The sequence below is a fragment of the Ensifer sp. LC384 genome, from assembly GCF_001695865.1.
Classification (GTDB): Bacteria; Pseudomonadota; Alphaproteobacteria; order Rhizobiales; family Rhizobiaceae; genus Ensifer.
Map to the genome: position 1 here is coordinate 170,083 of NZ_MBST01000078.1, position 57,671 is coordinate 227,753.

Here is a 57,671-nt window from a genome sequence, read left to right on the forward strand (position 1 = left end):
GAGCAGCGTCAACATGGTGAGCGTATCAAAGCTCTGGCTGTTGAGAACCCTGTCATGAATCTGCAACATGAACAGCGGTATCGTGAGCTGAAGCAGGCTTATGCAGACACTGAGCAGCGCGGCGTAAAGCGATACGGATAGAAACACACGCTTGGCTTGCAGTATTAGCAATCTTGGATTGATAATCTCATCCCGGCGCATAACCCCTAAAATTTGACCGTTGTTTCTCGTCTCGTTCCGAACAGTATCACGCATGGGCGGTTGCCTGAAGTTAACGTTAAAGCCATTCATGGAGGGCGTCTGGCTTACATTTGGGGCGAATAATAGTATTGCTTCGCTATGTGTGGCACAAAAGTAAGCGGTAATGCAAGTTCTGGGGCGTGTGGAGGGGAGTGTGTAGTTCAATTTACTTCAAGATTTGAAGTAAATTTCGAAATGGAGAGTTGGATGAATGAAAGAGTACTCTATCCGTCCACGGGGATCAAAGATGTGTCGTTGCTCCAGCAGGAGGACCAGACATCGAAGGCGGTAGGAGCCCACGATCAAGCCGAAGCCGCAAGCGATTGCCGACAGCTGACCTATTTCGAGCTTGCGCGCCTGATGGAGAGGGTGAGCAGGCGGTTTTCCGGCTTGGTGCGCGCCGAGCTGACCAAGCTGCGTGTCGACGACATCGGTCCGGCTCAGGCCATGGTCTTGCTGGCAATCGGAGATGCCGAGCTTTCGGTGGCCGAGCTGCTCGATCGCGGACACTATGTCGGCTCGAACGTGTCGTACTATCTGAAGCAGTTGGCGGATGGAGATTACATCGATCGGGTTGCGTCCCAGCGCGACAAGCGTTCGGCGCGCATCAAGCTGACGGAAAAAGGCCGGCTGCTCAGGGCGAACTTGCGCGATGCAGCGATGGCCTATGAGCGGGCGCTCAATCGTGGCCATCAGGATCGCCAGAACCTGGAGACCGCCTTCCAGACCCTGCATCAACTCGAACTCGTCTGGGGCAGCGTGTCACGTTACGACATGTGACCGGGTGGAACTCAATGTGCACGTCATTCAGTTAGCGGATTAGATAGCATGCATGTGGCATTTGTTCATCGGCGCGGCTTCGGCCAGTTCGCCGCGTTAGCGGCTGACCTGGTGCGGTCGGGCAACAACGTCAGCCTGATCACCGAAACCGTGGATCAGAAGATTCCGTCCGTGCGCGTCATTCGGCACCGGGCAGAGCCCGGGCCGCGCGTGTCCGCGGCCATCGCTCGGCATATGGCGGTGCCGGATCACCATGCCAGGATCGGACATCGCGTCGCCGAAACGCTCGATGCGATGGCGCGACAGGACATGACGCCGGATATCGTCGTCGGTCACATCGGCTGGGGCAGCATGATGTTCGTCAAGGATGCCCTTCCTCGTGTTCCGGCCCTTGGCTATTGCGAGTTCTTCTATCGGTCGCAAGGGGCCGACATAGGCTTCGCACCCGACGACGAACCTGATCTCGAAGACCGCAAGAGATTGCGGCTGCGCAACGTCGCGCAGCTGTTGTCGCTGGAATCCATGGATGGCGGCATCAGCCCCACCGAATGGCAAAAGAGCCTTTATCCCGCCGATACGCGGGAGCGCATTGCCGTTTGTCACGAAGGTATCGATACCGCGCAGTTCCGTCCCAACCCTGCCGCGTCGGTAAGGCTCCCGGACGGTCGCGTGCTGAAGGCCAACGATCCGCCGGTAGTCACCTTTGTGGCGCGCGATCTCGAACCCTATCGTGGCTTTCCCCAGGCGCTGCAGGCTGCCGCTCAAGTCGTCAAAAAGCGTCCGGACACGGTTTTCGTCTTCGTCGGAGGTGACGGAACCAGTTACGGGCCTCCTCCTCCTGGCGGTGGTTCGTGGAAATCGCACCTGCTCGCCTCGCTCGAGGTGCCGCCGGACAACATCATTTTTCCAGGCGTCGTCCCGCATCATATTCTTCGCCAACTTTTCCAGGTCTCCGCGGCGCATGTCTACATGACCTACCCCTTCGTGCTTTCCTGGTCCGTGCTCGAGGCCATGGCATGCGGTGCCCTGGTCATCGGGTCCGACACACCTCCGGTTCGCGAAGTCATCCGCACGGGTCACAACGGTATTCTTGTGCCGTTCTTCGACGCCGACGCGCTCGCCGAAGCAATCCTCGGCGCCGTAAGCAATCCGCAGGCGTCCGTCGGCATGCGGGCGGCAGCGCGAAGGACCATCGAGCGGCGCTTCCGGCTGGAGGATTGCCTGCTGCGCCAGAGGGATCTCATGACGACGATGACGGGGCGGCCGGCAATGGCTTGATAACGGCCCTAAGTATTACTTCAAATATTGAAGTATATATGAAGTTTATTGTCGCCTACTGCATGTATTTTCCCGTTGTGCGCTGCGAAATTCACTGCTAGGTAATCTGTGTGATGAATAATGCCTCGCTAGTATAGGCGATGCTAATTCAGAAACTCCATCGATATGCGTTATCGTTTCTTCAGAGGGCGTTACGTGCAAGAAGTAAGACAATCCACCCTGGGGCCCCGGCTCGGTTTGAAGAAGCTGTTGCTGGCATCGGATCGCGATCGGGCGATCTTGCAGGGCAGCAATGTTGCCCATCTGGTGGACTACCTGGAAGCTGATGGTGGTTCCTTCGACACGTTGAGGGATGCGTTTCCACTCGCCGCGGTCGCCTTTTCCGACAAAGGTGAGGCGGACCTGAAGAAGGGGCTGGCGCGGCTGTCCGCCTTGCGCACGATCCCGGAGTTGGCGGTCTTGCGTCTTGACCCCGCCAATGTGGCTGAGAGCTCGGCTCTCCTGCGTGCGCTTGCCGAAGACGGCGTGGGACGGCTTGCCCGCTATACGGCTTCGATCAGGTCGGAACTCGCCATGCTCAGGCGTGAGCGTGAAGAGCTCTTTGAAAACTATCGCCTTTTGGAAGACGCCTTCCACGCGCGAAACTGGGAGCCGGTTGCCGAAGTTTTTGCCCATGATCCCTTTGCCGATCCCAAGGATGAGGGTGTGGGGCAGTTGCTGAGCAGCGCCTTCATCGAACAGCTTCTGCCCGTCTCCAGTCTCGGCGTCGCCGGGTTCGCCCTTCACCTTCACTCGCTGCCGAAGGGCAGTGGCGAACTGATCGTCACTCTGACCTATCTGGAGAGTGGCGAAGGTGTTGCGGAATGGAATGTTCCCTACGTTGGCCTGGTCTCCGGTTGGAACTTCTTTTCTCTGCCGCGCGCCTGTGGCGGGGCGGCCAGAACCCTTCGTCTGCGTGTATCTGCCAGCGGCTCGGACGCGCTTGGCCTTTCGCTCGGGCACCATATCGCCAGCGAGCGATACTCGGCGCGATCGGAACACGCGCATCCTGATCTCGATCTGCGCCCGCTCGCGTTCCGGGTGTTCACGGGGCTGCCTGGGGTCAAGCCTGCGAGCACGGCGAACATGATTGCCCCCACCAGCTTGCTGGAAGGGCAATTCACCGTCGACTACAGGCTCGGGCTGGAGAAGCTCAGCCAGATCGCCGACGTTTCGGTGACCCCAATCGTCCCGGATTTTCAGACCATCCGGTTCCTGGAACATGAACATGCGATCGTCTGTCACCCTTTGCCGAGCGGTATCTCTGCCGGGGCGATCAATCGCGCCATCGAGCCTGGCACGGTCTCGTTGTCGGCCAGCGCCATTATCGATCATCCCAAAGGCGCGCCGGCGGCCGTCAGCTTTCTCTTGAGCCCGGCTGGTTCGAACGCCCGCTCGGAAGTCGCCGAACTCGCACGCAAGGGGTCGGCAAAACCTTCGACCCTGTTCAGCGGCTGGCGGGAGGTCGGTGCTCAGCAATCCATAAGCATCAGCATGCAGATGGACGAGGCGATCCGCGTTCCAATGGACCTGATCATCCTCAGCCGGGCCGTGGGTGACACCGTCGATTTCTGCTGGCTCAAGTTGTCGAGCTTCCGACTGGTAAAGCAATCGACGGAGGCCCTGAATGCCAGGTAATCCGGAGGCCGATCTCATCGCCATCGCGATGCCGCTCTACGGTCATGCGGCACTTGTCCTGGAAGCCATCGAATCCGCTCTGGCATCCGATCTCAGCACATCCCGGCTTGCGATCGTCGTATCGGTCGATGGAGACCCGTGCCACGAAACGTTTGATCAGTTGTTGCTCTACGCTGCGGCCCATCCTTTCATTCACGTGATATTCGGCCGCAATGCGGGACCAGGTGGTGCCCGCAACCGCGCCATCGACTTCATTGTCGAGCATCTGCCCGAGGCTCGGGCGGTGTATTTCCTCGATGCCGACAATCGCGTTCTGCCCCGCACGATCGAGACGCTCTACGAAAAGCTCAACAGCAGTGCTTGTGGCTGGGTCTATACCAACATCGACACGTTCTCCGTGTCTTGGCGCGCGCATTACGGCAATCAGTATTCGCGGCTGGCTCACTGCATCACGGACAATATTTGCGACACGGGATCCCTGATTTCCATCGACGTTTTCCGCGCCGGCGTGCGCTTCAGCGACGACAGGCAGAACGGATTTGAAGACTGGGAATTCTGGTTGTCCTGCATTGAGAACGGCTTTGTCGGGGTGCCATGCCACGACACGGTCTTTGAGTATCGGTTGCGGGCCGAAAGCCGCTTCAAGGAAGCCAATCGGGAACGCGCGACATCGGTAAGTTATCTGCGAAAACGCCACAAGGCTCTGTATCGACGGCCGATGCTCGTCGATTTCGAGCATGAGGAGGCGCCGCGCTATCTATTCGCCCGCACCGAAAATGCGTCGATCTCGTTGTTCACCGATCCGACCAAGGCGCCGACCGTGCTTCGGCTGGATGACATCATACCGGCATTCTGGGCGAATGTCGGCGAACCCGACAATGTGCATTTCCCGCCCTTTCTCGTGGCGGGTAGCGGTTCGGCTTTCGATCTGCTGCTGCGCTCGCGCATGCTTCCAAACATTCTCGCCCATCTGGAGCGGTTGAGCGAAAACACCAATGCGTTGTTCGTGCAGCTTGCGAATGACGGTGTGAAGCGCGGGATTGAGGCGATTGCGCTGCCGGCGGGTTCGCAGAATGTCGGACCGGCTGACCTTGTTTTCCTTCCGACGCCGCTGGTCAGAGACGTGATCCAGAACAATGCGCTGGAGTGGTTCGCATCGATCGGCAACCAGCAGGTCTGGCCGACGGTGACGTTGCTGAAAGTGCGCTTTCCCTTCCCCAAAAGCCTGCCACGCCGATCGCTGATCACGCCGCAGCAGATGATGATCAATTGCATCAATGCCATTGCTTCGAGCCCCTTGCGCCATACGGCGGGCAAGCGGTGGACATGGCGTCCGTCGCGGCTGGTGCCCTATGGGGAGCTATACAGGGAGTTGCGAAGGGAGGTCGGCGGTTCACCGATCCTGCCGCTCGGCCATAGCTCCGGCAAGCGGACCGTCGCCCTCTTGGTGCCGAACGCCTCTTTCGGTGGAGCCGAGAAGGTCATTTATGCCGTCGCACGAGAACTGAAGCGAACCGGTTTCGAGACGCATCTGTTCGTCCTCGGTAGCGCGAAGATGGATGTCATCGACGAATTCGATTCCAGCTTTGATCACATCCACTTCTGGGACGCCGGCGTTCCCGCCTGGGGTGGATCGGGCTCGTTCCTCGGGCAGGACTTCATTGCCGAAGAGCATGGGGTCGATTGGCAGGCGTTGAAGGGCCAGCTCTCGGGTTTCGATCTGGTGATCAACAACCATGTCATGGCGGTTCATCCTCTCATTGCCCGGCTGCGCTCCGAGGGCACGCGCACGGCATGCTATCTTCACGTCGTCGACAACACCGCGTTCAAGCGCCCGGCCGGCCAACCGTTTGCCGCTATCGCCCACGAACATTGCTATGACGCGTTCCTGACCTGCTCCGAACAGTTGAAGACCTACCTGCACAGTTTCGGAGTGCCGCACGCAAAGGTCTTTGCGGTCTCCAACAGCGCGGGCTTTTCGGTCCCACCGAAAGTTCAGGCCGATGTGCTTGCCACCCGACGGCAGCCGCGCAGCGATGCGCGCTTGCATGTGCTCTACATGGGGCGGCTTGACCGGCAGAAGGGGATCGACAGGCTGGCCGCGACGCTGTCGGAGCTCAGGGCGAGGAATGTGCCATTCGAGGCGCGCGCCGTTGGCGGCGAAATCCTTGCCGACTCGAGCGTCTCATGGACCGAGCGGCTGAAGGATCTCTCTGTGGACGTCCGTCCACCGGCCTTCGCCAGCAAGGAGCTTATCAAGGCGCTCTCCTGGGCGGATGTGCTCGTCATGCCGTCGCGTTGGGAAGGCGCGCCGCTCGCCATCGCCGAGGCGCAGCAGCTCGGATGCGTTCCCATCGCCACGGCGGTTGGGGCGGTGGACGAACTCATCATCGATGGCGAAGACGGTGTCCTGATCCATGCATCGGCCGATCCCGAAGTCGTCAGGTCGATGGCTGAGGTTATCGAGGCGGTCGCCCGCGACCCGGATCAACTTGCTCCGCTGATCGAGGGCTGCATCAAGACTGCATCCCGTCGTTCGTGGACATCCTCGTTTTCGCAGTTTCTCGCGTGGTGCGATACCTGGGTCGACAATTCGTCCCAGGCAAGAACCGCCGTCTTTCCGTCGGATTCAGCGGTCGACGCTGGCATCCGGGCGGCCGGTTGAGCCCACGCCGGTTTTTCAAGCAGAAAGGTCGATTGCATGCCTGCAAGGATTCTTGTGACCGGTATTCCCGGTCACTACACGCGCCTGGTCAACGGCGCCCACGGTTTGTCCGTCTCCTATGCGGAGCGCCAGAAACAGCCGGAGACGAAAGAGGAGTTTCTGCAGGAGCTGCGCAATATCAGCAACACCGGCAACTACCTCATCGGCGAAGGGGCGCTGCGGGCGCTTTCACCCCACGCCAAGCACGTGCCGTTCTGGCATCTCTACAATTGCGCCAAGAATGGTGTCGGCCTCGAAGAATTCAACGCGAACTTCGATATCTGCGTCTTCACCTGCGCCAATCTGCTGCGCAAGGGGCTTTCGGCTGACGCGGAGGCGGATGTGCTCGAGCAACTCAAGATGCCGATCGTCATGCTCGGCATCGGGCAGCAGAACCGCAAGGACCTGGAGAACAATCTACCGGAGGGCACGAAACGGCTGCTGGCCATTCTCAAGGAGCGTGAGCACTTCTTCCTGACGCGCGGCTTCGAAACCGAAGGTTTTCTCAAGGACCAAGGCTTCAAGTTCGTGCGGCCGACGGGCTGCCCGTCCGTCTACTTCATGCCCGACAATATGCGGAAATCGCTGCGAAAGCTGCCTGAGGTCGACGTCGGCAAGGCGCGGACGATCTTCTCCGGTTACCTCGGCGGTAACCAGGATACGGTCCTGGATGCGAAGGCTCTGCCCGGGGGCAACAGCGTGCCGCAGTACGTCGTGCAGGACGAATTTCTCCACTTCGACATGAGCGTCGAGCCGAATGCGGAGGGGCGCGTCTACGACACGGCGTCGGGCACGATGGTGGGCGACCTCGCTTATCCCGGGGCCGACAGGCTCGGCAAGGCTTTCCAGGTGCGCACCTTCTTCGACACCAACCAGTGGCGAGCCTGGGCTTCGTCGATGGATTTCAATCTGGGTCGCCGTTTTCACGGCTCGATCATTGCCATGCAGGCAGCCGTGCCGAGCCTGATGGTCGCGGTGGACGACCGCATGCGCGAAATGCTCGGTTACACCGGATTGCCGGCGGTCGACATCAACGAGATCGACAGTGCCGAGAACCGCAGCGAATTCGTTGCCGGGCACCTGGCAAAGCTCAATGCATCGGAACTCGTCGACAGATATTCCGATCGCGAGCGCGCGTTCCGTTCGACCTTGCGGGAAATCGGGATCGGTCAGTAAAGCATTTCCAGGAAAAGTGCGAAGCGGTTTTCCGTCAGGAAATGCGTAAAAACAGAGAGATAGAGCGTTTCTGCCACGCCGTTTTAGACTGGAAACGCTCTGGCTGAACCCGGCATCCTCCCCAAGGCTCGTTCAAAGGACAGTTATGCGTATCTTACTTACAGGGATCCCCTCCTATCTGCAGCGCACGATCGGCTCGGTTTCCGGCCTGACGGTGCGCCACCGACCCTTCTTCGACGAGGTAACAGCGAAGAAGGACTTCCTCTCCCAGGTCAGGAGAATTGCCAATACCGGCAACTATCTGATCGGCGAAGGCGCCGCGCAGAGCCTTCGGGCGCATGACGTCACCTATGTGCCCTTCTGGCACCTCGTCAACAACCGCAACTCGGACGATCTTTACGAGCAGGCAAACCGCGAATTCGATATCTGCGTCTTTGCTTCCGCCAACCTGCTGCGGCCCGGATACTCTGCCGATCTCGAAGCCGAGGTTTTCGCCAAGCTGAAAATGCCCGTGGTGGTGATGGGCATCGGCATCCAGCGCAAGGAGGGGCTCAAGGAGTTGCTGCCGGAGGGCACGCTCAAGTTCCTGGACGTGCTCAGGAACAGGGAAAGCTTCTTTCTGACGCGGGGCTATTTTACCGCGGAATTCCTGAGAGAGCAGGGGATGAAATTCGTCAAGCCGACGGGCTGCCCCTCGCTTTATTTCGCGCCGAACGAGATGGTCCGGTCGCTCACGGCGCTCGCCAATCCGGCTTTGGCCGACGCGCAAAGGATCGCCTTCGGTGGCTACCTCGGCAGCGTGGCCGACACGATCGTCGACGCGCACGCATTGCTGGGGCCGAAGTCTGTTGCCCGCTATGTCGTCCAGGACGAGGTCATCGCCTACAATCTCGATCTGCCGGGAGACGACATGTCCCCGGTCTACGATCGTGCAAGCGGACGGATTACCGGGGCGACGCAGTACAAGCACAAGGAGAAGTGGCAGCGCGAACACGAACTCGTCGCCTTCTTCGACACCAACCAATGGCGAGGCTGGACGACGACCAGAGACATGTGCTTCGGCCGCCGGTTCCATGGCTGCATCATCGGCATGCAGGCGGGTGTGCCCGCATTGATGATTGCGGTGGACGACCGTATGCGTGAAATGCTGGAGTTCATCGGCTTTCCCTCTATCGAGGCGGCAACCTGGAACCGCGAGGCAGACAAGCGAACCTATCTCTCGAACTTCCTGTCCAAGATCGACGCAGAGGCAGCCATCGACCGCTATCAGGCCTGCGAGGCCAACTTCAGAAATGTGCTCGGTCAGATCGGCATTTGAGCGCGGACGGTCGAGTGTTGCGGCGCGCATGGTGCTTCTTTGCGCGCTGCTTTTGCTTCTTGCCTTGGAACCGGGCTCGGCGATCGGACGGGACCGAAACCCGGCCGGTATTGTTGGAATCAATCGGGTCAACCTGGCTTGGCTGGCACCGCACGAGCAGGGAAAAATCCTGGGCGACATCGCCGCAAGCGGCGTAACCCACGTGCGGCTCTCCCTGTCGGCCCCGGTCGACCGGAGCATCGACGCGGTCGAAATCGCCCATCGCCTCGGGCTGAAGATCCTGCTGGAGATCCAGCTGAGCAACCCGGATTATTATGCGGATGAGGTGCGCGCCCGCACCGGCTTCGGGCGCATATGGGACATTCGCCGGCTTTCCGACCTCGACCCGGCGAGGTACCGCGAAAACCTCAAGGCGGCGCTTCGACGGATGGACGAGGCCGGCGTCAAGCTCATGGCGGTCGAGCCTGGCAACGAGATCAACTACAGCGCCTATAATGGCGACCTGATCGTCTTTCGAAAGCCTGGTGCTTCGACGCCGCGTCGCGCCTCCGATATTCGCAACAGCATGGCCTTCGAGCGTGGTTTGGCAACCTATGTCGAGATTGCCAGAATTACCCGGCAGGAGCTGAAGGCGACGATCCATAGCAGCGATGCAGCGGTCGTTTCTGCCGGTTTGTCCGACATGAGCGCCGGGGAGGCGGACCAAAGGGGCATGGAACGCCTGGACCCGGAAGAAGTGATTTCGCTCCTTAGACTGCTCGGGCTCGACGAGCATGTCGATGCCTATGGCATTCATGTCTATCCGGGACGCAAGGCAGGGCCGAAGCTTTCCGGCTATATCAGCGAACTCCTTCGTTTCTGCGGGGCGGGGGACAGGGGCAAGCCCTGCTGGATTACAGAGTGGGGGGTGGCAAACTCCGCCCGCTCCTGTCCGCTCGACGATCGAAAGCGCACCGATGCGGTCGCGGCGATCCGGTCCGCCTTTCGAGCCCTCATGTCGTCGGGGCGATTGACGGCCGCTTTCTACTATGACTGGGACACACACGCTGGCTATGGCGTCTGGCGGTGCGGCCATCTCAGTTCTGCCGGGCTCAAGGCGATCGCCCCGAACTAGAGTATTTCCAGGAAAAGTGCGAAACGGTTTTCCGTCAGGAAATGCGTGAAAACAAAGAGCTAGAGCGCTTCTGCGACTCCGTCTCAACCGGAAACACTCTACAGCGCCGCGCGTCAAATCTGACGCGCTAAGGACGCTGTAACACCCTAAACTTGCTGCATAATTTTCTCCTTAAATCGATTCCGATTTAAGGAATTATGCAGTAGGCCGGCGGCAGCAACTCGAAAATCTTCCGCGCGGGTGTCGTCGACAGGTCGCGCGTTTCGCAACACTTCCAACGCGGTTCTTGATACTGTAAGTTGACTTCGTCACGGGCTTCTGAATACTTCAACTTAGGATCGTGTTGGAATCTGATAGGGGGCGGGCGAGTGGATTCAGGCGGCGAACCACAGTCCACTGCATTCTCCCTGCGGACATTTGGCGGTCTGGAGTTGCTCGATGAGCGAGGGCAGGCCATCCCCTTTTCCGAAAAGGCACTGGTGATCCTTGCCTACCTCATTTCGACCGGGCGGCGGACCGCGACCAGAACGGAAGTCGCCGAACTGCTTTGGGGTAGAGGAGCGCCTTCTACGGCATTTACCAATCTTCGCCGGTTGGTCTTGCGGATCAGGAGCCGTCAATCGGAACTCGATGCGCATTTTCTTGCATTTTCCAGCCGCGAGGTCGAGCTCAAGCCATCCTTGCTCAAATGCGATGTTTCGCTGTTTGCGACGGCCGAACCTCAGGGCTCGTTCGATGAACTCAAAACGCTTGTCGACCGGCTCCGATCGGTGTTTCTGGGCGAAACCGACCTTCGCAATCCCCTGTTTGGTCACTGGGTAGCGCAGCAACGAGAGCGGCAGTCGGCCGCGCTTGAGCACGCCCTGCGCACAATGGCGTCTCTGGCCAAGACAGCCGAGCAACGCGCCGTCGTCCAGCAGGCTGCGCTTCACGTTTTCCTGACGGACTCAAACGACCAGATCGCGCGAAAATTCCTGCTGCAGGCCTACGATGTGCAGGGAGAGGTCGATCATCTTCGACGCACGTTTGAACGGCGCAACGAGATGCTCTCATCCTGGATGAAGGAGAAGCGTCAATCGCCGCCGGTCAAGATCGCCGCCCGCCCAGCAACCGTGGAGGCGATCAATCCGGCCGGACTGGATGAACCTCCAACACCTTGCCTGCCGCGCCTGGCATTGCTGCCACCCAGTAACTACAGCCGCGAACCCGCCGCCGCGATGATCGTGACCTCGCTTCTGGAGGACATCACCATCGGCTTCTGTGTGCTGAACAGCGTTCAGGTGCTAGCACCTTATTCGGCTTTGCAGATAAGCCGCAAGACCGAAGGCCAGCTGGCGATGCTTGAACATCATGGCCTGACCTATGTGCTCGAGACGCGGTTGAGCGGCGTGGATGAGGAACTTTCCTTGTTCTTGCAGCTTGTGTTTCTCCCGACCAGCGAGATCGTTTGGGCCGAGCGGCTCAGCCTCGATGGCGCGCGTTTTGCGCAGAACAGACGCGACATATCCGGGCGCCTGGCCCTCTCGGTGGCAAGCGAAATCGAGCGACACAGGATCACGCGATCCAATTTCGATCGGAATCCGGCTGCCTATCACCGCTATCTTCTAGGACGGCAGTTCTTCGACCGCTTGACGCTGCCCAATTTGCATCGCGCCCGAAAGGAGATGAAGGCGGTTTTGCAGGAAAGCGCCTATTTCGCGCCGGCTCTGAGTTCGCTTGCACGAACCTATTCGGAAGAGTGGATCCTCACAGCGCGAGGCGAGGCCGATTTGCTGAAGTCGGCGGAAACCTATGCCTTGCAGGCCATTGAGACGAGCAGCGACATGGCGGATGGTTACCGCGAGCTTGGCGTAGCCAAGCTGCTGCAGGGCGCTCTCGACGAGAGTGTTGAAACCTTGCAGTTGGCGGAGACGCTTAGTCCGCATTATGCGGATATCATCGCGGACCATGCCGACGCCTTGGCCCATTGTTCGCGTCTGGATACGGCGTGTCAGACGATCGAGCGCGCCATTGAACTCAACCCCATAAGCCCGGATTCGTACCTGTGGACGGCGGCGGGCGCCTGTTACGGCCTCGGGCGTTTCGAGGCAACCCTGGGCTACATCGACAGAATGGCAGATGGCAGCCTCGCCGACCGGCTGGCGGCCGCGAGCTGGGCCATGCTCGGCCATCGCGACAAGGCACAAACGTTCGTTGCGAGGACGCGCGAAACCCATCCTGAATTTGACGTGGACAATTGGCTGTCCATCGTGCCGATTAAGGAAAAATGGCACAAAGACATCTATCGTGAAGGTCTCAAGAAGGCAGGCTTCTGAGAATGGAAACCAGGGGGAAGTATGTATGGCAAAAGTCGCTATCTTAGGCCTCGTCGGCGAGGAGGGGCTTTACATTGTTGACCTGGAGGCGGGGACGGTTGCACCGATGACGGTGCCGGTCAAAGGCGCCTTGCAGGCCGTCGTTGACCTTCAGAAAGCCGGAGGCTCGGTTATCAAAGGCGTCAGCGTCGCGATTTCCGTGAAGTCGGCCGAGGATATCTCGAACGGCCGGTTCGACGGGTAAACCGGTTCAGGCGGATGCGTTCACCGCATCTCATGACGGTGCGGAAGGCCGCAGTGGGCAATGGCGCGAGTATTGCCCGCTGCGTTCATGGCGGAAAGCCTATTCTATCGGGAGGTGGTGCACGATCCCTCTGGTGGCGTGCTATATCGCGCTAAGGCCGGCGTTCGACGCCATCGGCTCTTGCCCAGACGTCCTGCGCCCGCGCATTGGAGAACAAGGCTTAAGCCAAGCCATCGACTTCAGCCCCGTCGTTTACTCCTGGCCGATAGCCTCCGCTCATCCCTCACAGAACGCTTTGAGCATTTGGTCCGTGAATGGTTTCGTGAGGTATGAGATGGCGGTTCCCTCCTCGGTTCGGTCCGAATGGACAACCTACTGAAAGCTCACATCTAGGCGACCTTGCTCCGGCCACCGCATCCTTTTGTCTGGGCCCGGCTGGCAAGTCCCCGGGTGAAGTCGACACATTCCCGTGCCACATGCCAGTAACGCGGGTCGAGCTCGATATTGAAGACAACACCTTCAGGAAACACGCACTCCTCAAGGAGCTGCGTCCAGGGAATGTCGCCCCATCCGACCGGCAGATGCAGGTCGCCGTTTCCGTAGGCCAGGCGCTCGCCTTGGGTGTAGACCCAGAGATCGTCTTGCCGGCCGAAGCTGTCGTGAACGTGCAGATGACGGGCCACCGGCGCCAGTGCCGCAATCTCCTCCACGAAGCTTTCCCTGCGCCCATCGGCATCCAGCTTGATATAGCTGTGGCTGAAATCGATCGTCGCCATGATGTGAGGATGATCGACGATCGCGATCTCCTCCGCCAGCCGTTTCGGGCTGGAGGCGTGCTTCCAGCCGTCGTATTCGAACAGGGTTTCGACGCAGATGATCAGGTTGCGCTCGCGGGCAAGCTCAGCCGCTCGGGTCAGCAGTTCCCGTTGGCGGGCGTAGGCGTCGCCGAGCTTCGCCGGCTCGGTTTCATGTGTCAGGCCGGAATGAAGGACATAGTGAAGGGCGCCAACGGCCTGCGCGACGTCGAGCGATGCTTCAAGCACCTCAAGATGGCGAGGCGCGCGCGCGGGCTCATCCATGAGGTTGATCGCCAACGGACCGTGCACGGAATAGGCTACCGACCGCCCGGCACAGGCGTTTTGCAAGGTTGCGAGTTGGGGCGCCCTGATACGTCCGCCGATCACGAGGTCGTAGTCGAAGGTCGGCAGTTCGATGAGATCGACGCCCAATGCTTCGATCTTGTCGAGCTCGTCGCCAAGGTCTGACAGGTCTCCGGCCCGGTTTCTTGCCGATATGCCGACAGCGAAAGCACCGTGTTTCAACGATCATTCTCCATTATGTCTAAGTGACAGCGGTTTGCGCGTCGCGGCCGCCAGGGCTTTGACGCGGTTTCATGAGCGAATGCGGTGCCGACTAACGTCCCGCCCCCGGGGTGCTGCGTTTGCGGTGCCGTACGACTTCCCAGAGCACCGCACCGATAACGGTGGCCACCATCATCATGAGACCGAGCGCATTGATGACCGGGGTCAGACCTGCGCGAACCTTCGACGCGATGAAGATCGTAAGCGGTGTCTCGGTTCCACGAACGAACAGTGTGGTGTTGTAGTTCTCGAACGATTGCAGCAATGCGATGAAGCAGGCGCCGACGAGCGCCGGCCGCAGGAAGGGCAGCAAGATCCGGCGAAACACATAGACGCGGGACGCGCCGAGCCCGAGTGCCGCGTCTTCCATCGTTCTGTCGAAGCGCTGCAGCCGCGCGGCCACCATCAGCATGACGAACGAGATGATGAAGCTAGACTGGGCGAGAATGCTGAGGGCGACGCCGCCGCCAACGCCCACCTTGCGCCAGAACAGCAGCGTGGCGATGCCGATGACGACGCCAGGCGTGAGCAAGGGCGATACCATCATGGCATAGAGGACGCTGCGGGCGCGGCCATGCAGGCTCGTCAGCACCAGGGCGGCGGCCGTTCCGACAGGCAGCGAAATGGCGATGACGCCGGCGGCGATCACCGCGGAACTGCCGAGTGCCTTCAGTATTTCGCCGTCGCGAAACAGCGCAGCGATCCACATGTCCGTCGTCCCGAGCCAGGGAACGATCGTGGGGAAGCTGCTCCTGTTGAACGTTGCTGCTGCCAGGATCAGGAGTGGAAGGAGAAGATAGGTGAGGAAGAACACGAAGTAGAGGCGAAAGGCGAGACGCGGCAGCACGTCCGGCAAACGAGACGCTAAGAACCGATGACGAAGCGGAGATGCAGGCTTGTGTGAATTGGCGGTCGCTATGGGCATATCAGTCATTTGACCGCACTCGTAAGATTGACTTGGAACAACCGCAGCATCCCGAGCACCGCGACAAGGCAAAGCACGAGCAGCGTGACGCCATAGGCGGCGCCGCGGTTCCAGTTTCCGCTTTCGAAGAACCAATCGTAGATCAGCTGCGTGAACCATCGGCTGCCCGGCGCGCCGAGCAGCGCCGGCGCCATGTAGCTTCCGGCGGCCAGCATGAATGTGAAGACGCAACCCGTCGCGATGCCCACCTTGGCATGGGGAAGAACGACCCGGCGATGGATGCGCAATGTCCCGGCGCCAAGGTCGCGGGCCGCGTCGATTTGCGCGTGATCGAGCGTGCTGACGGAGTTGTAGATCGGCAAGAGCATGAACAGCAGATAAGCGTAGGCCATGCCGGCCAGGACGCCGCCGTCGCCATACCACCGGACGGGTTCGCTGAGCAGCCCGAGATGGACAAGCGCCGCATTCAGCGGGCCGTCGAAGGCCAGGATGATGTACCATGCAAGCCCGCGCAGGACCTCGTTCATCAGATAGGGTACGGTCAAAAGCACAAGCAGAGCGGACGTCTGCCTTGGTGTGGAAACCTGTCCCAGCCAATAGGCGAGGGGATAGCAGATCAGGAACGTCAGCACGGTCACGAGCGCGCTCGACCAGATCGTCTTCAGGAAGATCCAGCCATGCGACGGGTGGTGCCACAGGTAGAGGAAGTTATCGAACGAATAGCCATCCTTCGGCCCGCCGAGCTGCGTTGCAGGCAGGTTCGGTCGAAGGGCGAAGTCGAGCATGGTCAGGTTGGGAACGAGGACGAGGCCGGCCAGCCAAAGCAGTACGAGCAAAATGAAGCAGGCTCCGAGAGGCCTACCGAAGCGCTGGGTGATCTCATTCATGGGCGAGAACGACCGCGTCTTGCCGAGAAAAGCCGGCCACAAAGGACTTGCCGATGTCGGGTGCCTGGCCGAGGTGCTGATGCGGGATTGCCAGCTGGACGCTGAGCGGATCGCTGTCATGCGGAACGACCGCATGCGCCGTGGCGAAGGCGCCTTCGAAGTCGAAGCGCTTGGATATGGCGACCAGACGGTTTTCGGTTTCCTGCCGATCGACCGAAAGCGATTCCGGGCGAACATACAGTCGTGCTTTCATCTGCGGCCGAAGGGTCGCGCTGCGCCGTCCGACAAAGCGCCCATGTGCGCCTTCAAGAACCGCGTAGTCGCCGAAGGTGTCGATGACGGTCCCGGACATGATGTTGTTCTCGCCGACGAATTCGGCGACGAATGCGGTCGCGGGGTTGGTATAGAGTTCAAGCGGCTCGCCCACTTGCTGCAATTCGCCGGCACTCATCACCGCAACGCGGTCGGACATCGCCAGCGCCTCCGATTGATCGTGGGTGATGTAGATGAAGGTGACGCCGGTGCGCTTCTGGAGTTCGCGAAGTTCGGCGCGCATCCGCTGCCGTAGCTTGAGGTCCAGCGCAGATAGCGGCTCATCGAGAAGCAGCACCTTGGGCTCGATCGCCAGTGCGCGGGCGATAGCAACACGCTGTCTTTGTCCGCCTGACAGTTCGTGCGGCATGCGCTCGCCGTAGCCAGGCAGCGCGATAAGCTCCAGCAAGCGTTCGGCTTCCTGGCGTCGGCGGGCCTTGCTCATGCCGCGCACTTCCAGGCCGAACGCGATGTTTTCCCACACCGGCATGAGCGGGAAGAGCGCCAGGGACTGGAAGATCATCGCCGTCGAGCGGCGGTTGGCCGGAACATCGCGCATGTCCTGGCCGTCGATCAGGATCTTGCCCGAGGTCGGCTGGAGGAAGCCCGATATCATCCGCAAGAGCGTGGTCTTGCCGCAGCCCGACGGGCCGAGGATCGAAAAGAACTCCCCCGACCTTACTTCGAGGGACATGCGCCGGATCGCCAGGCTGGCGGCAAAGCGCATTTCGACATCAAGCAGGCTGACGGTATTGGTCATGGCATCAAATATTCCTGGGAATGAGGGGATGGGCGACGCTCGCCTTCAAGGCTTGCGCCGCCAATCGTATGTGCGTCGCGCTCGCGCGCGTTGCCTGACGGAAAAGCGTCAGGCGCTGAGGAAACGGTCCTGGTATTCGGTGCGCAGTTCCACGAACCAGCTTTCCTGCACCGGCCACCACCACAACTTTTCGAGCGCGTCGCCCGGATAGGCCGTTTCGAAGAAGGCCTTGGCGTCGGCAGGCAGCAGCGCTTCTGCACCCTTGGCGGTCGTGTTGACCTTGGCGTGACTGGCGTACATGGCGCCCGCTTCGGGTGTCAGCATCCAGTTGATGAACGCGTAGGCCTGATCGATGTTTTTTGCGCCGACCGGAAGGGAGATGCCTTCCATCCACGCAAGCGCGCCTTCCTTCGGTGCGATATAGCCGATGGGCATGCCTTCCTGCTTCAGGCCGGCCGCCGTCGAATCCCACGTCTGCCCGAGGATGCAGCCGTTGGTGCGGAAGGCACCTTGCGCCTCGTTCTGGCTCGACCAGAACTGTGCAACATTCGCCCTGCGGGCGAGTGCTTCTTCAAGAACCACATCGTAGTTGGCACGCATCGCTTCCGGATCTTTGAAGCTGTCCAGGAAAGGCTTTGGGAGCTTGCCTTCCTGTTCGAGCCACAGCGCCAGGCCGACAAGGGCCGAATGCCCGCGGACCGTGACCTTGCCGGCCATCTCCGGCTTCCACAGATCGCTATAGGAGGCGGTGCCGTATTGCAGCGGCGCCTTTTCCGTGTCGAACGCGATGGCCTCCGTGCCCCAATCGGTCGGCACCTGATAGCGCTTTCCGTCGACCACTGCGCCGAGTGTCTCCGAACTCTTCACCGCGCTTTCGATGCAACGGTCCCATTCGACCCGCTTTTCGTCGATCGGCTGAACGAGCGAGGCTTCGACATAGTTCGGAACACGGTCGAGCGCTGGCCAGATCACATCGAACCCCTCGCCCTGATTGACCTTCATCAGGCTGAGGATTTCATCGTTGGTGCCGTAAGGCGTGTAGCTTGCCTTGATGCCGGTCGCCTTCTCGAATGCCGCGAGCATTTCCGGCGAAATATAGCCGGCCCATGCGCTGATCCGCAGTTCACCGGAACTTGCTTGGGCCGAGGCACTGCGCGCGACGAACGGCGCGCACACCAGCGAGGCAAGTGCGCCGCTCAGAACTGTTCGCCGCTTCATGTGGAAGGAATGTCTCGTTGTCGCCGGTTTATTTTGTACCATGGTGGCACGCTCCTGAATTTGGGTCTCATCCGGCAGAGGCGGGATGAATTTACAGGCGGCGCCTAGCACCCCGATGTAACAGCGAGACGACAGGGGAGGCATGGGACCTGATACCGACAGGCACCCGAAGGAGGCGGAACGCCGCTTCCATGTCTGTTGCCGGAATCGCGCCGCCAATTGGCCGTTTCGCGCGAAGAAGCGCTGTCGGCGCGTCAACAGTTGCGCAGGCGGCGCACCTTGACTTGCTGGCGCCGAGCAATAGACTCCAGCACACGAAGTATCGGGAAAGGGAGGCCATCTATGAACATAGACCTCTCGCGGCGCAGCTTTCTGAAGCTGGCCGGAGCGGGTGTCGTGGCAACTTCCGTCGGAGCAATGGGCTTCGGCGAATCCGAGGCGGCGGAAATCGCGCATGTGCGTGCTTTCAAGCTGAAGACCACGACCGAGACCCGCAACACCTGCCCGTACTGTTCCGTTGCCTGCGGCGTCATCATCTATTCGAAGGGCGATCCTCGAAAAGGCGAGACGGCGGACATCGTCCATATCGAAGGCGACGCTGATCACCCCACGAACCGCGGGACGCTTTGTCCCAAGGGGGCGGCGCTCAAGGACTTCGTCAAATCGCCGACCCGCCTCCAACATCCGATGCTGCGCAAGCCCGGTTCCGACACCTTCGAGCGGATCTCCTGGGACGATGCTCTCGATCGGATTGCCCGCCTGATGAAGGACGATCGCGATGCGAACCTGCTTGCGGCCAACGCCAAGGGCATACCGGTCAACCGCTGGACGACCGTTGGCATGCTGGCGGCATCTGCAACAACCAATGAAACGGCCTGGGCGACCTTCAAGTTCGCCAAGAGCCTGGGAATAGTCGGTTTCGATAATCAGGCACGCGTCTGACACGGCCCTACGGTGGCGAGTCTCGCCCCAACATTTGGCCGTGGAGCAATGACCAACTCCTGGACCGACATCAAGAACACCGACCTCGTCGTCGTCATGGGCGGCAATGCGGCCGAAGCCCATCCCTGTGGCTTTAAATGGGTCACGGAAGCCAAGGCTCATCGCGGCGCGAAGCTGATCGTCGTCGATCCGCGCTACACCCGTACCGCATCGGTCTCGGACTACTACGCGCCCATTCGCCAGGGAACCGACATCGCGTTCCTGAACGGCGTCATGAAGTATTGCATCGACAACGACAGGGTGCAGTGGGAGTACACGAAGGCCTTCACCAACGCAGCCTACCTGGTGAAGGATGGCTTCGGCTACAAGGACGGCCTCTTCACCGGCTACGATGCGGAGAAGCGCGACTACGACCGTTCGACCTGGGACTATGTGATCGGCGACGACGGCTTCGTCGTGACCGACCCGACGCTGCAGCACCCCCGCTGTGTGTGGAACCTGCTCAAGGAGCATCTGGCGCCCTACACGCCTGAAATGGTCGAGCGCATCTGCGGCACGCCGAAGGAGAAATTTCTGAGGGTTGCCGAGATGATCTCGGAGTGTTCGACGCCGACAAAGACGATGACGTCGATGTATGCCCTGGGCTGGACCCAGCATTCGCACGGCTCGCAGAACATCCGCGCCATGGCGATGCTGCAACTGATCCTCGGCAATATCGGTGTGCGCGGCGGCGGCATGAACGCCCTTCGCGGCCACTCCAACATCCAGGGCCTGACCGATCTCGGCCTCATGTCGCACCTGCTCACCGGCTACCTGACGGCGCCGACCGAGAAGGACGAGGACTTCGAAACCTACATGTCGACGCGGCAGTTCAAACCGCTTCGGCCGGGCCAGACAAGCTACTGGCAGAACTACCGCAAGTTCATGGTCTCGTTCCAGAAGGCCATGTGGGGCGACGCCGCGCGGGCCGACAACGACTGGGCCTTCAATTACCTAGCCAAGCTCGATGTGCCATCCTACGACGTGCTGCGCGTGTTTGAGCTGATGCATGCCGGCAAGGTCAACGGCTATCTCTGTCAGGGCTTCAACCCGCTGCTCGCCTTCCCCAACCGTGCCAAGAACACCAAGGCTCTCTCGAACCTGAAGTGGCTTGTCACCATGGATCCGCTGGAAACGGAGACGGCGCGGTTCTGGGAAAACCACGGCGATTTCAACCCGGTCGATACGGCCTCGATCCAGACCGAAGTCATTCAGCTGCCGACGACCTGTTTTGCCGAGGAGGACGGGTCGCTGACGAATTCCGGCCGCTGGCTGCAGTGGCACTGGGCTGGCGGGACGCCGCCGGGCGAAGCCAAGCACGATACCTATATCATCGCCCAGATTTTCCTGCGGATGCGCGAACTCTACCGCACGGAGGGTGGCGCCTTCCCCGACCCGATCCTCAACCTGTCATGGGACTATGCCGACGAGAACGAGCCGACGGCCGAAGAACTCGCCAGGGAGATCAACGGGCGAGCATTGAGCGATGTCATGGACCCGGCCGATCCCACCAAGGTTCTCGTGCCGGCCGGAAAGCAGGTGGTGAACTTCTCGCAGCTTCGCGACGACGGCTCGACCATGTCCGGCTGCTGGATCTATTCCGGCTGTTTTAACGAGCAGGGCAACAACATGGCTCGCCGGGACAATCACGACCCCGACGACACCGGAACCTATCTCGGCTGGACCTTTGCCTGGCCGCTCAACCGCCGCACGCTCTACAACCGCGCCTCGGCCGACCTAGAGGGTAAGCCCTGGGATCCGAGCCGCAAGCTGCTCGAATGGGACGGTGCCAAGTGGACAGGCTATGACATTCCCGACATTGCGCCGACGGCCAAGCCCGGAGATGTCGGCCCGTTCATCATGAACCAGGAGGGCACCGCGCGTCTGTTCACCCGCGGAATGATGCGCGATGGCCCGTTCCCCGCGCATATGGAGCCGTTCGAATCGCCGGTTGCCAACGTCTTCAATCCGAAGATGCGCGGCAATCCGGTCAGCCGTATCTTCGAAGATGACGCCAAGCAGCTGGGGCTTTCGGACGAGTTCCCCTATGCGGCCACATCCTACCGGCTCACCGAGCATTTCCACTTCTGGACCAAGCACAACCGCGTCAACGCGGCGCTGCAGCCGGAATTCTTCGTGGAGATTTCCGAGGAACTGGCGCAGGAGCGGGGCATAACCAACGGCGGCTGGGTCAGGGTCTGGTCGAAGCGCGGCGAGGTCAAAGCCAAGGCAGTGGTGACCAAACGCATCCGGCCGCTCATCTGCGACGGCAAGCCGGTTCACGTGGTCGGCATCCCCCTACATTGGGGGTTCACCGGTTCTGCGAAAAAGGGTTTCGGCCCCAATTCGCTGGTTCCCTTCGTCGGCGATGCCAACATCGAGACGCCTGAGTCCAAGGCTTTCCTCGTCAATATCGAGCCTTCGACGCCGCCAAAGGACAAGGAGGGCATAGCGTGATGGATAGCCCGCGCACCGCCGTCAGCAACCCGCCGGTCCAGCCGATGGAGAGCAACCTCACGCAGCGCGATCTCGTTCGCCGCTCCGCCACGAGCGAGCTGCCGCCGCCGGACCGGCAGCTGACGCCGGTCGCCAAGCTGATCGATGTTTCCAAATGCATCGGCTGCAAGGCCTGTCAGTCGGCGTGCATCGAGTGGAACGACACGTTTCCGGATATCGAGGAGAATGTCGGGGTCTATACGAACCCGCATGACCTGACCGAAAACATGTTCACGCTGATGCGGTTTACCGAATGGGTGAACCCGGAGACGGACAATCTGGAATGGCTGATCCGCAAGGACGGCTGCATGCACTGCGCCGATCCGGGCTGTCTCAAGGCCTGCCCTTCACCGGGCGCGATCGTGCAATATTCCAACGGCATCGTCGACTTCATCCATGAAAACTGCATCGGTTGCGGCTACTGTGTGAAGGGCTGTCCGTTCAACATTCCCTGTATCTCGAAGGTCGATCACCGCGCCTACAAATGCACGCTCTGTTCCGACCGCGTCGCGATGGGGCAGGGGCCGGCCTGCGCCAAGGCCTGTCCGACACAAGCGATCGTGTTCGGCACGAAGGACGACATGAAGAAGCATGCGGACGAGCGCATCGCCGATCTCAAGTCGCGCGGATACGCCAATGCCGGCCTCTACGATCCGCCCGGCGTCGGCGGGACCCATGTCATGTATGTCCTGCATCACAACGACAAGCCGCATATCTATGCCGACCTGCCGGACGACCCGAAGATTTCCGCCGTCATCGAGGTGTGGAAGGGCGTGACCAAATATACCGGCCTTGCGGCGATGGGGCTGGCGGCTGCGGGCGCGATCCTGCACGGCCTGTTCGGCAAGGCGAACCGGGTCGAGCCTGAGGACGAGGTCAGTGCCGAAAAGCTCGTCGAGGAAGCCGAGGATCTCAGGGAGGGCGCCTGATGCCCAGGTCGAACGATGTGCAGCCCGAAGACACGATCCATCGCGGCCCGCCGGTAACAGTCGGTCGTTACGGACCCGGCAAGCGCCTCAACCATTGGATTACGGCTTCCTGCCTGATCCTGCTTCTGCTGTCCGGCCTCTCCATGTTCCATCCGTCCCTGTTCTTCCTGACGGACCTGTTCGGCGGCGGCCAGAACACGCGCATGCTGCATCCCTGGATCGGGGTCGTTCTGTTCCTGAGTTTTTTCATTTTCTTCGCGCAGCTCTGGCGAGCCAACCTGCCGAACAGGACCGACGCGCAGTGGGTCTCGCAGATCGGCGACGTGGTCAACGGTCATGAGGAACGGCTGCCGGAGATCGGCAAGTACAATGCCGGACAGAAGTTCATCTTCTGGGGTATGGCGTTCTTCATCATCGTGCTGATCGTCAGCGGCATCATCATCTGGGACCAGTATTTCGGCGAGGCAACGCCCATCGACGTCAGGCGCATTGCCGTGCTGACCCATTCCGTTTCTGCGGTGCTGATCATCCTGCTCTTCATCCTGCATGTCTACGCCGCGATATGGACCCGCGGTACGCTGCGGGCGATGACGCGGGGCTCGGTCACCGGCGGCTGGGCCTGGCGCCACCATCGCAAGTGGCTGAAGGAACTTGCTGGACGGGGCCGGATCGATCCGGCAGAATAACGACAAAACAGCGGTGGCCGGTCGGCTCGCGAGGTGCAATGTCGATATCGTCCGTGCAGCCCGATCCCGCGATGATCGGTGGAATTCCCAAGGCTCCTTTCGTTTTGATGCACAACCCGACGCGTCTTTTCAGGGATCGCGCCGCGCGTTTCAAAGTGCTGGCGGAAAGCAGCCGGCTTGCTCCCTATTTGCGCTTCCTTGCAGACATCGCAGCGATCCAGGACGACCTCCTGTCCAGCTTGCCGCCGTTGCAGCCGATTTCCGGGGAGCAGCGCGAGCGGGCGCGCGACAATGCGATGCCGCCGATCGATCGCTCGACCATGGGTGCCTCCGCCGATTGCCGGGACACGGTCAGGCAATTCCTTGCGCGGGCGGAGCAACTGGAAATGCCCAAAGCGGCGGTCGAAGCGCTTGCCCAGATCGTTGCCACCGACAACGAGACGCTGGGGTGGATGATCGACAATATCGCCGCCGACAATCTGCCGGCGGAGAGCCTTGCACATCATCTCTTCGTTGCCGCGGCAGTGCAGATCCATGCGGTGCGCCTTGCCGCGGGACTCGATCCTGGTCACCTCGTGCCGGTGAGCATCGGCGTCTGTCCCGCCTGCGGCGGCAAGCCCGTCGCTTCGCTGGTGGTCGGTTTCCACGGCGCGGAAGGAACCCGCTATGCCGTGTGCGCCTGCTGCTCCACCAAATGGAACGAAGTCCGGGTCAAATGTCTCTCCTGCGGCTCGACCAAGGGCATCGGGTACCGCGCCGTCGAAACCGGTGACGAGGAGGCCACGGTCAAGGCGGAGGTTTGCGACAGCTGCCACGGCTGGACGAAGATCATGTACCAGAACAGGAACCCGGCGCTCGATGCCGTCGCCGACGATGTCGGCAGTCTCGGCCTCGACGCGCTGATGAAGGATACCGGATACAAACGCGCGGGCTTCAATCCGTTCCTGGTGGGGTACTGACGGAATGGGTGGGCTTGCCGAACTCCGCACCCTGCCGTCCGTCGACCAGATGTTGAAGGCTCCCGCCGTCGCGCCGCTTGTCGAGCGGCATGGCCGGGTGGTGGTGACCGAGGAGCTGCGCCTCGTGCTCGGCGAAATCCGCGAGATGGTTCGCGGCGGCGGCTTGATCCCCGATGCGGACGGCGTCATGGCCTCGCTTGTGAGCCGGCTCGAATACCGGGATCGCTCCAATCTGCGCCCGCTCTTCAATCTCACCGGCACCGTGTTGCACACCAATCTCGGCCGTGCCCTCCTGGCCGAGGAGGCGATTGCCGCTGCCGTCGATGCCATGCGCGAGGCGGCGGCACTGGAGTTCGACCTAGATACGGGTCGGCGCGGCGAGCGCGACAGCCACCTGCGCGACTTGCTTTGCGAGCTGACGGGCGCCGAGGATGCGACGATCGTCAACAACAATGCTGCCGCCGTGCTGATCGCACTGGGCACGGTTGGCGGCGGACGGCAGGCGATCGTCTCGCGCGGCGAACTGATCGAGATCGGCGGCGCCTTCCGCATGCCCGATATCATGGAGCGCGCCGGCGTTGCGCTGGTTGAGGTCGGCACCACGAACCGCACCCATGCCAGGGACTATCGCCGGGCGATCGGGCCCGACACGGCGCTGATCCTCAAGGTTCATACGTCGAACTACCGCATCGAAGGGTTTACGGCCGAAGTCTCCGGAGCCGAACTCGCGGCGATTGCGCACCAAGCCGGCCTAGTCCTCCTCAACGATCTCGGCTCCGGGACGCTCGTCGACCTCTCGAGGTATGGTCTTGGCAAGGAGCCGACGGTGCGCGAAGCCGTGGCCGAGGGCGCGGATCTCGTCACCTTCTCGGGCGACAAGCTGCTGGGCGGACCGCAGGCGGGCTTTATCGTCGGCCGTCGCGATCTGATCGCCGAGATCAACCGGAATCCGCTCAAACGGGCCTTGCGGGTCGACAAGATCCGCATTGCGGCGACGGCGGCGACATTGAAGCTTTACCGCGATCCCGACCGGCTCGCCTCCCGCCTTCCCACGCTGCGCATGCTGGCGCGACCGCAAGGCGAAATCCGTGCCCAGGCGGAACGGCTCGCGCCCGGGGTGGCCAGGCTTCTTGCCTCGAGGGGCTATCGGGTGGAGATTTGTCATTGTACGAGCCAGATCGGATCGGGTGCGTTGCCAGTCGACACGATCGCCAGCGCAGGCCTCAGGGTCGAGGCTACGAGCGGCAGCGCGCTCGAAGCGCTCGCGGCGCTTTTCCGCTCCCTTCCTCGCCCGATCCTTGGCCGCTTGCAGGACGGGGCTCTCATCCTCGACCTTCGCTGCCTTTCCGACGAGGCGCAGTTCCTGAAAAGCCTGTCCGAGGGCGTGGGACATGCACTGGCTTGATCGTCTGACAGGGCATAGCGCCGACCCGACCTCGGCAACGGACGAGATGGCGCAAGCCCTGGCTGCAGCCCGGAACGGGGACCACGAGACGGCGCTGCGCCTATGGGAGCCGTTGGCGCGATCGGGTGTCGCGCGGGCACAGAACAATATCGGCGCCTGTTTTGCCGAGGGGCTCGGCGTACCGCAGGACCGGGAGCTGGCGCGGACGTGGCTGCGGCTGGCAGCGGACGCGGGCGATCCCGTTGGCGAACGCAACTATGCGGCCCTTCACATGCAGGGCGTCGATGGCACGAACGGCGACTACGGTATTGCCGCCGACTACTATCGCCGCGCTGCCGAGAAGGGCGACGCGCCGGCGCAGGACATGCTGAGCTGGATGCTGCTGGAAGGCGAAATCATGACGCCCGATCCGGCCGAGGCGCGCCGCTGGGCCGAGCGTGCCGCTAACGCCGGCATTGCTTCCTCGATGACCCGGCTCGGCATGCTCTATCACAACGCTTCGGGCGTCGAGCGCAACCCTGAAAAGGCCGTCCACTGGTGGCGCCGGGGTGCCATGGCGGGCGATGCCGATGCGCAGGCGATGCTTGGCGCCGCCTGTCATATGGGGGCCGGCACGGCCCGCGACGGTGTCGCAGCGCTCGCCTGGCTGATCCGCGCGACCAATGGAGGCAGTGCCCTGGCGCAACCTTTCATCGGGCCGGTTCGCGAAAACCTGTCGCCCGGCGAGATAAGCCTGGCCGAGGGACGCGCCCTCCAGCCTCTTGGGGAAGAGCGGCCATGATCGTCGGAACCGCCGGCCATATCGACCACGGCAAGACCAGCCTGGTGAAAGCCCTGACCGGCATCGACACCGATCGCCTCAAGGAGGAGAAGGCGCGCGGCATCACCATCGATCTCGGCTTTGCCTATGCGAAGTTTGCCGAAGCGGTCACCGGATTCGTCGATGTCCCGGGCCATGAGCGCTTTATCCATACGATGCTCGCCGGTGCCGGCGGCATCGACTACGCCCTTCTCGTCGTCGCGGCGGATGACGGCATCAAGCCGCAGACCCTCGAGCATCTGGCCATCCTCGATCTGCTCGGCGTCGAAAGGGGATTGGTCGCGATCACCAAGGCCGATCTTGCCGATGCGGAGCGGTTGCAAAGCCTCGGTGCGGAGATCGGCGATGTGCTTTCCACAACGAGCCTTCGCACCGCCGAGATCCTTCCCGTGTCCGCCGCCACGGGCCTTGGTATCGCCGAGTTGAGAGACCGCCTGGCCGAGGCCGAACGCGCCACGGTGAAAGAGAGAGCGGCGGGCCGGTTCCGGCTTACGGTCGATCGCAGTTTCATTCTTTCGGGCGCTGGAACGGTGGTCACCGGAACGGTTCTTTCCGGTTCGGTTGCGGTTGGCGACAACGTGATGATTTCGCCATCCGGGCAGGAAGCCCGCGTGCGCTCGATCCATGCCCAGGACCAGCGGTCGGAGCGCGGGGTCGCCGGTCAGCGCTGCGCGCTCAATCTCGCAGGCGACGGCATCTCCAAGGACAAGGTCGGCCGCGGCGACGCGGTGCTCGACCCCTATCTGCACGCGCCGACCGCCCGCATCGATGCGGAGCTGTTTGTGCTCAAGGGCGAGCCGAAGCCGGTCGGGGAATGGTTTTCCGCACGCCTGCACCATGGCAGTGCCGAAGTCGGGGTCCGCATCGTGCCGCTCCAAAACCCCGTAGGTCCCGGAGAGCGGGCGAAGGTTCAACTCGTCCTCGATCGGCCGATCGCTGCCGCGGTCGGTGATCGCTACATCCTGCGCGACGTTTCGGCCCGGCGCACCATCGGCGGCGGGTGGCTTCTCGATCTGCGTGCGCCGCTGCGCAAGCGTCGGGCACCCGAGCGGATTGCCTATCTCGATGCGGCGGGCGCCGCGGAAACGAGTCCGGCGTTTTCTGCGCATCTGCATACGCCGCCCCATGTCGTCGATCTTGACGCCTTCGCGCGCGACCGGGCCGTATCGGAGGAAGAACTGCGCGAGGCAATCGACCTTTGCCGCGCCGTCGTGGTCGAGGGCGGGCATGTGCGCCATGCCCTGTCCAGGGCGCGATGGGACGACTTGACGAAGGACGTCGGGCGGTTTCTCGCCGACTTCCATGTCGAAAATCCTGACCTGCAGGGGATCGGACGTGAGCGCCTGCGCCTGCAGGTCACGCCGCGACTGCCGATGTCCGCTTTTCTTTTCGTGCTCAGGCAGGAACAGGCCGCCGGGCGCCTTGTGCTCGAGGGAGCCTTCGTTCGCCTGCCGGGTCATGAGGTTCGTCTGAGCGAGAGCGAAGAGGCGTTGTTTGAATGTATCTTGCCGCATCTCGAAAGCGAGGAGCGCTTTCGCCCGCCGCGCGTGCGCGACCTTGCCGACTTGCTTGGCGTCGACGAGCAGGAGATCCGGCGCGTGCTGAAGCTGTGCGCAAGGCTCGGGCGTGTCGACGAGATCAGGCGCGATCATTTCTTCATTCGTTCCTCCACCGCGGAAATGGTTGAAATCATAAGAGATATCGCAGCGAGGGCCGAACGGGGCGAATTTGCCGCCGGTCTCTTTCGGGATCGCGTGAACAGCGGTAGAAAGGTGGCGATCGGGATTCTGGAGTTCTTCGATCGCCAGGGAGTGACGCTCCGGCGCGGTGATATCAGGCGCGTCAATCCCCATAGGCTCGACCTTTATGGCGGAGCCACGCCCGAGGTGAAGCAAGGAAGAGATTCGTCCCCGGTGGGGCGTCCGGACTTCAAATCCGGGTGGGGCAGCGAGGCTGTCTTGGGTGGGTTCGACTCCCATTCTCTTCCGCCATCGGGAGATCGTTGATGGCACATGCGCCATGCAATACCGACTTCGATGACTGGATCGTTTCCGCCTATGGCGAGGCGGGCGCGTTCACCATGCTGTTCGTGCTGCTGGCGGTCGGCGAGACCCGGGTCGACCTTCTGCGCTCCGCCTATCTTCATGTCGTCGGCGACGATACGCGATGGCAGGACATGATCGCGCTTCTCGCCGGCGCCGGCGTGCACTGGTCCGGTGTCGTGTTTTACCGCGCCGGCCCGGAAGGGCTCGTCGAGGACCATGTCGCCAAGGGCCGGCTGGCTTCCCTTGTTCGCAATCTCAACGAGGATCGGTCGCTGATCCGTGAGGGGGAGTTCTTCAATGCCGACGGATTGCGGCTGTCGATCGAGGAGATCAAACCTCACTGATCTCCCGTCTTGACTGCTGTCCTGATCGACCGCTCCGGTGCCACTTGCGCTGACACCAACGTGCGATTGCGCTGGCATGCTCCTTCAAGGTTGCTCTACCAACGGGATGCTGCGGCCCGTTGTTCCATCCCTCGCTTTTCTCTCAGGCGCGAACCTCCACTTGCACAGGGCCGGACCGCGTGTGGCCGACGATGGCGGCGAGCGGATAGCCTGCGCCTTGGATCGTCTTGACCAGGCTGTCTGCGCTGGCGGCATCGCAGGCAACCAGAAGCCCCCCGGAGGTCTGCGGGTCCGCAAGCAGAAGACGCTGCCAATCCGGCATACCGTCGGGCAAACTGACTTCGCCTCCGTAGCTCGCCCAGTTGCGCTCTGAGGCGCCGGTGATGAAGCCTTGCCGGGCAAGCGCCTCGGCCTGCGACAGGAAAGGAATGCCTGCGAGGGAAAGAGACACCGTCAAATCGGACGCGCGGGCCATTTCGAGCCCATGACCGAGGATGCCGAAGCCGGTGACATCCGTCAGCGCATGGACATGCGGATCGGCGGCAAGCTCGGAGCCGATCCGGTTGAGAAGGGTCGTCGAGGCGATCATCTCCTCATAGCACGCCTGCGGCAGGGCCTTCTTCTTGAAGGCGGAGGAATAGATGCCGACCCCAATACCCTTGGTGAGGATCAAGGCGTCCCCCGGCTTCGCGCCGCTATTGCGCCGCACCTGTTCCGGGCGACAGATGCCGATGACGGCAAGGCCGTAGATGGGTTCGACCGAATCGATCGAATGCCCGCCTGCGACGGGGATGCCGGCCTGCGCGCAGATCGACGCGCCCCCTTCAAGGATCTTGCCGATGGTCTCGGCGGAAAGCTTGCTGATCGGCATGCCGAGGATCGCAAGCGCCAGGATGGGCGTGCCGCCCATGGCGTAGATGTCCGAAATCGCGTTCGTGGCGGCGATGCGCCCGAAATCGTGCGGGTCATCCACCACGGGCATGAAAAAATCGGTGGTGGCGATGATGCAGGTACTGTCGTCAACCTGCCAGACGGCCGCGTCGTCGGCCGTGTCGTTGCCGACGAGCAGTTGGGAGAAGGGCGTCATGGCCGGTTGACTGGCGAGAAGCCGCTGCAGAACCGAGGGCGCGAGCTTGCAGCCGCACCCACCCCCATGGGCAAGTTCCGTCAGACGGGGTTCAAGAGATGTCATGTGTCCTCCCGCGTAAAACACTTTGCTCGTTCAATCCTACACGTTCGCCGGCCGCCGGGCAGAGACCGCTGATCGCGGAGGCGCGGGTAGACGATCCTTGGCAAGTTAGAACGATGTCGCGCGGGAGCAAGGTCGCGTCATCGGTTCTGTGCGATATGTCTGTCCGGCGGGCGGGCTTGTCACGTTATCGGCAAGGCGCCAGTCAGGGCTGAGCCTCGACCCGGAGGCTTCGGTGGCAGCGTCTTCATTTGCTGCGACGGTTTGACCCGTGGGATCGAAGCCTGCAAAGTTCGGGAATGTTGTGATCTTGGATAACAGGACGTTGAATCCTTGCCTGTATTGGATCATGCCTGCAACTGCCGATCGGCGATCAGCCGGACAGGGAACGGCCCTGGTAACGGTCAATTGGAGTAATGATTTTGTTCTCAAGAGTTTTTCTGCGTGCCCTTGCCGTCCTGGCCGTTTCAAGCCCAGCTGCGGCCCTTGCATCCGACGACGTAGCGGCATTTTATGATGGTGCTCTCTGCAGCCCGCCCTACACGATGCAATCGGCAACCGAGCTCTATGACGCTGCCGAGAAGCTTACGAAACCCGACACGTCGTTGCTGACGGCCTATGTCTACAAGCTGCCCTCCGACATAGGGCGCGATGGCTTTAAGACCAACGAGGTTATCTTTGCCGGCAGCTCCGTCGGCGTCCTGATCGAAGGCGCGCGGGCGGACGAACTCGCGGCCCGCTACCAGCTGGAGCGGGAAAAAAGCAGCATTCTCGGCACGTCCACCAAGGGCTATGCGCGCGTATTGCCGGAGACCGAACAGCCGGCGACGGAAATGGGGATCGTGTCGATCGTTGCGCGCGAAAGCGAGGCCATACCGGGCAAGACCTTGCTTGCATGCGAGTTCGTGTCGCATGCCGATCTGGAAGCGCTCAAGAACATCGAAGGCGGCAACTAGCACCAAGCGACGGCCCGGTCGACAGGGTCGTCCGGGCGCATTGCGGGATGCAGGCGGAGTTACGAAGATCGGCTGCATCCCGTCTGACTTGCGCGGCCAGAGCATGTTAGGCTGATCGCAATAGCAACAGCGCGAGGCGCGACGCGCCCGAAGGGAGATCATGTCCGGTTCGGATGGCAGTATTTTCGACTATCTCGGGATACTGGCTGTATTTCTGCTTGTTGCCGCCAACGGCTTTTTTGTTGCGGCTGAATTCTCCCTGGTTTCCGTTCGGCGCAGCCGCGTGACCGAGTTAGTGGCGCGGGGGCGAACGAACGCCAGCGCGCTCCAGCATGCCGTCGACAATCTCGATGCCAACCTGGCTGCCACTCAGCTCGGCATCACCATATCGTCGTTGGCGCTCGGCTGGGTGGGTGAGCCGGCTCTGGCGCATCTGATCGAGCCGCTCTTGAGCGGCTTGCCGATGGCATGGGCGTCGTTCGGCTCGCATGCGATTGCAGTCGCGATTTCCTTCATCATCATCACCGCGCTCCACATCGTGCTCGGAGAACTGGCGCCGAAGAGCCTGGCGCTCCAACGCAGCGAGGGCACGGCCCTTGCTGTCGTGCGCCCGCTCGCATTTTTCCTGTTTCTGTTGCGCCCGGCCATTCTGGCTCTCAACGGCCTCGGCAATCTCGTTCTTCGACTGGTCGGCCTGCGTCCAGGTACCGGCGAGGCGTCGTTGCATTCGCCCACCGAACTGAAGCTGCTTGTCGCCGAAAGCCAGGAGGCGGGTCTACTCGATGTCGCCCAGCAGGAACTGGTCGAGCGGATCTTCAACATCGGCGACCGGCGGATTTCCGATTTCATGACGCCGCGCATGGAAATCGACTGGATCGATGCCGACGATACGCGCGAGGAAATCCTGCGCACCATTAGGGATTGCCACCATGAGCAGCTCCTGATCGGCCGCGGCGGCATCGACTATCCCCTAGGCATGGTGCTGAAGAAGGATCTGCTCGATCAGTTGCTCGACGGCCATACGCTCGATCCGATGAAGGCGATGCGCGAGCCGCTTGTGCTGCATGAATCGGCGCGCGTCTTCCGCGTCCTCGAAACGTTCAAGACCGCGCCCGTTCGTCTGGCGATCATCGTCGATGAATATGGCAGCCTCGAAGGCATCATCACCCAGACCGATCTCCTCGAGGCGATCGCCGGCGATTTGCCGGATACGGAGGCGAACGAGCCGGATATCGTCACCCGTTCGGACGGCTCTTTGCTGATCGAAGGGCTGATGTCGGCGCACGACGCCTTCGAGCGGCTCGGCATTTATCACAGGCCGGAGGGCGACTTCCACACCATTGCCGGCTTTGCGCTGCAGATCCTCGGCCATCTTCCGCACGTTGGCGAAACCTTCGACTTCCAGGACTGGCGCTTTGAAATCATAGACATGGACGGCATGCGCATCGACAAGATCCTGGCATCGCGCAAGGAGTGACGCGCCTGCCGCTGCGGATACGCCTGGCCCGTCGGCCAGGCGATGGTGGCTCCGTCATAGGCTTCGCGAATGGCGAGCTTGTTTTCGAGAGCGATCACGATATCTTCGGCAAAATCGATCCTGTGCAGCGCCTGAATGAGCGGCAGGCCCTCCGGGGGGGCTTGAGCCGCACCATCGTCACTTGCCGGTCAGCAGGGCCTCGACGGTGCGGATGAGGTCTCGACTGTTGAACGGCTTGGCGAGGCGGGGAAGGCTGCGATACTGCTCGGGAAGGTCGGACGCGGCGTAACCGGTGAGCAACAGTACCGGAACGCCTCGGGCGAGGAACTCGTCCGCTACGGGGTAGACGAACTCTCCGTTGAGATTGACATCGAGTGTCGCCGCCTGAGGGGTCTCCCGTTTTGCCGCCGCGATCGAACTGCGCAGGCTGGTGAATGGACCGATGACCGCGAAGCCGGCGGCCAACAGATCATCCTGGATCTGGATCGCCAGCAGATACTCGTCCTCGACAACAAAGACGCTGCGTTGTCCGCCATTCATCGTTCAGCACCTGCGGAGTAGGGCATGTTGATCGTGTACCTCAAGCCGCTCTTGGCAAAATCCAGTTCGACTTCGCCGCCGAGGTCCGAGCCGACGACGCGTTCGAGCAGCAGCCGGCCAAACCCGTTTCTCGAAGGCGACGCGACGGCGGGTCCCCCGGTTTCGCACCAACCGATATGAAGCGCCTTGTTGGCGGGGTCCAGGCTCCAGCTGACGTCCACATGCCCGCCCTCCACCGAAAGCGCGCCATGTTTCGCCGCGTTGGTTGCAAGCTCGTGGGCGGCCATGCCAAGGGCAAGCGCGTGCCTTGGCGACAGCATGATCGCTGGGCCGCCGAAGGAGACATTGCCGGCATTCTCGTTCTTGTAGGGTGCCAGCTCGTCGCAAAGGATCGTTTCCAAGGAAGCCCCGGCCCAGGTCGCCTCCGCAAGCCGGGTATGCGTCTGCGCCAGTGCCCGGATACGGGCATGGAACGATTGCTCGGCCTCCTTGCGGTCGGGGGTCATGGCGAAGGACTGGCGGGCAATTGAGGTGACCGTCGCCAGCGTGTTCTTGACGCGGTGGCTGAGTTCGGCGACCAGCAGATTGCGTTGAGCCTCGGCGTCCTTTCGTTCGGTGATGTCCATGCAGACACCGGCCAGACGCTGCGACGACGAACCTGCGCGCGGCAGAAAACGCCCGAATGCTTCCAGCCAGCGAATGGAACCGTCGGGGCGGCAGATGCGATAGGATGTGTGGTAGTCCTCCTGGGTGTCGACGGCGGTCTGGATTTCTAGCTCGACCATGGCGAGGTCATCCGGATGGATGTCGGCCTTGAAGTCATGCGGCGTGCCGCCGAAGGTACCCGGTTCCAGTCCGTGAAGGGCTTCCAGGCCCGGCGACCAGATCACCTTGCCGGTGTCGAAGTTCCATTCCCATGCCCCCATCCGGCCGGCTTCGAGCGCCATCTGCAGCCGCCGTTCGCCGTCGCGCATTGCCTGTTCGGTCTCCTTGCGCTCGGTGATGTCGACGAATGCGGCGACAGCGCCTTGCGGAATCCCCAAAGCATCGATCAGCGGGGTGGCATTGCCCAGGAGATGCCGGGACGTGCCGTCATCAAAGCGGATCTCCTGTTCGAAGTTTCGGACCTCTTCACCGCATGCAGCGCGCTGGACCGGCAGTTCGTCCGGCGACAGCAAACTGCCCTGCGAATAGACCTTGAAGTGCGCGGGCCTTTCGCTTGCTGGTGCCGAGAGCGAAGGATTGCTGTCGGGCGGAAGCCGCAGCAGTTCGAAAGAACTTCTATTGCCGCTGATGACCCGGCAATCCGGGGTCCTGGCAATCCATATGGGCGCAGGCACCGCTTCCATGAGCGCAAGCACCTCCGTCGCCCTGGCGCGCTCCTTTGCCTCGTTGTGCCGCAGCAGATCTTCGGCTCGCCGTCTTGCCTCTTCTGATCGGATGCGCTGCACGCTGAAGCTCAACTGGCGTGCAATGGTCAGGGCGAGATCGATTTCGGAACCGGCGAAGTGGTGCGCCGTGTCATAGTACGTCATGAACTTGCCGATCAGTCGGCCGACCGCAACCAGCGGAATGAAACCGAGGGCGCCGATGCCTTCGGTTCGAACGGCTGCGCGCAGGTTGTCCGGGATGTCGGCCAGCTCGAGATCTTCGATGAAAATCGGATTGGGGTCCTGTGCCTCAGCGCCCCATGGCGAATGTCCATCGACGGCGAGACGGTAGCTTTCCGAAAGCCCGCGGGAGGCGACAAAATGCATGGTACCGGTCTCGTCGATGAGCAGGATCGATGCCCGGCTGCAGCGCAGCGCCGATTGAATGGCGTCGAGCGCAGCTTCATAGACGGCGGCGATCGACCGTGCGCGGTGTACTCGTTCGGTAAATTGATAAAGCGAAGCCTGCTCGCGCAAGCGCTCGGCGAGTGCCACTTCGGATGCCTTGCGTTCGCTGATATCGCGGGCAATCTTCGACGCGCCGACGATGCGCCCATCGTCATCCATGATCGGCGATATCGTCAGCGATATGTCGACGAATGTGCCGTCCTTGCGTTGCCGCCTGGTTTCATAGTGATCGATGCGTTCGCCCCTGCGGACCCGGTCGAGGATTTGCCTCTCCTCATCCTCATGCCCTTTCGGGATCAGGCGCATGATCGGCGTTCCCGCCATCTCCTGCACGCTATAGCCGAACAGCGCCTCGGCGCCCCTGTTCCAACTGGTGACAATGCCGTTCAGATCCTTGCTGACGATCGCGTCGTCGGAGGATTCGACGATTGATGCGAGGTGACGTGCCGACAGCTCGGCAATGCGACGGCACTCGGATTGTCTTTGGCTGTCGGCCAGCAGTCGGGCGTTGTCGATCGCGATTGCCGCATGAGCGGCAATGGCAACGATGGTGTCCTCGGAATCGCGGGTAAAGACACCCGGGGCGTCATGGCCGAAGAACAGGCCGCCGAGCACCGCCCCGGAGCGGGCGATCACCGGAACGGCGAGGTAGCTGACAACGGGCAAATGCCCTTGTGGCATGCCGAAATGCGGCGAGCTCAGCCCGTAAAGCGGGTCCTTGCGGATATCGTTGCTGCGCACGACCCGTTCACCCTTGAAGGTCGGCGCGAACACGGCCGTGTTGCGGGGCAGGCCGAAATTCTCGAAGGCTTCCCGCGGAGCCCCGGACAGGGTGAAGAGCTGGAAATGCTCTCCGGTCTCGTCGACGACGTTGTAGAAAAACGCCCCGAATTTCGCGCCAGTGAGTTCGGTGGCGCTGTCGGTCACAGTCTGCACGATATGCTCGACATTGAGGTCGCTGGACAGAAGCCTGGCGATGCGATCGAGCGCCTGAATACGGTTGGTCTTGGTGCGCAGTTCCTGTTCCGCTGCCTTGCGCTTGCCGATGTCGATGAGGACGTTGACGGCGCCGGTCATCTCGCCTTCGGCATCGAAGATCGGTGTCGGGTAGGGAAGCACCGGCACCATAGTGCCATCGGGTCGCGCGACGATCAGTTCCTCGCCGCGGATGGCGCGCTTTTCTCTCAGCGCATCGGCCATCGGGCATTGGTCGGTCGGCAACCGCGTTCCGTCCGGACGATGCAGGCGCCAACAGACGCACCAGCGGTCGGCATTGAGCCGCGGCTCGCGCCCCGCCAATTCCGCCGCGGCGCGATTGAAATAGGTGACGACCCCGGCTGCATCCGTGGTGTAGATCGCGATGGGAAGGCTGTCGAGGACAGCTCTCGATTCAATCGTCTGCGACCCTGCTGCTCCCGCCAGCGCTGCCGCCAATGCTTCTGCGCGGCTCATAATTCCCTCCGCTAGCGCTTGCTAACGCAGGGCAACGCGGCACAATGCGATTTTGTTCCGCTTGCGTCCTGACCCCAGACCCCGTTGTTCTCAACGGCTTGAGGTAGCTGCACCGAGGATCAGCCGATTGATGAAGTCGAGCTTTTCGACAACCGGCTGCGATAGGACGAAGGGATAGCTGTCGGGCTGGCCCATCGACCGCTGGATGGCGTTGAGAGCGACGCTGAGCGGCACCCACGCCGCGACGATTACTTCTGCGCTCGCTGCACGGTAGGGATCGAAGGCGATCTCGGCTTCGAGCGAACCATGCCCGATCGGGTCGAGATTCATGCCGAAGGCGCGCCCGGTCTCCAGCGCGTCGACGATGTGGAAGAGATGGGCCCAACACTCGGCGAAATCTTCTGACGGATGGGCACTCGCATAGGGGCTGATGAATCGCTCCTGCCAGTCGTCGGGAGGGCCCTGTTGGTAGTGGCGCTCCAGTGCCGCCGCATAGTCCTGCGTTTCATCGCCGAACAGCGTGCGCGCCTCGGCCCGTGTTGCTTCGTCGTCGACGAGCCTCTCCCAATAGAAGTGACCGACCTCATGGCGAAAATGCCCGAGCAAGGAGCGGTAGGGTTCGTTCATCGAAACACGCACGCTTTCGCGCACCACGTCCTCCGCCTCGGAAGCACGCAGGCTGATCAATCCATTCTCGTGACCCGTTCGGGCGGGAATGATGTTGCCGTAGCCGTCGACGACGTCGGCGAGGAATTCGAACGCCAGCCCGCCTTCCGGATCCTGCTTTCGGGTGGGATGCGGCAATCGCCAACGCAGCAGCGAATAGAACAGGTGGCGTTGCGCCAGGCCTATTCTGCGCCAGCGTGCAAGCCCGACGGCGTCGGTCGTCGGCACGATGGTGTTATGGCGGCAGGCGGCGCAGTATCGATCGGGCTGATTGGCCGGCACCAGCCAATGGCAGACATCGATGGCGGCGTTGTCGCAGAAACGAAAGGTCCGTGTTCCGTCGCCGCGGATCTGCCAGAGCCCGTTGTCGAGCGGCACTAGGGCGCGCATCGACAGATCGCCGGGATCGAACCCCAGGGTGGCCCCGCAACGCATGCAACTGCGGTTTTCAAAGTGAATTGTCTGGCCACAGGCGCCGCACTGGAAGAGCCGCATTTTTTCTCCTTGCAGGAATTTCTTGATCTTCGAAACGCGACGTCAAGAACAACGTTTGCGTGCTTTTATGGCGGCGTCTCTCCAACTGCGAGTACTCCTGACGTTGTGGTTGCACTGATGGGCAAACGCCTCGTGTCGGCTTTGGTTCATTCATTGCGGCAAAAAGTTGGGGAATACGATGATGCTGCGCGCGTCCGCTCTGTCACGCGATCCGCGCTGAAATCCCGTCGATGCCGCTTGGTGCATGCCTGGGAATGTGGCAGAGATTTGAGCACGCTACGTAGAGGGTGCATGCAATCGGGAGGGACAAACGCATTGAAGGTCATGGGACTTATCGGCGGCATGAGCTGGGAAAGCTCTGCCCAATACTACCGTATCGTCAATCAGGAAGTCCGGGCGCGCCTGGGCGGCGTGCACTCGGCCAAGAGCCTGATGTGGTCGATGGATTTCGGCGAGATCGAGCGGCTGCAGCATATTGGCGACTGGTCGGCGCTGACAGGCGAAATGACCGCCGCGGCCCGGCGCCTTGAAGCCGGCGGCGCCGATTTCCTGGTGATCTGCACCAACACCATGCACCGGATGGCCGACGCGGTATCGGCGGCGGTTGCCATTCCGCTCTTGCATATCGCCGACCCAACGGCGGAGAAGATCAAGGCGCTCGGCCTCAGCCGTGTCGGCCTGCTGGGCACGGCCTTCACCATGGAACAGGATTTCTACAAGGGGCGGCTGATCGAACGGCACGGGCTGGACGTTCTGGTACCCGGCGACGAGGACCGGAAAACCGTTCACGACATCATCTACAAGGAGCTGGTGGTCGGCCGTGTCGAGGCCTCGTCGCGCGACGCCTATCGGCAGGTCATTCAGCGGCTGGTGGAGCGGGGCGCCCAGGCGATCATCATGGGCTGCACCGAGATCATGCTGCTGATTTCCCAGGCCGACAGCCCGGTTCCGGTTTTCGATACCACTGAGCTGCATGCGCTTGCTGCTGTCGATCTCGCTCTCGGTTGAGACCGCAAGGAAACTGCAGGCGCCGTCGCGTCGCGGGCGCATACAAGGTTTTGGCCACGGCCGGACATTCGGTCGTGGCCCCTTTCGACGCACGGCGGCAGGCAAGATCAGCCGTTGCGGAAGGTGTAGCCGTAGCCGTTGAGCGCCGGGGCACCGCCGAGATGGGCGTAGAGAACCCGTGATCCCTCGGGGAAATAGCCCTTGCGAACGAGGTCGATCAGGCCCTGCATCGACTTGCCCTCATAGACGGGGTCGGTGATCATGCCTTCGAGGCGGGCGCAAAGGCGGATCGCCGCCTTGGTCTCGTCGGAGGGCACGCCGTAGACGGGATAGGCATAATCCTCGAGCAGCACCACGTCCTCATCGGTAAGCTCGGTGCCGAGTTCGACGAGGTCGGCCGTTCTGCGGGCGATGTCGAGAACCTGCGCTTTCGTTTGCGCCGGTGTGAACGAGGCGTCGATGCCGATGACCTGCCGCTGGCGTCCATCCCTGGCAAAGCCGACCAGCATGCCGGCATGCGTCGAACCGGTGACCGTGCAGACGACGATATAATCGAACTTGAAGCCGAGCTCTTCCTCCTGCGCCCGCACCTCCTCGGCAAAGCCGACATAGCCGAGGCCACCGTATTTGTGCACGGAGGCGCCGGCGGGGATGGCGTAGGGCTTGCCGCCCTGCGCCTTGACGTCTTCGATCGCCGCCTCCCAGCTGTGGCGGATGCCGATGTCGAAACCTTCATCGACCATCTGGACGTCGGCGCCCATGATGCGGCTGAGCATGATGTTGCCGACACGGTCGTAGACGGCATCCTCGTGCGGCACCCAGCTCTCCTGGACGAGCCGGCACTTGAAGCCGATCTTGGCGGCAACGGCGGCGATCATGCGCGTATGGTTCGATTGAACGCCGCCGATGGACACCAGCGTGTCGGCGCCGGAGCGGAGCGCGTCCGGAATGATATACTCCAGCTTGCGCAGCTTGTTGCCGCCGAAGGCGAGGCCGGAATTGCAATCGTCCCTCTTGGCGTAGATCTCGACCTTACCGCCCAGATGGCCCGAGAGCCGGTTGAGTTTCTCGATATGCGTCGGCCCGAAGGTCAGCGGGTAGCGTTCGAATTTTTCCAGCATGTTGTTGCCTCCTTCCGTCTTGAAAGTCAGGAAACGCTACCACCCATCATGTGAAAGGTGCTCTCTAATGTTGCGTCGGGATTTTGTGTTTCTCCGTAAATGCTTCATCTGATAGTAGATTACGTGCGGGTTTATCGACAAATAAGGAAGATCCTTTCATGCATGGCGAACTGGATCGTATCGATCTCAAGATGCTGCGTCTGCTGCAGAAGAACGGCCGGCTGAGCAATGCGGAATTGGCGCAAATGGTGGATGTCAGCGCCGCGACCTGCCACCGCCGGACGCAGAGGCTGTTCGAGGAAGGCTATATCACCAACGTCCGCGCGCTCGTTGCGCCGCGGAAGGTCGATCGCGGCGCCCTGGTCATGGTCGGCGTCGTTCTCGACCGATCGACTCCGGAGAGTTTTCGCGACTTCGAAAAAGCGGTAGAGAAGCTGAAGTTCATCCTCGACTGCCATCTCGTCGCCGGTGACTTCGACTACTTCCTGAAAATTCGCGTTGGCGACATGGCCGACTTCAACCGCATCCACGGCACGCAGCTGATCGCGCTGCCGGGCGTCCGTCAGACCAGAACGTTCTTCGTCATGAAGGAAGTCGTCGACAATGCCGCTCTCGATTTCTGAGCGACCGGTGCGATCGAAAGCGGCTAGCCCGTGGTGATCAGGATCAGGAGAACGAAGACCGTCGGCACCAGGGCAAGCGCCGGGATGATGATGGCGGGATAGCCGAAGGCAATGATCGCCGGCAGCCAGATCAGCATGCAGTTGATGAGGAACAGCGCCTTGGCGGTGCCCGAGCCCTCAGCCGCTTCCTTGAGCATCCAGCCGAACACCGGCACGTGATAGACCATTTTCGCAATCATTGTTTTCAAGCCTTTCTTCGGGCCGGGCGCGAAGCCCGCCGTGATCTGTTGGGAGTAACCGCCTTGGGTGAGGGTCAGTCTCTGCGCATCAACCCTGCCAAAGCCCGCAATTGATGTTCGTCGAGAATGCGCACTGTCTTCGGGTGGTTGAAGTCGATCAGGCCGTCGCGCTTGAAACGATTGAGACAGCGGCTGACGGTCTCGACCGTCAGGCCCAGCCAATCCGCAAGATCGGCGCGCGAGAGATAGAGGTTGAAGCTGAACCTGGTCGTGCTGGTGGCGCGACCGCGCCAGGCGAACTGGTCGGCAAGATCGATGAGTGCCGTTGCAACCTTCTCCGTCGCAGTCTTGCGGCCGAGCAGCGTTGCGTGCGCCTGCATCCGGTGCAGCGTTGCCTTGAGTTCGGCGGCGACGCTCGGTTCGTGGCCACCGTCTTCGACTTGGCTGCCGGCGAGCGTCTCGATCCGGGCGAATGTCAGTGTTTCGGCGGTGGCGATATTGCGGCCGTCATGGGTGAAACCAAAGAGGCGCCCGGGGCCGAGCACGTCGGTGATCTGTCGGCGCCCGTCGTCGAGCAATTGCGACAGCGCGACACAGCCGTCGACGACGCGGTAGAGATGGCGATTTCGCCCTCCCTGGAAGAGCAAAGTGGCATGCTCTCCAACGAGACGCTGCCGGTTGGGAGAGACTTTTGCAGTCGAAAAAACGGCCGGCGGCGGGGGCGGAAGCGTTGTTTCCGCGAAGGTGATCGTATCGGGCATAATGGGCGATCCGTGTTGCGATCTCGTCGGGATGGTCGCGCAGCGACGCGCCGGAGATCAGGCATCAGCGTTCAGTCACGATCGGGCGTGACGAGGGGCTCAGGCTTGGAACCTTGGCTCTGGCGGACCGCGCGGGCTGGCATTGGGCGGGAGCTGCGATCGAGCGGATGCAATCGGCTGCCCCGGCGGCAGCACCATTTTGGTCTTGCGGACGATCGTGTGCGCCGCATCGGCCGGCGTCGGCAGGACGACCCAGAAGATGCGGCAGGCGCCGCAGAAATGGCTGTGCGAGAGTGGTTTGCCGCTGCTGTCGTCGCCACCGGCCCCGGGCAGGCAGAGATCGGGCAAGGAACCATCAGGCAGTGCGAACTGCGCGCGTTCTGTCGCCGACAGCGCTGCTGCCGCTGCAGGCGCCTGGTGCGCGAAGCCGAGAAGCAGCACGGCCAAAGCGCAAAACAAACGCATGACCTTATGCATTCTGATCCTCGCGCGAGGCTTCATCCGGTTTGCCTATCCCTATGCCAATCTGCTGGCTCAGGGATAGGCGACGTTATTGACATATCTCAATGTGGCAAACCGCGCAGGGGCAGAATGCCGCATCCTGTCGATCAGTCTTCCTCGACGAAGACCTGCTCGCGCTTGGCCTTGACGCTCGGCAGGAAAACCACCACCAGGACCATGGCTGCGATCAACAGCAGGATCGCGCTGATCGGGCGCGTGACGAAGGTGGTCGGATCGCCGCGCGACAGGATCATCGCCCGCCGCAGGTTTTCTTCCAGCAACGGACCGAGCACGAAGCCGAGCAGGAGCGGGGCGGGCTCGCAGCGCAGCTTCAACAAGAGGTAGCCCACAAGGCCGAAGAAGGCGACGGCATAGAGGTCGTAGACGTTGGAGTTGACGCTGTAGACGCCGATCGAGCAGAACGCCATGATGATCGGGAAGAGCACGTAGTAGGGGATCTTCAACAGCCGCACCCACAGCCCGATCAGAGGCAGGTTCAGCACCACCAGCATCAGGTTGCCGATCCACATCGAGGCGATGATGCCCCAGAAGAGAGCCGGTTGTTCTGCCGCAACGTTGGGCCCGGGCACGATGCCCTGGATGATCATTGCGCCGATCATCAGCGCCATGACAGGGTTTGCCGGAATGCCGAGCGTCAACAGCGGGATGAACGAGGTCTGGGCGCCGGCATTGTTGGCGCTTTCCGGGCCGGCGACACCGGCGATGGCGCCATGGCCGAATTCTTCGGGCCGGTCAGAGACGCGCTTTTCGACGGTATAGGAGGCAAATGCCGCAAGGATCGCACCGCCGCCGGGCAGAATGCCGAGGGCCGAGCCGATCGCCGTGCCGCGCAGAACCGGCCCGACCATGCGCTTGAAGTCGTCGCGCGTCGGCATCAGGTCGGTTACCCTGGCCATCAGAACCTCGCGTGTGTGTTCGTTTTCGAGGTTGCGGAGAATTTCGGCGATGCCGAAGACGCCGACCGCCAGAGCGACGAAATTCAGACCATCGGCATACTCACGTATCCCCAGCGTGAAGCGCGGCGTGCCGGTGTAGATGTCGGTACCGACGAGGCCGAGCAGCAGCCCGAGCGCCACCATCGCCAAGGCCTTGACGATCGATCCGTGCGCCAGCGCGATCGACGACACCAGGCCGACGATCATCAGCGAGAAATATTCTGCTGCACCGAACTTCAGCGCGATCTCGGTCAGGGGCGGGGCGAAGACCGCGACCAGGAAGGTCGACACCGTACCGGCGAAGAATGAGCCGAGTGCCGCGATTGCCAGCGCCGCACCGGCACGGCCCTTGCGCGCCATCTGGTAGCCGTCGATCGCCGTCACGGCGGACGAAGATTCGCCCGGCATATTGATGAGGATCGCCGTGGTCGAGCCACCGTATTGCGCGCCGTAATAGATACCGGCGAGCATGATCAGCGAGGATACCGGCTCGAGCTGGAAGGTGATCGGCAGCAGCATGGCGATGGTCGCCGTCGCGCCGATGCCGGGAAGAACGCCGATCAGCGTGCCGAGCAGAACACCGATCAGGCAGAAGAGCAGGTTTTCGGGCGATGCGGCCGTGGTGAAGCCGAGTGCGAGATTGCTGAAAAGATCCATCATCCGTCTCCTAGAACTGGGTCCAGGGGCCGAAGCGCTGGAAGGGCAAGCCGAGGCCGTAGCTGAAGACCGCAACGGAAAAAGCAGTGAGCGCCAGCGACAGCGCGATGGCGGTCAGCGGTTTCATGCGGCCGGAAGCAAAGCAGGCAACCAGCGCGGTGAAGAACAACGACGGGACGAAGCCGAGACCGCGCACCGTCAGGCCGAAGAAGATCGGCGCCGGCAGGATGAACAGCATGCCGCGCACCGCGATCGCTCCCATCGGCTCTCCCTTAACCCGTGTCGACTGAACGAGGATCACGATACCGAGAAGCGTCAGGATGGCGGCCAGCACCAGCGGGAAGTAACCCGGACCCATGCGGAACGCGGTGCCGAGCTCGAGATTGAAAGCCTGCCAGGCAAAGAACAGCCCGACGGCTGTCAGGATGCCGCCACAGAGCGCATTGGTGGTGTCGAAGGAGATTGATTTCATCGTGTCCCCATTTGGTTTTTGGGCTGAGCACCGGCCGATAGGCCAAACTCAAGCTCGGACTGCCAGTTGCCAGTGACGTAGTGCGGCGGCGGACGACGGCATGACACCTTGAAGTGTGACCGAAGCCGACTGCCGGCGCGAATGCCCTCCGGCCCTCCCGGATGCGATGTCTTAGGCGACAAACCCGCCACGATCCAGGTCACTTGGGGTGAAGGATCGTGGCGGGCGGGTGTCTCGTGTCAGTCGGCGTACTGGCCGGCAGCTTCGATCACCGGCTTCCAGCGGGTGATTTCGCCCTCAAGCTTCGCCTTCAGCGCTGCCGGGGTGGCATCGGCTTCGCTCGACGGCTCGGTGCCGAGTTCGCCGAAGCGGGCGACGACGTTCGGATCCTTCAGCGCCACCTGCAGCGACTTCGACAGGCGTTCGGTCACTTCGGTCGGCGTGCCCTTCGGCGCGTATACGCCGTGCCAGATGCCAACCTGCAGATTGGGAAGCCCGGCTTCCGCCGTCGTCGGCAGATCCGGGAAGACCTTGAGACGCTCGGGCGAGGTAACGGCATAAGCCTTGATGGTGCCGCCCTGGATCTGCTTGGCCGTGTTGGTGGTCTGGTCGCACATGATGTCGACCTGGCCGCCGAGCAGGTCGGTCATCGCCGGGCCGGTACCCTTGTAGGGAACAGTGGTCAGCGGCGTTTCGATGGCGCTCATGAACATCATGCCGCAGAGGTGCGAGGCAGCACCAATGCCGGCATTGGCAACCGTGACCGTGTCCTTGTTCGCCTTGGCGTATTCGACGAGGCCCTTGAGATCGGTCGGCTCGAGATCCTTGCGCGCGACGATCGTCATCGGCACCTCGGTGACGAGGCCGACATATTCGAAGGCGTTCAGCGTGTCGTAGGCGAGCTTGCGGTAGAGCGTGGCGCTGGTAGCCATGCCGATGTGGTGGAGCAAGACGGTATAGCCGTCCGGATCGGCCTGGGCGACGCGGCCGGCACCCAACGTGCCGCCGGCGCCGCCAACGTTTTCGACGATGATCTGCTGGCCGAGGTCCTTCGACATGGATTCGGCGACGAGGCGCGCGACGGTATCCGTCGGGCCGCCGGCCGAGAACGGAACGACCATGGTGATCGAACGTTCGGGATAGGTCTGCGCATTGGCGGAAGCGGCAAACAGGGACAGCGCGGCAACGGCGCCAAGAAGCGCATTCAGGGTTTTCATCTTTTCCTCCCGGATGAAATATCGACCAGCCGGCAAGGCTCCTCCCATGCCGATTCTGGTTGACCCATTTGCAAACGCAATCTTAGCACAGACAACGGGTTAGCTGCGCACCGCCGCGCATTTCTGCTGCCGATTGTCTGAATTTGGGTGGATTTGGAAACAAGGGGCTCGCCTGGTGGGTGGATTTCCACCCATTGCAAGCGCTGCGCTTCAGACTGGCTTCGGTGGCGCGGCCTCCGACTGGATGCTCAGTGGCTACGATTGTCCCGTACGCTGCCGCAGATACTGCACTTCGTCCACTGTCAGCGGGCGCGTTGCGCCTTTCGCAAGCTTGCCAAGCGCGATGTCGCCGATCGAGACGCGCACGAGCCGCAAGACCTCGAAGCCGAGGACATCGAGCATCCGGCGGATCTGGCGATTGCGCCCTTCATGCAACTCGACCTCGATCCAGCTGTTTTTCCCGCCGCCTCTTAGGTGTTCGGCACGCGCGGCGCGCAAGTGCTCGCCGCCCTCTTCGACACCGTCGACCATTGCGGCAAGCTGGCTGTCGCCGATCTCGCCCGCGACCTGCACGTGGTAGACCTTGCCGAGATGGGTTTCGGGATCGAGCAGCCGCTGGGCAAGCACCGTGTCGTTGGTAAAGAGCAGCAGGCCCTCGCTCGCCTTGTCCAGCCGGCCGATTGGGGAGAGGAATTGCGCGTCGCTGTCGCCCAGGCAATCAAAGACGGTCGGGCGCCCCTCCGGATCGTGCCTTGTCGTCACCAGGCCACGCGGCTTGTTGAGCATCAGGTAGATCTTGTCCTCCGCCAGAACGGCCTTGCCGTCGACGGCGATGCGGTCCTTTTCGATATCGACCCATTGCGCCAGATCGGTGATCTTGCGGCCGCCGATGCTGACACGGCCATCAAGTACAAGTTTTTCCGCCTGCGTTCGCGAGCAGTAGCCGAGCTTGGACAGTGCACGGGCGATGGTGACGCGTTTGCCGACCTCGCCGGTCATGCGGCCGGTGCCTTCGCTTCGTCCTGCTGTCGGCCGCTTCTGTCTCACTTCGGGTCGTCTCCGTCCACGTCTGCCGGATGGGCCCGTATTGCGACCCGTCGGACTGCCGTTCAGCCTACTTTGATATAGTCGATTTGCCGCGCAAGCCAGCAGCCGATCGTCAGGCCGGAGATCGTGCCTCTGTCGTCGCGGTGGATCCGCACGGTCCAGTCCCCCGGCGCCGGCGCGTCCATCGAGCGCTTGCAGCGCAGCAGCCAGACATCGTCGGCAAACGGCAGCATCGCATGCATCGCGCCCTTGCCGAGCATGCCGGCGCAGCCGGCAAAGAAGATGCCATTGGTCGAAACGATCTCGATGTCAGCGTCGAGTTCTGCGGAGCGGTAGCGCCCGGCAATATCCGGCTTTGCCTTGCCGGCGACCCTTTCGGCCGTCGTCACAAGGTTCTCGCGCTCCCGTTCCATCTGCAGGCCGGTGCCGCTCACCGTCAGCGAGACCGCGCCGGAACGCGCGACACCGTCCGCTGCGATCTGCAGAGGTTCTCCTGCGGTCGCAAAGCGCAGCTCTAGCCGTCCCGTTCCCAAGGGGCGGGTCGACAGCGCAAGGCCGGTCTCCGGTTCGAGATAGGTGCCGAATTGCTGGCCGTCCCAGTCGCCGGCTGCCCTCTCGACATCCTGGTGACCGAGCGCGCCCTTCATCAGGGCCGTTGCGGCGGCATGGGCGTCGGCCTCGTGGTTGAACATCACGACGATCGAGAGGCGTTCGCTTGCGGCGTGAAGGCGGCGGCTGCGAAAGCCGCGCAAGGCACCGCCATGGCCGGTGATCGCAACGTCGCCGATCCTTTCGTGGGCGAGGCCGAAGCCATAGGGCGCGGCCCGCCCATCCGCATAGGTCTGCGGCGCCGAAAGCCTGCGGTAGAGACCATTTTCGTCGTCTCGCGTCCGGTCGATGAAGCATTCCCAAGCCAGCATGTCGTCGAGCGTTGCCGAAATACCGGCGTCACCCGCCCAATAGATCCGGTTCGCCGCCTCGAAATAACCCGTCGTCTCGTTACCCTCGTATCCGACCACGCCGTTCGGCGAGACGCTGGTATCGGGAGTGAGGGCGGCCGTTGTCATGCCGGCCGGCTCGAAAGCGCAGCGATCGTAAAGTTCGGCAAGCGACCTGCCGGTATGGTCTTCGACGAGGTCGGCCAGGATACGGAAGTTGCCGTTCGAATAGGAATAGCGCGTGCCAGGCTGGAAATGGGTCGAGCGTGCGCGCGAAAGCAGCGGCCGGGCGTCCTCGCGGCGAAAGACGCCATCGGCCATGGCCCCCTGCAGCACGGTCAGGGCCCAGTAGTCGCGCAGGCCCGACTGGTTGTGGCAGAGATGCGCAACTTCTGGGCGCTTGCCTTCGATGAGCGGCAGGTAGGCATTGAGCGCGCTATCGAGCCTGGCCGGATCGCCAACCGTGTCGAGCAGCACCGCGCATGTGAAGTGTTTGCTGATCGAGCAGATCGGCAGCAGCGTGCCTGTTGTCATCGGCTTGCGTGCGGCGAGATCGGCATAGCCCCAGACGTGCCTGAGGATGACCTCGCCATCCCTGACGACACCCACGACGCCGCCCGGCCCCTTGTAGTGCTGCGGCAAGGCGAGGACGGCTCGTTCGAGGGCGGGGAGATCCAGAGTGTTCATATCGTGCAATGCCAGTCGGTCGGGAGGAAACCAGCCGCCCGGGCGGGCGGATCGGTTTCGTACGTACCGCTCCGTCCCGGCAGTTGCAACCGCGCTCCGCTTTGCCTCAACGCAATCCGGCCTGGGCGTGATAAAGCCGGCTATAGGTGCCCTTGGCGGCCAGCAGTGTGTCGTGCGGCCCTTGTTCACTGATGCCGTTGGTGTCGACGACGATGATGCGGTCTGCATCGCGGATCGTCGCCAGGCGATGGGCGATGACCAATGTGGTTCGACCCTCCGAAAGCTCGGCAAGCGATTGCTGGATCGCCTTTTCGGTCTCCGTGTCGAGCGCCGATGTGGCTTCGTCGAGGATCAGGACCGAGGGGTTCTTCAGGAACATCCGGGCGATCGCCAGCCGCTGTTTCTGGCCGCCGGAAAGCTTGACGCCGCGCTCGCCGATGACCGTGTCCATGCCGTCGGGAAGCGTCGCGATGATGCCTTCGAGCTTGGCCCGCCGGGCAGCATCGAGAATGTCGGCTTCGCTTGCGCCTAAGCGTCCATAGGCGATGTTGTCGCGGATCGTGCCCGCAAACAGGAAGACATCCTGCTGCACAATGCCGATCTGTCCGCGAAGCGAGGCAAGCTTGATGTCGCGGATGTCGATGCCGTCGACCGTGATGCTGCCTTCCGCGACCTCATAGAAGCGCGGCAGCAGCGAGCAGATCGTCGTCTTGCCGGCGCCCGAAGGACCGACGAAGGCCACCGTCTCTCCGGCCTTGATCGTCAGGTCGATGTTGGCGATGGTCGGCTTGTCCGAACTGTAGCCGAAGGAGACGTTGCGATAGCTGATGTCGCCGCGCAGGCCTTTCACGTCGATCGCGCCCGGACGATCCTCGATATCAGGTTCGGTTTCCATCAGTTCGATGAAGCGTTTGAAGCCGGCGATGCCCTTGGGATAGGTCTCGATGACCGAGTTGATCTTCTCGACCGGACGGAAGAAAACGCCGACCAGCAGCAGGAAGCCGATGAAGCCGCCATTGCTCAGTTGTCCCGTCAATACGAAATAGCTGCCGGTGATCATCACGATCAATTGCGTCAGCCGCATGCTCATGTAGCTGAGCGATGTGCTGGCGGCCATGATGCGGTAGGCCTCGAGCTTCGTTTGGCGGTAATTCTGGTTGTCGGTCTCGAACAGGCTGCGCTCATGTTCTTCGTTGGCGAAGGCCTGGACCACGCGGATGCCGCCGACATTCTCCTCAATGCGGGCATTGAAGTCGCCGACGCGGCCATAAAGGTTGCGGAAGTTGTTGGCCATCCGGCCGCCATAGCGGCTGGTGACCCAGGCGGTGACCGGCACCACGGCCGCCGTGATCAGCGCCAACTGCCAATGCACCGTCAGCATCAGCAGCAAGGCGCCGATGAAGGTCATGATCGCGATGAACAGATCCTCGGGGCCGTGATGCGCGACTTCGCCGATCTCTTCCAGGTCCTTCGTCAGGCGGCCGACGAGATGGCCGGTCTTCTGGTTGTCGAAGAAGCTGAAGGAAAGCTTCTGCAAATGGTCGAAAGCCATGCGCCGCATGTCGGTCTCGATGTTGATGCCGAGCATGTGTCCCCAATAGGTGACCGTCGCCATCAGGCCGGTATTGACGAGATAGACGACGAGAAGACCGACGGAGGCCAGCAGGATCAGCGTCCATTCCTGGCTCGGAAGCAACTGGTCGACGAACAGCTTGACCGCGACCGGGAAGCCGAGTTCCAGCAGCCCGGACAGCACCGCGCAGGTGAAATCGAGAATGAAGAGGCCGCGATAGGGCCGGTAGAACGCGAAGAAGCGCTTCAACATGACAACCGCACTCACATGGGCAGCCGCTTGAGTACGGCCGTAAAATTTGAGTTCAAATGTCATGTTTCTACCCGGAAGCCAACAGATATGCGACCGAAAAAGCGCATCGATGCTGCCACCAGGCGCACCAACCCGGGCGTGTGGTTCCCGGATGAGGCATGACGCGGGGCGGAAGGAAGAAAACGTTAACCATAAGCTCCGTAGAAGAGGGAATCACCAGGGGAGCGAATGAAGCAATGGCAGGCGATCGATCAGATGAAGCAACGGTGTTTGGCGGACGTGACGTCGTCCCGTTTCCGATGGCAAGAAGACTGAGCACCGTTCGCTTCTGCGCCGCCGAACTCGAAGATCTTCATGGCGATGACGCCGTGCAATACTGGCGGCGCGAATGCCGGCTGCTTGCCGACGAATTGCTTGCGATCGGCTGCTCCGAAGCCGAAATGCGGGAGCAGGTCATGGCGTTCCAGGCCGAGGTCCAGGCCGAGCTTTGGCAGCGCCACCAGTCCCGGCTTTCCGCTGGCGCGGTAAGCCAGTAATTCGGCAACTCACCCCCACATCATTCGGTGATGGGATGGGCGGGAATGTCAGGCAACGCCGCCGTTGGCGCGCAGGACCTGGCCGTTGATCCAGCCGGCATCGGGGCCGGCAAGGAAGGCCACGACACCGGCAATGTCGTCCGGCTGACCGAGCCGCTCAAGCGGCGGCATCTTGGCAAACTGGGCGACAAGCTCCTCGCTCTTGCCCGACAGGAACAGATCGGTCGCGATCGGGCCCGGCGCCACGGCGTTGACGGTGATGTCGCGGCCGCGCAGCTCCTTGGCAAGAACATGCGTCAGAGCTTCGACAGCGGCTTTTGTGGCGTTGTAGACGGCGTAGCCCGGCAGGTTGAGAGCGAGTGTTGTTGAGGAGAAGTTGACGATCCGGCCGCCACTGCGCATGCGCTTTGCGGCTTCGCGCAGGGTGTTGAAGGTGCCCTTGGCGTTGATGGCGAAGTGACGGTCGAACTCTTCGTCGCTGGTTTCGGCGAGCGCCACCGTCTTCAGGATGCCGGCATTGTTGATGAGCACGTCGATGCCGCCGAGGGCCGCCTCGGTGGCGTCGAACATGTGCTTGACCGCATCCGGATTGGCAACGTCGGCCCTGGCGGTCAGGGCGCGGCCGCCCTTTTCCTCGATCCTGCGTGCCAGTTTTTCGGCGGAAGCGGCGTCGCCGGCATAGTTGATGACGACGGTGAAGCCGTCGGCCGCCAGGCGTTCGGCAATCGCCGCGCCGATACCGCGCGAGGCGCCGGTAACGATCGCGACCCTGTCGGTGTGTTGTTGCATGGTCTTTCTCCTTCGTTGTGAAGCGGCTCGGCTTCGTTGGCGAGGAGAAGATGACGCCTTTCACATTCCGGATAATCATGCATAATTCGGCAACATAATCCGGATAGTGCGAACAAATGGACAGGTTCGATGCCATGCGCGTGTTCTCGCGCGTTGTCGAAAGGCGCAGTTTCACTCAGGCCGCGGAGGATCTCGGCCTGCCGCGCTCGACGGTGACCGACGCCGTCAAGCAACTGGAGGCGCGGCTGGGCGTTCGCCTGCTGCAGCGCACGACGCGCCATGTCAGCCCGACGCTGGACGGTGCTGCCTACCACCAGCGCTGCATCTCCATTCTCGACGACATCGAGGATGCCGAGGGCGCCTTTGCCGGCGCCAGGCCCAAGGGCCTGCTGCGCATCGACGTGCATGGAACGCTGGCGCGGCACTTCGTGCTGCCGAGCGTGCCCGCCTTTCTTGCAGCCTACCCGGAGATCGAGCTCTACATGAGCGAGGGCGACCGTCTGGTCGATCTCGTGCGGGAAGGCATCGATTGTGTGCTTCGGGTCGGCGAACCGCAGGACAGCGACATGGTCGGGCGACGCATGACGATGCTGGACGAGGTTACCTGCGCATCGCCCGCCTACATCGTCCGCCACGGCAGGCCCAAAAGCTTCGACAGCCTGGAAGGACACCGCATGGTCGGCTTCCGCTCGTCGACGACCGGCGTTCCGATGCCGCTCGAATTCCAGGTCGGGGACAAGGTCGAACATGTCGCGCTGCCGGTGACGGTCGCGGTCAACGCCGCCGAAAGCTTCGTTGCCGCCGCAAGGCTGGGGCTCGGGCTCATTCAGGTGCCGCGATACCATGTCGAGAGGGACCTGCATGCGGGTACGCTGGTCGAAGTGCTTGAAAGCTGCCGTCCGACGCCGACGCCGGTTTTTCTGCTCTATCCGCGCAACCGCCAGCTTTCACCGCGCGTCCGCGTCTTCATCGACTGGCTGGCCGGCGTGTTCGCTGCGGGCAACATTCGATAACGGATCTTCAATCCGCCGGCAGTTCGGGATCCCAGGTGAACAGTTCCTTGGCCCGGGCGATCCCGCGCAGGGCAAAGCGCCCCAGCGACACAGCGTCTGCCTGAAGCTGAGGCGGGCAGGCCTCAACGAAATCCGCCGACATGATCACCTGCCGTTCGACCGAGCGGCACATCGAGGCGATGCGGCTGACCTCGTTGACCGCCGGGCCGACGACGGTGAAATCGAGGCGGTTCTGGCTGCCGATATTGCCGTAGAAGACCTCGCCGATATGCAGGCCGAGATAAACATCGGTGGTCGGCTTTCCCTCTTCTTCGCGACGAGCATTCAGCACTACCAGCATGCGCCGCAATTGCCGCTCGGCGGCGATCGCGTTGGCGCAGGCGGTCATCGGCTCGTCGGCGTTGAAGATCGCAAGCACGCCGTCGCCGATCAGTTTGAGGACGCTGCCGCCGTGATCGTGAATGGCCGAAATCACCGTCCCCGAATAGTCGTTGAGGAAGGGGATGATGTCCTCCGGGGCGGCCGTGTCGGAGATCCGGGTGTAGTTGCGCAGGTCCGAAAACCACATCACGGTTTCGATCCGCTCGGCCTCTCCGCGCACGATACTGCCTTCGACCACACGACGGCCGGCATCGGCGCCGAGATAGACGTCGGCAAGCGTGCCGATGATCCGGACGCAGGACGTGGTCTTCACCGCAAGGGCAAGGGTCGGCAGAAGAATGCGAAGCGCGGCGATATCCTCGTCGGCAAAGCCGCTTTGCCGACGTGTGGTCCAATAGGAATAGAAACAGTCCATTTCGCCGACGCGGCCCCGGTCGGTGAAATGGTGGATCATGTTGAGGCAGTCGGTATGGCCTTCTTCCTTAAGGCGGTCGAGCACCTGGTATGGCACCGAAGGTTCATCGGCCAGGCGCACGCGCCGCTCCGGTTCGCGCGCCGTCAGCATGTGGTAGAAGATCGAGCGATGCCAGTTCGCCTGCGCTTCTCCTCCCGTGGTCGAGGAATACTGCACGACCTCCGGCGTCACATCACCTTCGCTGTTCCATTGGAACGCCCGTCCCTCGAATTCCGGATGCAGCGTGTCGATCAGTCCTTGCGCCCGGGCAATGTCCATGCCCGCCGCCAGGCAACGCTCGCAAAAGCCGGCGAGCATCTCGGACTCCCCCAGGCCCTTCAGGCCTTCTTCGGACAGCCACAGGATGATGTCGCGGATCTGTTGGTCGTTCATTGCTTGTCCCGCGCTGGAGCTGCCGGTGGTTTTGCGGCTGGCTTAGCCTCACGCATTATCAATAGCCGAGTCCGGCATGAGAACAAGCAACCCCTCAAGGCTCTGTGCGGTTCCAGGGCCTGCCACGGTTCAGGTCTCGAGCAGATAGGATGGTGCAGCCCGCAGCCGGGCAATGTCGCGCAGCGGCGGCGCACCGAAAAGGCGGGCGTATTCGCGCGAAAACTGCGAAGGACTGTCGTAGCCGACGTGATGTCCCGCGGTGGCCGCGTCGATTGCCTGGCCAAGGATCAGCCGACGCGCCTCCTGCAGCCGGAGTTGCTTTTTTATATTGCAGCGGGCTCAGCGCCGTCACCACCTTGCCGCGAGGGTCCTGACGCGTCGTCGGGCGATTGATGCAGCGGGCCTAGACGGCCAACTGCAGCCTTCGCCCATCATCCTCGGCCGGCACGGCGCAGCAGATCAGGGCCTCGCCTTGCCTGACCTCGAAGGACGGCTGCTGGGGATAGACGACTTCGCCTTCGAGAACCCGCGTGCTGCAACTGCCGCAACTGCCGTTGCGGCAGCCATATTCCGGCGAAAGACCACGGGCCTCGGCCAGGTCGAGCAATGTGCCTTGGCCCGGTTGCCAACGGGCTTCCTTCCCTGAGGCGGCAAAAATGACGCGGACCGGCGTGCTGGCCTGTGGCTTCGACGATACCTGCAATCCGGCATCGAGGCTGCGGGTCAACGAAGACAGGCCGAATGTCTCCGCGTGGATGCGGGCGTCGGCGACGTTCAGCGCACGCAGCCCGTCATAGAGCGACTGCATGAAAGCCCGCGGGCCACAGAGATAGAAATCGTAGTCGCCGAAGGGCAGGATGGATTGCAGCAGCGGGATGTCGATGCGGCCGGCGGCGTCGTAGTCCTCGCCAATGCGGGCTCCATCCGTCTGGCTGAGCACGCGCGTCAGGTGGATTTTGCCTTGGCCGGTATCGACGAGGGAGGCGATCTCCTGGTCGAAGGCGCGCTCATCGAGACTACGGGCCGATTGGAACAGCCATGTCGGGCGGATTCGCCGTTTGCGCAGCCCCTCATAGAGGATGTCGCGCACCATCGCGATCATCGGAGTGATGCCGACGCCGGCGGCAAGCAGCACTGCGGGTCGCCGCTCCGTCGCGTCGATGACGAAGCTGCCGGCGGGTGCGCGAGCCTCGATGACATCGCCGGGCACGAGGCCGTGGAGGAACGACGAGCCGGCGCCGTCACGCTTGACGCTGATCCGGTAGGCACCGTCGGAGGGGGCGGCCGAAAGCGTGTAGCTGCGAACGACCGGCTTGCCTTCCGAATTGATGCGGAGCGACAGATGCTGGCCGGCGCGAAATGGTACCAATCCCGCATCGTCCGCCGGCTCAAGGTGGAGCGAGCGGATGGTCGTGCTTTCCGCCTGCGTGCGTATGACCCGAAACGGCCGCCATTCTCCGGCGCGCGCTGCGGCGCGCAGGCGATCCTCCGTCTGCTGCCAATCGCCCGTCATCAGCGAATTGGGTGACCGGCCAGCCTCGCCGAACGACCAGCGAAGTGGCGAGCCGTCGGGCCGGTAGACCACCTGCCGAGGCCGAAAGCGCCAGAGGCGTTCGGCGCCCTGGAAGGCGTCGATTTCCGGCGAGGCGAGCACGACTTCGGCCTCGCCCGTCATTTGCAGCATGTCTCCGGTCGTAAAATCGACGAAGAGCAGGCCCGCCTTGGGGTTGAGCATGAAATTGCCAAGCGTGTTGAAAAACAGGTTGCCGGCGAAATCTGGGATCGTCAGCACGCCATCCTCACCGATGCGAACGAAGCCGGTCCTGCCGCCGCGATGCGAGACGTCCACCTGCCGCTCGCCGTTGTCGCGGTCGACATAGGAGGCGACGAAGAAGGTGTCGGCGTTGGCTATGATCTCCTTCGCGCGCGCATCGAGACCGTTGAGGTGAATGGGGCGCGTTTCCGGCGGAGCGTTCGGTTGGCGCACGAATGAAAAATCCCGGAGCTGAATATATTGCGGACAGTTGCCGAAGCTCTGGCCGACGGTGACGGCAAAGCGATCGTCGCCCATCCGTCGGATCGTGCCGTTCAATCGGTTCCGCCGCCGGGTTTCCAGCTGGATGCCGAGCATGGCGATGGCGGCGCCGTCCTCCATGCCGATATCGGCGGGATCGTGCCGGTCGCGTGGCAATTGAACATCGAGAGCATGGGCGTCGGGTGCCTGCATGAAACCCGGTTCGCCCGCCCGCAGGCTGGCCCAGACATCGCCGGCGGGATCGACGGTTCCAAGCACGATGAAGGGCAGCAGCGGATAGAACTGTTGATGTTGTTCGGGCATGAAGGTGCGAACGAAATTGCGGCCGGGCGCGTCCATGCGGTCGACGACGCCGAGGCTGTGTTGAATGGCGAGTTCGCCCTCATGCCATGGTGACGCGGCGCGGGTCGGTTCGATCGTGTCCGGCATCGGTTGCCTCCTTTTTGACGGGAAAGGCCAGGGCGAAGCAATTCGCCCTGGCAAGGGCAATCAGGCAGCAAGGCCTGCAGCCGTTTTCTGGAAGCCGACGAATCCCGGTAAGGCCTCGATGCGCCCGAGCCAGCCCCTGACGTTGGCGTAGCCGCTGAGGTCGACATTGCCTTCGGGCGCACTGGAGACATAGCTGTAGAGGGCGATGTCGGCGACGGTCGGCCGACTGCCCAGCAGGAAGTCGCGGTCGGCAAGCTCGGCCTCGATCAGCTCCAGGATCCGATGCGCTCTCGCGATCACCTCATCGGGTCGAAGACCTGCGCCGAAGACGGTCACGAGCCGTGCTGCGGCCGGTCCGTAGGCGATTTCGCCGGCGGCGACCGAAAGCCATTTCTGGGCCTTCGCCGCGCCGACGGCGTCTTCCGGCAGCCAGTCGGTGCGGCCCAGCTTCTTGGCGAGATAGACGAGGATGGCGTTGGAATCGGTGACAATCGTGCCGTCGTCGTCGAGCACCGGAACCTGCCCGAAGGAATTGAGCTTGAGGAAATCGGGCGCCTTGTGCGCCCTTGCCATGAGGTCGACATCGACCAGTTCGTGCGGCACGCCAAGCAGAGCCAGGAAGAGTTGTGCGCGGTGCGAGTGACCTGAAAGCGGATGGCGGTAGAGTTTCATTGCAATTTTCCTCTTGGTAGCGAAACCGGATCATCACGGTACGTGGCGCGGTTTCGGACGGTTCTGAATGAACTGCCTTGGCCAGCAATCTATGTCCTTCCAGATTTTGGCTGTAGAGTGTGTTCCTGATATATGGACTCTCGAATATTGGAAGGCAGATGGATCGGCTGGATGCAATGACGGTGCTGCTCGGTGTCGTGGAGGGCGGAAGCCTGTCTGCTGCGTCGCGGCGGCTGCGCATGCCGCTGGCAACGGTCAGCCGCAAGGTATCGGAGCTTGAAGCCCACCTCGGCGCGCAATTGCTCACCCGGACGAACCGCAGGATCCAGCTGACGGAGGCGGGGCGATCCTATGTCGAGGCGGCGCGGGAAATTCTCGCTCGGGTCGACGAGGCGGAGCGGGTGGCGGCCGGCGAATACAGCACGGTAAAGGGTGATCTGACGATGACGGCGCCGATCGTCTTCGGGCGGTTGCACGTCCTGCCCATCGTCGTCGATTTTCTGAAAGCCAACCCTGAGGTCAACATGCGCCTGTCGCTTGGCGATCGGCTCGTCAACCTCATCGACGATCACATCGACGTCGCGCTCAGGATCGGCAACCTGCCCGACAGCAATCTGATCGCCACCAAGCTCGGCACGATACGGCGCGTCGTCTATGCGAGCCCGGGCTATGTCGCCCGCCATGGCGAGCCCGGCCATCCGCACGACCTTGCCGACCATGATTGCATCACCTTCGAAGGCTTGATGTCGAACCGTAGCTGGAGCTTTGCCGACGGGAAGGGCGAGATCGCCGCGCCGATCCGCTCACGCCTTGCCGTCAATACTGCCGAGGCTGCCGTCGACGCGGCGGTAGCCGGCCTCGGCCTGACGCGTGTCCTGTCTTACCAGGCGGCGCGCGCGGTTAAAGACGGCCTGCTCGTGCCGCTGCTGGAACCTTTCGAGCATCCGGCGCTGCCGGTCCAATTGGTCTATCTGCCGCAGGGCCACGTGCCGATGAAACTCAGGGCCTTCGTCGATTTCGCCGTGCCTCGGCTCAGGGCGGTGCTGAAATGACGACCGCCGCAGCTTCTTCTACGGATTTTTGCGCTGATATCACCGGCTGATGCACCGCCGACAGCGGTCGCGGTCGGTGGACGAGCGTGACCAGCACGAAGGACAGGATCATCAACAGATACCAGGCGCCCAGTTTATGCAGCGATACCGGTGTCCAGCCGGCGTGCTGCGAGGGATAGATCCAGGCGCGGGACCAGGTTCCGATGTTTTCGGCAAACCAGATGAACAGGGCGATGAGCAGGAAACCGACCAGCAGCGGCATGCGGTGGCGGAACCGG

At 62.2% G+C, this 57,671-nt stretch carries 48 protein-coding genes, 1 tRNA gene and 2 pseudogenes (2 of these 51 only partly in view); 25 read left to right on the forward strand and 26 right to left on the reverse strand.

Features of this window, described 5'->3' with window-relative positions; genetic code table 11:
• Window positions 1–255, reverse strand: partial view of a type I secretion system permease/ATPase gene (locus tag BC363_RS31435; protein ID WP_065785188.1) — the 5' portion only. Its footprint begins 1,518 nt before the window's first position; only the first 255 of its 1,773 coding nucleotides appear in the window; it begins with the start codon at window positions 253–255; its stop codon lies beyond the left edge, outside the window.
• 192 nt (window positions 256–447) lie between these two features.
• On the opposite strand from BC363_RS31435, the gene BC363_RS31440 reads away from it, so the two are divergent.
• The 9 genes from BC363_RS31440 (at window position 448) to BC363_RS31480 (ending at window position 12,846) form a co-directional block, all read left to right on the forward strand.
• The gene (locus BC363_RS31440; protein ID WP_082366750.1) at window positions 448–1,020 is read left to right on the forward strand and encodes a MarR family transcriptional regulator; all 573 of its coding nucleotides are present in this window, start codon (window positions 448–450) and stop codon (window positions 1,018–1,020) included.
• A 48-nt stretch (window positions 1,021–1,068) separates the two neighbouring features.
• Complete coding sequence (locus BC363_RS31445; protein WP_065785189.1) at window positions 1,069–2,298, forward strand: glycosyltransferase family 4 protein; 1,230 nt, start codon at window positions 1,069–1,071, stop codon at window positions 2,296–2,298.
• A 195-nt stretch (window positions 2,299–2,493) separates the two neighbouring features.
• Window positions 2,494–3,975: a DUF6212 domain-containing protein gene (locus BC363_RS31450; RefSeq protein WP_065785293.1), complete on the forward strand. Its 1,482-nt coding sequence runs from the start codon at window positions 2,494–2,496 to the stop codon at window positions 3,973–3,975.
• On the forward strand, window positions 3,965–6,640 hold the full coding sequence (locus BC363_RS31455; protein ID WP_065785190.1) for a glycosyltransferase: 2,676 nt from the start codon (window positions 3,965–3,967) through the stop codon (window positions 6,638–6,640). The genes BC363_RS31450 and BC363_RS31455 overlap by 11 nt, the downstream gene beginning before the upstream one ends.
• Window positions 6,641–6,676: 36 nt before the next feature.
• Entirely contained in the window at window positions 6,677–7,855 is a 1,179-nt protein-coding gene (locus BC363_RS31460) for a polysaccharide pyruvyl transferase family protein (protein WP_065785191.1), read from the forward strand.
• Between the two features lie 145 nt (window positions 7,856–8,000).
• A complete protein-coding gene (locus BC363_RS31465) occupies window positions 8,001–9,173 on the forward strand; it encodes a polysaccharide pyruvyl transferase family protein (protein ID WP_065785192.1) in 1,173 nt (390 codons plus the stop codon).
• A gap of 28 nt (window positions 9,174–9,201) precedes the next feature.
• On the forward strand, window positions 9,202–10,287 hold the full coding sequence (locus BC363_RS31470) for a glycoside hydrolase (RefSeq protein WP_244519987.1): 1,086 nt from the start codon (window positions 9,202–9,204) through the stop codon (window positions 10,285–10,287).
• A gap of 368 nt (window positions 10,288–10,655) precedes the next feature.
• Entirely contained in the window at window positions 10,656–12,602 is a 1,947-nt protein-coding gene (locus BC363_RS31475) for a hypothetical protein (protein WP_065785193.1), read from the forward strand.
• A gap of 25 nt (window positions 12,603–12,627) precedes the next feature.
• A complete protein-coding gene (locus BC363_RS31480; RefSeq protein ID WP_065785194.1) occupies window positions 12,628–12,846 on the forward strand; it encodes a hypothetical protein in 219 nt (72 codons plus the stop codon).
• Window positions 12,847–13,235: 389 nt separating this feature from the next.
• On the opposite strand, the gene BC363_RS31485 is transcribed toward BC363_RS31480, so the two are convergent.
• The 5 genes from BC363_RS31485 to BC363_RS31505 form a co-directional block, all read right to left on the reverse strand.
• A complete protein-coding gene (locus BC363_RS31485; RefSeq protein WP_065785195.1) occupies window positions 13,236–14,168 on the reverse strand; it encodes a sugar phosphate isomerase/epimerase in 933 nt (310 codons plus the stop codon).
• Between the two features lie 91 nt (window positions 14,169–14,259).
• Window positions 14,260–15,054, reverse strand: a complete 795-nt coding sequence (locus BC363_RS31490; RefSeq protein WP_244512809.1) for an ABC transporter permease subunit — start codon at window positions 15,052–15,054, stop codon at window positions 14,260–14,262.
• Between the two features lie 83 nt (window positions 15,055–15,137).
• A complete protein-coding gene (locus tag BC363_RS31495) occupies window positions 15,138–15,968 on the reverse strand; it encodes an ABC transporter permease (RefSeq protein WP_244519988.1) in 831 nt (276 codons plus the stop codon).
• A gap of 43 nt (window positions 15,969–16,011) precedes the next feature.
• Window positions 16,012–17,091: an ABC transporter ATP-binding protein gene (locus BC363_RS31500; RefSeq protein ID WP_065785198.1), complete on the reverse strand. Its 1,080-nt coding sequence runs from the start codon at window positions 17,089–17,091 to the stop codon at window positions 16,012–16,014.
• Window positions 17,092–17,199: 108 nt separating this feature from the next.
• Window positions 17,200–18,309, reverse strand: a complete 1,110-nt coding sequence (locus BC363_RS31505; protein WP_083223602.1) for an extracellular solute-binding protein — start codon at window positions 18,307–18,309, stop codon at window positions 17,200–17,202.
• Window positions 18,310–18,651: 342 nt separating this feature from the next.
• Here BC363_RS31505 and fdnG point away from each other — a divergent pair, with 342 nt between their 5' ends.
• The 9 genes and pseudogenes from fdnG (at window position 18,652) to BC363_RS31550 (ending at window position 28,974) form a co-directional block, all read left to right on the forward strand.
• Complete coding sequence (fdnG, locus tag BC363_RS31515) at window positions 18,652–21,747, forward strand: formate dehydrogenase-N subunit alpha (RefSeq protein WP_141690507.1); 3,096 nt, start codon at window positions 18,652–18,654, stop codon at window positions 21,745–21,747.
• Complete coding sequence (gene fdxH / locus BC363_RS31520) at window positions 21,744–22,715, forward strand: formate dehydrogenase subunit beta (protein WP_065785201.1); 972 nt, start codon at window positions 21,744–21,746, stop codon at window positions 22,713–22,715. Before fdnG ends, fdxH begins: the two co-directional genes overlap by 4 nt.
• Window positions 22,715–23,401: a formate dehydrogenase subunit gamma gene (locus BC363_RS31525; RefSeq protein ID WP_065785202.1), complete on the forward strand. Its 687-nt coding sequence runs from the start codon at window positions 22,715–22,717 to the stop codon at window positions 23,399–23,401. The genes fdxH and BC363_RS31525 overlap by 1 nt, the downstream gene beginning before the upstream one ends.
• A 38-nt stretch (window positions 23,402–23,439) precedes the next feature.
• Window positions 23,440–24,360, forward strand: coding sequence for a formate dehydrogenase accessory protein FdhE (gene fdhE / locus BC363_RS31530; protein WP_065785203.1), 921 nt, complete (start codon window positions 23,440–23,442; stop codon window positions 24,358–24,360).
• A gap of 4 nt (window positions 24,361–24,364) precedes the next feature.
• On the forward strand, window positions 24,365–25,765 hold the full coding sequence (gene selA, locus BC363_RS31535) for an L-seryl-tRNA(Sec) selenium transferase (RefSeq protein WP_065785204.1): 1,401 nt from the start codon (window positions 24,365–24,367) through the stop codon (window positions 25,763–25,765).
• Window positions 25,752–26,546: a tetratricopeptide repeat protein gene (locus BC363_RS31540; protein ID WP_065785205.1), complete on the forward strand. Its 795-nt coding sequence runs from the start codon at window positions 25,752–25,754 to the stop codon at window positions 26,544–26,546. Before selA ends, BC363_RS31540 begins: the two co-directional genes overlap by 14 nt.
• Window positions 26,543–28,366, forward strand: a pseudogene (gene selB / locus BC363_RS31545) (selenocysteine-specific translation elongation factor); the annotation flags it as partial. The gene BC363_RS31540 and the pseudogene selB, both read left to right, overlap by 4 nt.
• Before the next feature lie 114 nt (window positions 28,367–28,480).
• Window positions 28,481–28,576 (forward strand) — tRNA-Sec (locus BC363_RS34980).
• A 14-nt stretch (window positions 28,577–28,590) separates the two neighbouring features.
• The gene (locus BC363_RS31550; RefSeq protein ID WP_065785207.1) at window positions 28,591–28,974 is read left to right on the forward strand and encodes a hypothetical protein; all 384 of its coding nucleotides are present in this window, start codon (window positions 28,591–28,593) and stop codon (window positions 28,972–28,974) included.
• A 142-nt stretch (window positions 28,975–29,116) separates the two neighbouring features.
• Here BC363_RS31550 and selD read toward each other — a convergent pair whose 3' ends face one another.
• Entirely contained in the window at window positions 29,117–30,166 is a 1,050-nt protein-coding gene (gene selD, locus BC363_RS31555; RefSeq protein ID WP_065785208.1) for a selenide, water dikinase SelD, read from the reverse strand.
• 413 nt (window positions 30,167–30,579) lie between these two features.
• On the opposite strand from selD, the gene BC363_RS31560 reads away from it, so the two are divergent.
• Window positions 30,580–31,119 (forward strand): hypothetical protein, encoded by a 540-nt coding sequence (locus BC363_RS31560; protein ID WP_065785209.1) that lies wholly within the window; start codon window positions 30,580–30,582, stop codon window positions 31,117–31,119.
• A gap of 160 nt (window positions 31,120–31,279) precedes the next feature.
• Window positions 31,280–32,596, forward strand: a complete 1,317-nt coding sequence (locus BC363_RS31565; RefSeq protein ID WP_065785210.1) for a hemolysin family protein — start codon at window positions 31,280–31,282, stop codon at window positions 32,594–32,596.
• A 177-nt stretch (window positions 32,597–32,773) separates the two neighbouring features.
• Here BC363_RS31565 and BC363_RS31570 read toward each other — a convergent pair whose 3' ends face one another.
• The 3 genes from BC363_RS31570 to BC363_RS31580 form a co-directional block, all read right to left on the reverse strand.
• Window positions 32,774–33,136 carry a response regulator gene (locus BC363_RS31570; protein WP_065785211.1) on the reverse strand — a complete coding sequence of 121 codons (363 nt, stop codon included), beginning with the start codon at window positions 33,134–33,136 and terminating at the stop codon, window positions 32,774–32,776.
• Window positions 33,133–36,426: a PAS domain S-box protein gene (locus BC363_RS31575; protein ID WP_065785212.1), complete on the reverse strand. Its 3,294-nt coding sequence runs from the start codon at window positions 36,424–36,426 to the stop codon at window positions 33,133–33,135. Before BC363_RS31575 ends, BC363_RS31570 begins: the two co-directional genes overlap by 4 nt.
• Before the next feature lie 90 nt (window positions 36,427–36,516).
• Window positions 36,517–37,587 carry a putative zinc-binding metallopeptidase gene (locus BC363_RS31580; RefSeq protein WP_065785213.1) on the reverse strand — a complete coding sequence of 357 codons (1,071 nt, stop codon included), beginning with the start codon at window positions 37,585–37,587 and terminating at the stop codon, window positions 36,517–36,519.
• A 315-nt stretch (window positions 37,588–37,902) separates the two neighbouring features.
• On the opposite strand from BC363_RS31580, the gene BC363_RS31585 reads away from it, so the two are divergent.
• Complete coding sequence (locus BC363_RS31585; protein WP_202618644.1) at window positions 37,903–38,595, forward strand: aspartate/glutamate racemase family protein; 693 nt, start codon at window positions 37,903–37,905, stop codon at window positions 38,593–38,595.
• A gap of 107 nt (window positions 38,596–38,702) precedes the next feature.
• Here the strand turns inward: BC363_RS31585 and BC363_RS31590 are convergent, their stop codons facing one another.
• Complete coding sequence (locus BC363_RS31590; protein ID WP_065785215.1) at window positions 38,703–39,716, reverse strand: 1-aminocyclopropane-1-carboxylate deaminase; 1,014 nt, start codon at window positions 39,714–39,716, stop codon at window positions 38,703–38,705.
• Window positions 39,717–39,874: 158 nt separating this feature from the next.
• On the opposite strand from BC363_RS31590, the gene BC363_RS31595 reads away from it, so the two are divergent.
• A complete protein-coding gene (locus BC363_RS31595; protein ID WP_065785216.1) occupies window positions 39,875–40,339 on the forward strand; it encodes an Lrp/AsnC ligand binding domain-containing protein in 465 nt (154 codons plus the stop codon).
• A gap of 23 nt (window positions 40,340–40,362) precedes the next feature.
• Here the strand turns inward: BC363_RS31595 and BC363_RS31600 are convergent, their stop codons facing one another.
• The 9 genes from BC363_RS31600 to BC363_RS31640 form a co-directional block, all read right to left on the reverse strand.
• Window positions 40,363–40,578, reverse strand: coding sequence for a hypothetical protein (locus tag BC363_RS31600; RefSeq protein WP_065785217.1), 216 nt, complete (start codon window positions 40,576–40,578; stop codon window positions 40,363–40,365).
• A 74-nt stretch (window positions 40,579–40,652) separates the two neighbouring features.
• On the reverse strand, window positions 40,653–41,339 hold the full coding sequence (locus BC363_RS31605) for a helix-turn-helix domain-containing protein (protein WP_083223605.1): 687 nt from the start codon (window positions 41,337–41,339) through the stop codon (window positions 40,653–40,655).
• A gap of 99 nt (window positions 41,340–41,438) precedes the next feature.
• Window positions 41,439–41,804 carry a hypothetical protein gene (locus tag BC363_RS31610; protein WP_141690508.1) on the reverse strand — a complete coding sequence of 122 codons (366 nt, stop codon included), beginning with the start codon at window positions 41,802–41,804 and terminating at the stop codon, window positions 41,439–41,441.
• Window positions 41,805–41,947: 143 nt separating this feature from the next.
• A complete protein-coding gene (locus tag BC363_RS31615) occupies window positions 41,948–43,453 on the reverse strand; it encodes a tripartite tricarboxylate transporter permease (RefSeq protein ID WP_065785219.1) in 1,506 nt (501 codons plus the stop codon).
• Window positions 43,454–43,463: 10 nt separating this feature from the next.
• Window positions 43,464–43,925, reverse strand: coding sequence for a tripartite tricarboxylate transporter TctB family protein (locus BC363_RS31620; protein ID WP_065785220.1), 462 nt, complete (start codon window positions 43,923–43,925; stop codon window positions 43,464–43,466).
• 239 nt (window positions 43,926–44,164) lie between these two features.
• Window positions 44,165–45,142 carry a tripartite tricarboxylate transporter substrate-binding protein gene (locus BC363_RS31625; RefSeq protein ID WP_065785221.1) on the reverse strand — a complete coding sequence of 326 codons (978 nt, stop codon included), beginning with the start codon at window positions 45,140–45,142 and terminating at the stop codon, window positions 44,165–44,167.
• Between the two features lie 255 nt (window positions 45,143–45,397).
• The gene (locus BC363_RS31630; protein WP_083223607.1) at window positions 45,398–46,141 is read right to left on the reverse strand and encodes a pseudouridine synthase; all 744 of its coding nucleotides are present in this window, start codon (window positions 46,139–46,141) and stop codon (window positions 45,398–45,400) included.
• A gap of 110 nt (window positions 46,142–46,251) precedes the next feature.
• Complete coding sequence (locus BC363_RS31635; RefSeq protein ID WP_065785223.1) at window positions 46,252–47,814, reverse strand: D-aminopeptidase; 1,563 nt, start codon at window positions 47,812–47,814, stop codon at window positions 46,252–46,254.
• Window positions 47,815–47,920: 106 nt separating this feature from the next.
• Window positions 47,921–49,639: an ABC transporter ATP-binding protein gene (locus BC363_RS31640; protein ID WP_065785224.1), complete on the reverse strand. Its 1,719-nt coding sequence runs from the start codon at window positions 49,637–49,639 to the stop codon at window positions 47,921–47,923.
• A 236-nt stretch (window positions 49,640–49,875) separates the two neighbouring features.
• Here BC363_RS31640 and BC363_RS31645 point away from each other — a divergent pair, with 236 nt between their 5' ends.
• Entirely contained in the window at window positions 49,876–50,175 is a 300-nt protein-coding gene (locus BC363_RS31645) for a DUF6074 family protein (protein ID WP_065785225.1), read from the forward strand.
• A 48-nt stretch (window positions 50,176–50,223) separates the two neighbouring features.
• Here BC363_RS31645 and BC363_RS31650 read toward each other — a convergent pair whose 3' ends face one another.
• On the reverse strand, window positions 50,224–50,964 hold the full coding sequence (locus tag BC363_RS31650) for an SDR family oxidoreductase (protein ID WP_065785226.1): 741 nt from the start codon (window positions 50,962–50,964) through the stop codon (window positions 50,224–50,226).
• Window positions 50,965–51,080: 116 nt separating this feature from the next.
• Between BC363_RS31650 and BC363_RS31655 the strand changes: the two genes are divergently transcribed.
• A complete protein-coding gene (locus BC363_RS31655) occupies window positions 51,081–51,977 on the forward strand; it encodes a LysR family transcriptional regulator (RefSeq protein WP_065785227.1) in 897 nt (298 codons plus the stop codon).
• Between the two features lie 7 nt (window positions 51,978–51,984).
• Here the strand turns inward: BC363_RS31655 and BC363_RS31660 are convergent, their stop codons facing one another.
• From BC363_RS31660 to BC363_RS31670, 4 genes and pseudogenes are all read right to left on the reverse strand, one after another.
• Window positions 51,985–53,205 (reverse strand): adenylate/guanylate cyclase domain-containing protein, encoded by a 1,221-nt coding sequence (locus tag BC363_RS31660; protein ID WP_065785228.1) that lies wholly within the window; start codon window positions 53,203–53,205, stop codon window positions 51,985–51,987.
• 129 nt (window positions 53,206–53,334) lie between these two features.
• A pseudogene (locus BC363_RS34020) lies at window positions 53,335–53,569 on the reverse strand (AraC family transcriptional regulator); the annotation flags it as partial.
• 39 nt (window positions 53,570–53,608) lie between these two features.
• Complete coding sequence (locus tag BC363_RS31665) at window positions 53,609–55,669, reverse strand: pyridoxamine 5'-phosphate oxidase family protein (RefSeq protein WP_065785229.1); 2,061 nt, start codon at window positions 55,667–55,669, stop codon at window positions 53,609–53,611.
• A 60-nt stretch (window positions 55,670–55,729) separates the two neighbouring features.
• Window positions 55,730–56,341, reverse strand: a complete 612-nt coding sequence (locus tag BC363_RS31670) for a glutathione S-transferase (RefSeq protein ID WP_065785230.1) — start codon at window positions 56,339–56,341, stop codon at window positions 55,730–55,732.
• 158 nt (window positions 56,342–56,499) lie between these two features.
• Here BC363_RS31670 and BC363_RS31675 point away from each other — a divergent pair, with 158 nt between their 5' ends.
• Entirely contained in the window at window positions 56,500–57,393 is an 894-nt protein-coding gene (locus BC363_RS31675) for a LysR family transcriptional regulator (RefSeq protein WP_065785231.1), read from the forward strand.
• On the opposite strand, the gene BC363_RS31680 is transcribed toward BC363_RS31675, so the two are convergent.
• A protein-coding gene (locus BC363_RS31680) for a DUF817 domain-containing protein (protein WP_202618645.1) crosses the window boundary here: on the reverse strand, window positions 57,374–57,671 show its 3' portion. Its footprint extends 644 nt past the window's final position; only the last 298 of its 942 coding nucleotides appear in the window; its start codon lies off the right edge, out of view; the stop codon is at window positions 57,374–57,376. The genes BC363_RS31675 and BC363_RS31680 overlap by 20 nt on opposite strands.

Excerpts from the sequence above, each read along its gene's own strand:
- BC363_RS31440 (WP_082366750.1), top strand. The coding sequence starts at position 448 with ATGAATGAAAGAGTACTCTATCCGTCCACGGGGATCAAAGATGTGTCG.
- BC363_RS31445 (WP_065785189.1), top strand. The coding sequence starts at position 1,069 with ATGCATGTGGCATTTGTTCATCGGCGCGGCTTCGGCCAGTTCGCCGCG.
- BC363_RS31455 (WP_065785190.1), top strand. The coding sequence starts at position 3,965 with ATGCCAGGTAATCCGGAGGCCGATCTCATCGCCATCGCGATGCCGCTC.
- BC363_RS31460 (WP_065785191.1), top strand. The coding sequence starts at position 6,677 with ATGCCTGCAAGGATTCTTGTGACCGGTATTCCCGGTCACTACACGCGC.
- BC363_RS31465 (WP_065785192.1), top strand. The coding sequence starts at position 8,001 with ATGCGTATCTTACTTACAGGGATCCCCTCCTATCTGCAGCGCACGATC.
- BC363_RS31470 (WP_244519987.1), top strand. The coding sequence starts at position 9,202 with ATGGTGCTTCTTTGCGCGCTGCTTTTGCTTCTTGCCTTGGAACCGGGC.
- BC363_RS31480 (WP_065785194.1), top strand. The coding sequence starts at position 12,628 with ATGGCAAAAGTCGCTATCTTAGGCCTCGTCGGCGAGGAGGGGCTTTAC.
- BC363_RS31500 (WP_065785198.1), bottom strand. The coding sequence starts at position 17,091 with ATGACCAATACCGTCAGCCTGCTTGATGTCGAAATGCGCTTTGCCGCC.
- BC363_RS31505 (WP_083223602.1), bottom strand. The coding sequence starts at position 18,309 with ATGAAGCGGCGAACAGTTCTGAGCGGCGCACTTGCCTCGCTGGTGTGC.
- BC363_RS31525 (WP_065785202.1), top strand. The coding sequence starts at position 22,715 with ATGCCCAGGTCGAACGATGTGCAGCCCGAAGACACGATCCATCGCGGC.
- fdhE (WP_065785203.1), top strand. The coding sequence starts at position 23,440 with ATGTCGATATCGTCCGTGCAGCCCGATCCCGCGATGATCGGTGGAATT.
- selA (WP_065785204.1), top strand. The coding sequence starts at position 24,365 with ATGGGTGGGCTTGCCGAACTCCGCACCCTGCCGTCCGTCGACCAGATG.
- BC363_RS31540 (WP_065785205.1), top strand. The coding sequence starts at position 25,752 with ATGCACTGGCTTGATCGTCTGACAGGGCATAGCGCCGACCCGACCTCG.
- BC363_RS31550 (WP_065785207.1), top strand. The coding sequence starts at position 28,591 with ATGGCACATGCGCCATGCAATACCGACTTCGATGACTGGATCGTTTCC.
- selD (WP_065785208.1), bottom strand. The coding sequence starts at position 30,166 with ATGACATCTCTTGAACCCCGTCTGACGGAACTTGCCCATGGGGGTGGG.
- BC363_RS31560 (WP_065785209.1), top strand. The coding sequence starts at position 30,580 with ATGATTTTGTTCTCAAGAGTTTTTCTGCGTGCCCTTGCCGTCCTGGCC.
- BC363_RS31565 (WP_065785210.1), top strand. The coding sequence starts at position 31,280 with ATGTCCGGTTCGGATGGCAGTATTTTCGACTATCTCGGGATACTGGCT.
- BC363_RS31570 (WP_065785211.1), bottom strand. The coding sequence starts at position 33,136 with ATGAATGGCGGACAACGCAGCGTCTTTGTTGTCGAGGACGAGTATCTG.
- BC363_RS31575 (WP_065785212.1), bottom strand. The coding sequence starts at position 36,426 with ATGAGCCGCGCAGAAGCATTGGCGGCAGCGCTGGCGGGAGCAGCAGGG.
- BC363_RS31580 (WP_065785213.1), bottom strand. The coding sequence starts at position 37,587 with ATGCGGCTCTTCCAGTGCGGCGCCTGTGGCCAGACAATTCACTTTGAA.
- BC363_RS31590 (WP_065785215.1), bottom strand. The coding sequence starts at position 39,716 with ATGCTGGAAAAATTCGAACGCTACCCGCTGACCTTCGGGCCGACGCAT.
- BC363_RS31595 (WP_065785216.1), top strand. The coding sequence starts at position 39,875 with ATGCATGGCGAACTGGATCGTATCGATCTCAAGATGCTGCGTCTGCTG.
- BC363_RS31600 (WP_065785217.1), bottom strand. The coding sequence starts at position 40,578 with ATGATTGCGAAAATGGTCTATCACGTGCCGGTGTTCGGCTGGATGCTC.
- BC363_RS31605 (WP_083223605.1), bottom strand. The coding sequence starts at position 41,339 with ATGCCCGATACGATCACCTTCGCGGAAACAACGCTTCCGCCCCCGCCG.
- BC363_RS31610 (WP_141690508.1), bottom strand. The coding sequence starts at position 41,804 with ATGCGTTTGTTTTGCGCTTTGGCCGTGCTGCTTCTCGGCTTCGCGCAC.
- BC363_RS31615 (WP_065785219.1), bottom strand. The coding sequence starts at position 43,453 with ATGGATCTTTTCAGCAATCTCGCACTCGGCTTCACCACGGCCGCATCG.
- BC363_RS31620 (WP_065785220.1), bottom strand. The coding sequence starts at position 43,925 with ATGAAATCAATCTCCTTCGACACCACCAATGCGCTCTGTGGCGGCATC.
- BC363_RS31625 (WP_065785221.1), bottom strand. The coding sequence starts at position 45,142 with ATGAAAACCCTGAATGCGCTTCTTGGCGCCGTTGCCGCGCTGTCCCTG.
- BC363_RS31630 (WP_083223607.1), bottom strand. The coding sequence starts at position 46,141 with ATGACCGGCGAGGTCGGCAAACGCGTCACCATCGCCCGTGCACTGTCC.
- BC363_RS31635 (WP_065785223.1), bottom strand. The coding sequence starts at position 47,814 with ATGAACACTCTGGATCTCCCCGCCCTCGAACGAGCCGTCCTCGCCTTG.
- BC363_RS31640 (WP_065785224.1), bottom strand. The coding sequence starts at position 49,639 with ATGTTGAAGCGCTTCTTCGCGTTCTACCGGCCCTATCGCGGCCTCTTC.
- BC363_RS31645 (WP_065785225.1), top strand. The coding sequence starts at position 49,876 with ATGGCAGGCGATCGATCAGATGAAGCAACGGTGTTTGGCGGACGTGAC.
- BC363_RS31650 (WP_065785226.1), bottom strand. The coding sequence starts at position 50,964 with ATGCAACAACACACCGACAGGGTCGCGATCGTTACCGGCGCCTCGCGC.
- BC363_RS31655 (WP_065785227.1), top strand. The coding sequence starts at position 51,081 with ATGGACAGGTTCGATGCCATGCGCGTGTTCTCGCGCGTTGTCGAAAGG.
- BC363_RS31660 (WP_065785228.1), bottom strand. The coding sequence starts at position 53,205 with ATGAACGACCAACAGATCCGCGACATCATCCTGTGGCTGTCCGAAGAA.
- BC363_RS31665 (WP_065785229.1), bottom strand. The coding sequence starts at position 55,669 with ATGCCGGACACGATCGAACCGACCCGCGCCGCGTCACCATGGCATGAG.
- BC363_RS31670 (WP_065785230.1), bottom strand. The coding sequence starts at position 56,341 with ATGAAACTCTACCGCCATCCGCTTTCAGGTCACTCGCACCGCGCACAA.
- BC363_RS31675 (WP_065785231.1), top strand. The coding sequence starts at position 56,500 with ATGGATCGGCTGGATGCAATGACGGTGCTGCTCGGTGTCGTGGAGGGC.